We start from the raw sequence: 46,309 nt of genomic DNA on the forward strand, positions 1-46,309 counted from the left end.
CGTGAAGCGCGGTTCGACCGTGAAGGTCGCGACGCTCACGCAGCGCCTCGACGAGCTCGAGGAGCACCTCACGGAGCCCGTCCGCACCGTGATCGGCCGCCTGCGCACGAGCTTCACGGTGGGGAGCGGGTCGAAGGCGCAGGAGCTCACCCCCGGGCAGCTGCTCGAGCGCATGGGCTTCACGAGCGCGCAGCTCTCCACCCCGGTGAAGGACCTCTCCGGCGGGCAGAAGCGCCGCCTCCAGCTGCTCCTCATCCTGCTCGACCAGCCGAACGTGCTCATCCTCGACGAGCCGACGAACGATCTCGACACCGACATGCTCGCGGCGATGGAGGATCTGCTCGACTCGTGGCCGGGCACGCTCATCGTCGTGTCGCACGACCGCTACTTCCTCGAGCGGGTCACCGATCAGCAGTACGCGATCTTCGATCGGCGGCTGCGGCACTTGCCCGGCGGCGTGGACCAGTACCTGGAGCTGCGCGGCGCGGAGGAGGCGGCGAAACGCGATGCGGCCGCGGGGACGCCGGCCCGTGTGGCCGGGGGATCCGGAACCGCGGCGGGCGCCGCGCCCGCCGCGCCGAAGCTGAGCGGTTCCGAGCTGCGCGCAGCGCAGAAGGAGCTCTCCGCCGTGGAGCGGAAGATGGAGAAGCTGCAGCAGCAGATCGTGAAGGACCGGGATCGGCTCGCGACGCTCGACCAGAGCGACTACGGGCTGCTCAACGCCGAGATGACGAAGATCACCGCGCTCGAGGCCGAGGTGAGCGAGCTCGAGGAGCAGTGGCTCGAGCTCTCCGAGGAGATCGGCTAGCCGGGGCGTCGGGCGGGGGAGCGCGTATGCACGTCGGGGCATTCCGCGCTCGGTAGTGTGGGGCAAGCGATCGGCACCTGCCTGTGGCTCCATCAGCACCCGGCGGGTGCGCAACGGAAGCGGGTGCCCTCGTGCCAGCAGCCTCCCCATTCCCGATCCAGGGCCTCGGCCCGCTGCGTCCCACTCGCGCCGGCCGGGCGGAGTTCCCACCGATCGCCCGGGCGTACACCCGCGTGTCGGAGGTCGTCCGCGAGTCCGGGCTTCTGCGCCGCGCGCACGGGTTCTACGCCGCGGTCGGCGCCGCGATCCTGCTCGCGCTCGGCGGCGCGATCGCCGGCTTCGTGCTGCTCGGCGACAGCTGGTTCCAGCTGCTCATCGCGGCGGCGCTCGGGATCATCTTCACGCAGATCGCGTTCCTCGCGCACGAGGCGGCCCACCGGCAGATCCTCGCGCGGGGGCCGCAGAACGACCGGCTCGCGCGCGTGCTCGCGGGCTCGATCGGCATGAGCTACGCCTGGTGGGACGCGAAGCACACGCGCCACCACGCGAACCCGAACCGGGTGGGGAAGGACCCGGATATCGAGGTAGACACCATCTCGTTCCTCGAGGAGGACGCCGTGCTGGCCCGCGGCCTGCGCGGCTGGATCACCCGGCGGCAGGGGTGGCTGTTCTTCCCGCTCCTGACGCTCGAGGGGATCAACCTGCACTGGCAGAGCCTCCGCTACCTGTGCCAGCGGGGGCCCGTGCGCGGCCGCTGGATCGAGCTCGCGATCATCCTCGCGCGCTCCGCCGCGGTCTTCGTGCCGGTCTTCCTGTTCCTGCCGCTCGGGCTGGCCTGCGCGTTCGTCGGCGTCCAGCTCGCCGTGTTCGGCGTCTACATGGGTGCCTCGTTCGCGCCCAACCACAAGGGGATGCCCGTCATCGCCCACGACGCGAAGCTCGACTTCTTCTCGAAGCAGGTGCGCACCTCGCGAAACATCCGTGGTGGGTGGTGGGCCACCTGGCTCATGGGCGGGCTCAACTACCAGGTCGAGCACCACCTCTTCCCGAGCATGGCCCGCCCCTACCTGGCGCGTGCGCGCACCATCGTGCGCGAGCACTGCGCCACGCTCGGCGTACCGTACACCGAGACCTCTCTCGCGAACTCGTACCGGATCGTGATCGAGTACCTGAACCGGGTGGGGCTCGCCGCCCGCGACCCGTTCGACTGCCCCGTGACGGCGCAGTACCGCCGGGCGTAGCCGCGCCGAGCGGCCCGGCGGCCCGGCGGCCCGTCCGCCTCGGGGTACCACTGCGCAACTGTGCACAGCGGTGCAGGGTTCCGGAGCGCGGCCCGCTCCTGTTCCCGGTGCGTTCACCGGAGCGACACCGGACCACCCCCTGCGACTGGATGAATGAGTGAGCACCTCGGTGCATTCCCCACTCGAAAGGACATCCATGTTGCACGCCCACCGCTCGTCGCCGCAGCCCGCCTGCCGCGCGGCGCGCACGAGCCGCACCCTGCGCGCCGGTACGGTCGCCGCGCTCACCGCGTTCACGCTGCTGATCCCCGCGCTGCCCGCCGCCGCCGTCGAGCAGGCGCCCGCCGCCGGTGCGGCGCAGGCGATGACGCAGCAGCGCATCGACGCCGCGAACGACGCCTACAACGGCGCGGACGCGCAGCTCGAGTTCATCACCATGTCGGACACGGAACTCGGCGGCACGGCGACCGCCGACAAGACCTCCGAACAGGTCGCCTACGAGGGGGCCGCACGCCACTTCGAGAGCATCCGCGCCTGGGCGGACTCGAAGGGCTTCGATCCGCAGGTCGTCGTCGACAACGGCGACGTCGTAGGCGCGAACGATCCCGAGTACTCGGCCCATCTCGCCGGGGACAGCGAGAAGGTGGCGGGGTGGTACCGCGCCATCGAGCGCGTGTTCCGCGAGAACTTCCCCGACGCGCAGGTGCTGCTCACGCAGGGCAACCACGACATCGCCGACCTCATGGGGAAGACGATCGCGGAGGCCCGCGCCGAGCGCGCTCCCGCGGGCGCCCCCGAGTGGTTCTATCCGAGCGCCGACACGGGCTACGTCTCGAACTTCCACACCACCGTCGCGGGGATCGACTTCATCGGGCTCGACTACAACGGGACGCACACCTTCGGGTACACGGGCCAGCGCACGGGCTACCAGGACTACCTGCGCACGACGCTCGCGGAGATCGCCGCGCAGCCCGACTACGATCCGGCGAAGCCGATCTTCGTCTCGATCCACAGCGGCTACGCCGGCACCTCGCTCGGCGGCCCCTTCCACGGCGACTACGACATGGCGGGCCCCGAGCTGCAGCGGATCCTCGCCGAGTACCCGCAGGCCGTCCTCGGTTCCGCGCACACGCACTTCTCCTCGAACCCGGAGACGAGCATCTACCAGAAGGACTTCACGGTCTACGAGAACGCCTCGATGAACTACATCTACCAGGATGTGCCGAGCGACTTCATCGGGGGCGGGTACTTCGGGGGCAACCAGGGCGACGCGGAGCGCGGCACCCCGCAGAAGAGCGCGAACTTCGTCTCGGTGCTGGAGACCGGCGAGACCGTGATCCGCCGCTTCGATGTGACCCACCAGCGCTGGATCGGCATGCCGTGGGTGGTCGACACGACGCAGGGCACCGCGGGCTTCACCTACACCGCGGATCAGCGCAGCACCGTCGCCCCCTGGTGGGACGCGGCGGCCGTGCGCGCCGCCGATGTGACCGAGACGTCGCTGACGCTCGGCTTCGACCAGGCGAAGGACGACGAGCTCGTGAACTACTACGAGGTCGCGATCGCGGACGCCGCGGGGAAGCCCGTCGCCTTCACCGCGAATCAGGTCCCTGATTTCGGCGGCAACGCCGCGAAGTCGGTGACCGGCAGCTTCAAGGCCTACTCGCGCTTCTACATGACGCCGAACACGATGGACTTCGCGATCGCGGGGCTTGAGGCGGCGAAGAACTACACCGTCACGGTCACCGCGTTCGACGACTTCCAGAACCGCTCGGAGCCGCTCGTCGGTACCGTCCGCACCGCGGGCACGCTTGAGTTCCCCGAGTTCCCGGATGCGCCGGTCGAGGCGCCGGGAGGCGAGTTCCTGAACCTCGCCTTCGAGGGCGACCTGAACGACACCGGCGCGGCGTCGGCGGCGGCGCCCGCGGCCCAGCCGGTGGGCTCGGTCAGCTACGTCGATACTGACCGCTCCGGGGCCGAGGGCCAGGCGGTGCGCATCGGCGCCGGGGCCGGCAGCTACGTGGATCTCGGCTCCCGTCCCGAGTTCGATCTCGGCACGGACCAGGACCTGACCATCAGCTTCTGGACCAAGGTGACCGGTGTAAGCGGCTACGGCGCGATCATCAGCAACAAGAACTGGGCGAACTGGTACCGCTCGGGCATCAACCTCGCGCCGCAGGGCGGGGACACGAGCAAGCTGGAGTTCACCCTCGGCGACGGCACCAACGGGGTGTATGCGACGGGTGACGTTGCCGACTACCGGAATGCGTGGCACCACATGGCCCTCACGGTCGACCGCGAGCGGAACGTCGCCGGCGTCTACCTGGATGGACAGCTGACGAAGGAGACGAGCATCGCCGGTGTCGGGAGCATGACCAGCGGCCTCAACATGCTCGTGGGCGTGGACGGCGGCAAGAGCTACGGCGCTGGCCTCGACATGGACGATCTCAAGATGTGGAGCTCGGCGCTCACCGCCGAGGAGATCGCCGGGCTGTTCGCCGCCGACGACGCGAGTGCTGAGACGAACGCGCTCGCGCGGGCCGTGGACTACGCGACCGAGCTCATGGCGGCGAACGCGGTCGCGGCCGAGAACGGCCGAGTCTTCGACGCCGCGCTCGGCGACGCGCTCGCCGCAGCCGCCGCCGAGAGCGCCGAGCTCGTGGCGAGCAGCGCGCCGAGCAAGGACGCGCTGCGCAGCAGCTTCGGCGTGCTCAAGAGCGCGGTGGGCGCGGTCGAGGCGCAGCCCGTGCGCTTCGCCTACGCGGTGTCGGCCGAGGGCGGCACAGCGACCCCGAGCGAGGGCGTTGCCGAGCAGGGCGGCGAGATCCGGCTGGCGCTCGCTCCCGCGGCGGGCTTCCAGATCGCCGACTCCGAGGTGACGGCATCGGGCGTCGAGAGCTTCGCGATCGAGGGCGAAGAGCTCGTGCTCCGCGGCGTCGAGGGCAGGGTGCTCGCCTCGGTCGCCTTCGCTGTAGCGGAGGACGAGACCGGCGGTGAGAACGGCGGGAACACCGGCGGTGAGAACGGCGGGAACACCGGCGGCAACACCGGTGGAGAGAACGGCGGCACGTCGGACGGCGGGACCGGCGGCAGCGCCGAGTCGGGCAGTGCGGGCTCCCGCCCGGGCGCCGGGGGAGCGCTCGCCGCGACGGGCGGCGCGCCGGCGACGAGCTGGGCGCTCGCGGGCGGGGCCGCTGCGCTCCTCGCGGCAGCGGCCGGGGTCTTCGGCCTGCGTCGCGCGCGTCGCCAGTAGCCTTCCGCGGGACGGGGCCGCACCGATCATCGATCGGTGCGGCCCCGTTGCGTGTCCGGTGCGGCGTCACGGCCCCGGACGGTGACGGTGCTGCCGTGCGGGCTACCAGCCGCGCTCGGCGAGGCGGTGCGGCGCGGGCAGCTCGGACACCGTGATCCCGACCATTGCGGGCCCGAGCCCTCGGGACGCCGCTGCGACCGCGTCCGCGTCGGCGAAGCTGCGGGTGGCGGCGACGATCGCGGCAGCGCGGCGTTCGGGGTCACCACTCGTGAAGATCCCCGAACCGACGAACACCCCCTCCGCGCCGAGCTGCATCATCATGGCGGCATCCGCGGGCGTGGCGATACCGCCCGCGGTGAGGAGCGGCACGGGGAGGCGACCGGACGCGGCGACCTCGCGCACGAGCTCGAGCGGCGCCTGCAGCTCCTTCGCCTCGACGAAGAGCTCGGCGTCGTCGAGGCCGCGCAGGCGTGCGATCTCGGTCCGGATGGTGCGGAGGTGGCGGGTGGCCTCGGACACGTCGCCCGTTCCGGCCTCGCCCTTGGAACGGATCATCGCGGCGCCCTCGGCGATCCGGCGGAGCGCCTCGCCGAGCGTCGTTGCCCCGCACACGAAGGGGGCGCGGAAGGCGCGCTTGTCGATGTGGTGTGCGAAGTCGGCCGGGCTGAGCACCTCCGACTCGTCGATGAAGTCGATGCCGAGCGCGTCGAGGATCTGCGCCTCGACGAAGTGACCGATCCGCGCCTTCGCCATGACGGGGATCGAGACGGCGGCCTGAATGCTCGCGATGAGCTCGGGATCACTCATCCGCGCGACGCCGCCCTGCGCGCGGATGTCCGCCGGCACGCGTTCGAGCGCCATGACGGCGATGGCGCCGGCGCCCTCCGCGATGCGCGCCTGTTCCGGGGTGACGACGTCCATGATGACGCCGCCGAGGAGGTGATCGGCGAGGCCGCGGCGCACGCCGGAGAGCGAGTCGGTCTGGGGGGTCTGAGGCTGTGTTGCAGTCATGAGTGCCAGCCTGGCCGAGAATATTGGTTCCCCACAAGATCCACTTCTTGCAAATATCAATGGACCACGCGGTGAGAAGCGATCCTTGCAATGCAATCATTTGCGCAAGTGATTGAATATTGGTACAGTGATGCTGCGCTTCGTTCGGTGAGGCTCTTGCGTGAACACAGGCCACTGATCTGACGACATCGAGAGATGCCCAAGATCAGGACAGGCGCCCTCGGATTAAGGGGGCGTCCCAAGTGGCTGCCACAGGATTACGTCACGCAATGCCGAAGCTCTGACATGGAAGCGCGGTCCCTGAGTCGACGGTTCCGTCGTCGGCTCCACTCTGCGTGCCGTGAGAGGAAACAGCGCTATGCCCGCAGCGATCATCGAACCCATTCTGTTCTGGCAGGTCCATCAGCCGCTCCTGCCGAGGCCGGCGACTCCGGCGGCGCCCGGTGCGCCCCGCTCGCCGGCCCCATCTCCTGCCCCTCCCGCGGAACCCGGGGCGCCGCCCGCCCCCGCGGGCGAGGTGTGGCGCAGCCAGCCCTTCGCCCGGGCGGCCCAGCCCGGAGCCGCGCGGCGCCGGGCCACGCGCTACGAGAAGTTCACCACCCGGATCGTCGTGGTGAGCAGCGTGCTCACGCTGGGCGTCACCGCCAGCCTGCACGTCGTCAACTACGACCTCGAGACGAAGACCTCGTCCACTTCCGGCACCCACAGCGGCTTCTACAAGGAAGACGAGTAGACCGGCTTCGGCCGGCGCTCGGGAAAGCACACAGCATGTACACGATTGAAGAACAGATCGCCCGCTTCGGGCGGATCGAGCGCCTGAGTGGCGGGCGCTGGATCCGGCTCGTCGGCGATGACCCTCAGCTCGTCGCTCAGGTCGAGGAGGAGACCGGGATCCCGCTTCCCGCCGCGGGCACGCTTGCGTTCGCCGCGGATGGCGAGGTGACGCACCTCGCGCTCGGCACGGTCGAGCACGACCACCTCTCCTACTCGGAGACGCGCATCGCGATCGCCGTGGGTGCGGAGACCGTGGTCACGGTCGAACCGCTGCGCGGCTGCGCGCCGCTGGATCTCGCGGTGACCCGCATGGAGCGCGATGGGCGCGACGACGACCGCCCCGTGGAGATCGCCGCGAGCATCCTCCAGGCGATCGCCGACACGACCGACGAACTCGTGAGCAGCCTCAGCGACGGCACCGAGCACATGATGACGCAGACGAGCGCGATCCTGCGCAGCCTCGAGACGAAGAAGGCCCGCGAATTCGGCGTGAGCGACGTGACCACCACGCAGCAGGAGCTCGCCGATATGGAGGAGCTCCTCTCGCACTGTATGGAGCACCAGCTCGTGCTCGCAGAGGCCGCACGTCACCTGCGCGGCCACCTGCGCGGGCGCGACGGGGAGGGGCGCACCGACCTCGGGCGGCTGATCGAGGACATCGAGGCGATCGAGCCGCACATCGACTTCGTGCACGACCGCGTGCGGCTGCTGCAGCAGACGAACAACCTCGCACTCAACGTCAAGCAGAACCAGATCATCAAGGTGTTCTCCGTCGTCACGGCGGTGTTCCTCCCCGTGATGCTGCTCTCGACCTACTACAGCATGAACTTCGAGTACATGCCGATCCTCAGCTGGGACCTCGCGGAGCCCGCGATCATCGTGCTCAGTTTCGTGTTCGCCATGCTGCCGCTCATCTACGTGCGCCGACGCGGCTGGCTGCGCTGATCGCGGCGCGCCGATCCCACTCACTCCATCGACCTCAGGAAGACCCGACATGACGAACCAGAACCCCCAGCACACCCAGCCCGCACCCGACCGCCGCACCGCGCCGCTCGCGTGGAGCTCGCGCCTCGAACTCACCACGCTCGGCACGGGGGAGCCCGCGCCCGGCCAGGCTCCCGGCGGCTCGGCCGAGGACCGCCGCCCGCGCACCTCGAAGATCGAAAAGGAGATCATCTGGGCCGTGGTCGTGCTCTACGCAGGGATTATCGCCTGCTTCGCCGGCCTCCACCTCTACGGCGTCGCCCTCGGCTAGACCGTCCCGCACCAGCTTCCCGTCGCGCCTCCGCGCGACCCACACACGAAAGGTGACGCGCATGTACGATCACACCGCGCCCCTCCCCATTCCGGGAGCGGAAACCGCTCCCGCGGCGACCCGCTCGGATACCGCCCTGCCGCGCAGCGGCTGGCTCCGCGTCCGTGCCTCGGATCGCACGCTGCTCGCCGACATCCACGCGCAGCTCGGCCTCGACCTCGCGCGCCGGGTGCCCCACCCCGTGGACGAGCACGGCTTCGCGCTCCTGCCGCTCGAACTGCCCCTGCCGTTCGCGGCCGGGCCGACCGGGGCGAGCACGGTCTTCACGAGCGCGGCGATCCTCATCGCCGTGAGTGACGAACTCCTCATCACGGTCGAGCCGGATCGACCCGTCCCGGCCCTCGCCGCCGCCCAAGCCCGGGTCGGCACGCTGCCCGCAACGGCGAGCAGCCGGGACGCCCTCCTCGTGATCATCGAGGGGCTGAACGACGCGATGCAGGGCACCGTGAATCAGATCTCGCTCGTGCTGAACGATCTCGCCGACGAGGCGGTCGACAGCAGCGGCGGCTTCAAGCTCGAGGGGCGCCAGGTCGGCGTCGCCGACATCGCCCAGACCGCGGTGTCGCTCGGCGGCGCGGAGGAGCTCATCGCCCGAGCGGTGCAGGGCCAGCTCATGCTCGAGCGCGCCGCGCGGCGGATGCGCCGATCGAGCGCGCACGCGGAGCGCGAGTACTCGACCCTGCTCTCCGACGTGCAGGGCGGGCGCAGGCACGCCCGCTTCCAGCACGCGAAGGTGCGGAACATCCAGCAGTCGCTCATGACGACGCTCGATCTGAAACAGAACCAGATCATCAAGGTGTTTACGGTCGTCACCGCGGTGTTCACGCCGCCCACCCTGATCGCGGCCTACTACGGCCAGAACTTCGCGAACATGCCGGAGCTCGCGCTGCCCTGGGGCGAGTGGTTCGTCATGGCCACCACGGCGATCTTCGCACTCGTACCACTCTGGTACATCAAGAAGAAGGGCTGGCTCCGATGATGCTGCAGCGGATCTCCCAGCGGGGCTGGACCCGGCTGTTCCTCGCGGATCCCGGCGACGCCGAGCTTGCGGAGCGCACGATGGGTCCCGCCACTGCGACCGAGCAGCGCATCCCGCTCCGCTTCGTCACGGTCGACCGTTGGGGCGCGCAGCTCGCCGAGGTGACCGTGGTGCTGCGGGGCGACGAGCTCATCACCTGCGAACCGGGCGACGGGCTTCCCCTGCTGCAGGACGTCGCCGCGCGCCTGCTCTGGCAGGACCCGGGCGAGGCCGATGCGCTGCGCGCGGGCGCCGAGATTGTGCGGGCGGGCTTCGGGGCGAGCGCCGCGAGCCTCACGCGCATCGAGTCGGAGATCCGCGGGGTGCGCCTCGCGGTCTCCGACCTCGAGGCCGAGCGCGGGCCGGAGCACGGGATCAGCGTGAGCGACCTGCCGCGCGTGAGCGAGCAGCTCGTCGACATCGACGCGGTGCTCTCGCACGTCGCCGCAGCCGTCTCCCGGCTCGGCCAGTTCGCGCGCCTGCTGCGCCGCGAGGCGGCCGTGCGGGCGGCGGACGAGCGCGCCGAGTTCGACGCGCTGATCCAGCAGGGCGATGCGCTCGCCACGCGCCTCGAGTTCCTCGTGGACCGGCACCGATTCCACTCCCGGGGCACGGCGCAGCGCATCTCCACGAGCGACTTGAACATCGTGAAGATCTTCACGGTGCTCTGGGCCATCTTGATCCCGGGCACCACGCTCATCAACTGGTACGGCCAGAACTTCGAGTTCATGCCCGAGCTGAGCTGGGACCTCTCCGCGTGGATCCAGATCGCCGGAGTGTTCTGCCTCGCGGTGCTGCCGATCTCCACCGTGAAGCGGGCGGGGCAGCTGCGCTAGTGCGGCGCTCCTCCCGGGTGCCGGCCCGGATCCTCGCGGGGATCCGGGCCGGCGTCGTCCGTGAGGAGCTGCGTGAAGCCAGCCGCGAGCTCGCCGAGCACGAACTCCTCCGTGTCGGCGTCGTAGTCGTAGAGCTCGCCGAAGCGGCCCCAGTCGATCGCGAGCTCCAGCTGCCGCTGCGCGTCGTCCGGACCGAATCCGCGCGCGAGCAGGTCCCGGAAGAAGTCCGCGCGCAGCGCGCCCTCGGCACTGTGCTCGAGCGCGCGCACGATCGTGCGGACGAGGGGAGCATGCTCGGCCGCGAGCGCCCCGAAGCGCGTCTTGCTCTCGGCGATGCCCGCGCCGTGCCATTCCCAGCCCGGCTCGGTGAGGAAGGCCTGTGCGCCCTCGACCTCCAGGAAGCGCAGCATCCGGCCCGCGTCGACGAGCGGGAGTAGATCGTCCACGTCGAAGGAGAGCTCGTCGGCGAGATCCGGGAGGTCGGCCTGGCCGTCGTGGGCGACGACGATCTCGATGAGGCCGGCGAGCCCGCCCGCCGTCGCGGCGGGGAGCGGGTGGGTGAGCGGCCCGGGCGGCCCGGTCTCGGCTCCCGCTGCGGCCGGCCTCCCGGTGAGCTCGGCGTACAGCGCATCGACGGCGGCCGCGAATGTGGGGCTGCGCCGGTCGCGCGGCCGGGGGAGCGGGAGCGGGAGCTCCGCGGCGATCGTCGCCGGGCTGCCGTCGAGCACGAGCACGCGGTCGGCGAGGAGCACCGCCTCCTCGATGTTGTGGGTCACGATGCAGATGGCGCCCGCGGGTGCGGCCTCGGCGCCCCACACCTCGAGCAGCTCGCCGCGCAGGTGCTCCGCGGTGAGCACGTCGAGCGCCGAGAACGGCTCGTCCATGAGCAGCACGTCGGGGCGCTGCACGAACGCGCGCGCGAAGCCCACGCGCTGCTGCATGCCGCCCGAGAGCTCCCGTGGGTAGGCGCGCTCGAAGCCGTCGAGCCCGATGGCGTCGATCGCGGCCCGCGCGCGGGTGCGCCGCTCGGCGCGCGGGAGCCCGCTCGCGCTGAGCCCGAGCTCGACGTTGTCGAGGACGCTGAGCCAGGGCATGAGGGCGAACGACTGGAAGACCATCGCCGTGTCCGGGTTCGCCCCGGTGAGCGGGCCGCCGCGCGCGACCGCTCGGCCCGTCGTGGGGCGCGCGAGGCCCGCGAGGACGCGGAGCAGCGTCGACTTCCCGGAGCCGGAGCGACCGAGCAGCGCGACGATCTCGCCGCGGCGGAGCGTGAGCGACACGTCTCGGAGCACGTCGAGCTCGGCGCCGTCGGCGCCGGGGAAGGTCATGCCGACCCGCTCGGCGCTGAGGAGCACCTCGCCGGGTGCGCCGGGTGAGCCGGGTGCCCCGGGCGAGCCGGGAGCGCCGGGCGCGCCGGGCGCCTGCGGCGCAGCGGGGGTGCGGGGATCCTCGGTCATGCGGGCTCCTGACGGGTGACGGGGCGGGGACGGTGGTGCGGTTTTTCAGCCGAGCGCATAGCGGCGCTCCGCGAGGGCGTACAGGGGCCGCCAGAGCAGGCGGTTGAGGGCGACGACGAACGCGCTCATCACGAGGACGCCGACGAGCACGCGCGCGAAATCGCCCGCGGCCGTCGCCTCCGCGATGGCGGAGCCGAGGCCGCGCGCCGTGAGCGTTTCGCCCCCGTAGCTCACCACCTCGGCCACGATCGACGCGTTCCAGGCGCCGCCGGCCGCCGTGAGCGCGCCCGTGACCCACGCGGGGAAGAGCGCGGGCGCGTAGAGTCGGCGCCAGCGGGCGACGGTGCCGAGGCGGAGGCTGGAAGCGGCCTCGCGGAGGTCGTGCGGGATCGCCGCGGCGCCCGCGATCGCGTTGAAGAGCAGGTACCACTGCGCGCCGAGCGCCATGAGCGCGATGCCGCCGATGTCGAGGCTGATCCCGGTCGCGAACAGCGCGAGCGCCGCGAACGGGAACAGGAAGTTCGCCGGGAAGCTCGCCAGCACCTGCACGATCGGCTGCGCCACCCGGGTGACGCGGGGGTGCAGCCCGATCCACAGCCCGATGGGCACCCACACGAGCGTGCCGAGCACGAGGAGCACGAGCACGCGGGCGAAGGTGAGGAGGCCGAGCCCGCCCGCGACGGCGAACTCGGCGAGCCCGGTCTCGCGGGAGATCGCCACGAGCAGGGCGAGCGTCCCGCAGACGAGCGCGAGCCCGAGGAGGAGCGCGCCCGCGGTGCGCCACCCCCGCGCGACGCCCGGCGGGCGCTCCGCGCTGCCGGCCCGTGCGCGGCGCCGCCTGCGTGAGCGCCAGGCGCGCGCCGCGCGCTCCAGCCCCTCGCGCACGGGGGCGATGGCCCGGGCGAGCAGCTGCGGCGCGGAGGAGCGGCGCAGCAGGTCGAGCACGACGCTCCGCTGCGGCTCCGCGGAGCCCGAGACGCCCGTGCGGAACCGCTCGGCCCAGGCCGTGAGCGGACGCCAGAAGCCGATGTTCACCGCGAGGATCAGCGCCACCATGACCCCGATCGCGAGGGCGAGGCGCCCCGGCTCGGCCTGCTCTGCCGCGGTCGCGGCGTAGGCGCCGATCCCGGGGAGCGCGTACCGCTGCGTCTGCACCGTGATCACCTCGGACGCGAGGAGGAAGAACCACCCGCCCCCGAAACTCATCATCCCGTTCCAGACCAGGGGGAACGCGCCGTGCGGCGCGTCGAGCCGCCAGAAGCGCTGCCAGCGGGTGAGCCCGAGCGATCGGCACGCCTCGTCGAGGTCGCGGGGCTGCGTGATGAGCGACTGGTAGAAGGCGAACGTCATGTTCCACACCTGGCTCGTGAAGATCGCGAACACCGCGGCGCACTCGAGGCCGAGGATCGAGCCAGGGAAGAGGGCGAGCCAGAGGCCGACCGTCACGGACAGGAAGCCGAGCACGGGGATCGACTGGAGCACGTCGAGCAGGGGAAGGAGCACTCGGCCGAGCCGGGGGAGGCGGGCCGCAGCGGTCGCCACGACGAACGCGAAGAGCGTCGACAGGCCGAGCGCGACGAACATCCGGAGCAGCGAGCGGCCCGCGTAGCTCGGCAGCATGCGCGGGTCGGTCGAGACGCGATCGGGGGCGGTGGCCGGATCGAAGCCCGCGCCGAGCTCGCGGGTGAGTTCGAGGAGTAGCCACAGGAGGATCGCGACGGCGACGAACACGGCGAGATCGGCGAGCAGGCGGTCGCGCGTGCGCAGCGCCGCCTCGTGCGCGCTGAACGTCGCGGGGGTGGCCGCCATGCGCACACCTCCTCGCCGGTGCCGTCGACCCGGCGCCCGCGGAGGTGCCGCGGGCGCGCCCCCGCCAGCATAACGAGAATACGCGCCTACTTGCGCAAGTCTCAGAACACGGGATCATAGAGGTATGGATGATCACCCAGCGCCCGCCGTGACCGCCGCGCAGCTCGCCGCGGCCGCCGGCACCTTTGACATGCTCTCGACCCCCAACCGCCTGCACCTCGTGTGGCTGCTCGCCTCGGGGGAGTACGACGTGTCGACGCTGGCCGAGCGCTCGGGCGCGGCCGTTCCGGCCACGAGCCAGCACCTCGCAAAGCTGCGCGCTGCCGGGATCGTCGCTGCGCGCCGCGACGGACGGCGGCAGCTGTACCGGGTCGAGGATCCGCACATCCTCGCCGTGGTGGCGCAGATGTTCAGCCACATCGCCCCCGACGGGACGATCGCGGGCGAGTCCGACGAGCGGCGCCCGCCGCGGGCCCCCCGCTTCGCGGAGCACGCGGGTCACACGGTGGCCGAGGCAGCCGAGGCAGCTGAGGCCCCCGCAGCTGCGGCCCCCGCGGTCGCGGGGAACGGCTAGGAGTCGCCGCCGGGCAGGATCTCGAGGAGCGCCGCCGAGCCCATGCCCCAGCCCACGCACATGCTGACGACGGCGTAGCGCGCGCCGCGGCGTCGGCCCTCGCGCAGGGCGTGGCCGACCATGCGCGCACCGCTCATGCCGTAGGGGTGGCCGATCGAGATCGCCCCGCCGTTCACGTTCAGCCGCTCGTCGGGGATCCCGAGCTGGTCGCGGCAGGCCACGAGCTGCGCGGCGAACGCCTCGTTGATCTCCCACAGCTCGATGTCGTCGATCCGGAGCCCGTGGTCCGCGAGGAGCGCCGGGATCGCGAGCGTCGGGCCGAGCCCCATCTCCTCGGGCGCGAGCCCCACGGAGCGCATGCCGCGGAAGACGCCGAGCGGTTCGAGCCCGCGGCGGCTCGCCTCGCGCTCCGACATCAGCACCGCGGCGGCCGCGCCGTCGGAGAGCTGCGACGAGTTGCCCGCGGTGACGGTCGAGTCGCCGCCGAGCACGGGCGCGAGGCCCGCGAGGCCCGCGGCGGTCGTGCCCGGTCGATTGCACTCGTCCTGGGCGAGGAGCACGGTGTCCTCCTGCTCGGCCCCGCTCGCGCGGTCCACGATCCGCTGCACCGCGGTGATCGGGACGATCTCCTCGGTGAAGACACCGGCCTCCTGCGCCGCGGCCGTGCGCCGCTGGCTAAGGAGGGCGTAGGCGTCCTGCGCCTCGCGGCTCACCCCTGCCCGGCGGGCGACGTGATCCGCCGTCTCGATCATGGTGCGGTAATAGCCGTCGCGCACGCCGGCCACGCGGAAGGCGTGATCGTTCCAGTGCCCGTTCTGCACGAGCGAGACGCTGTCGACGCCGCCCGCGAGAGCGATCCGCGCCTCGCCGACCCGGATCTGGTTCGCCGCCGTGGCGATCGCGCTGAGCCCGGATGCGCACTGCCGATCGATCGTCGCGGCGGGCACGGCATCGGGAAGGCCTGCGGCGAACACGGTGTGGCGGGCGACGTTGACGGCGGCCGAGCCCTGGGTGAGGGCGCAGCCGAGCGTGAAGTCCTCGATCTCCGCGCCGGCGAGCCCGGCGCGCTCGACGGCGGCGCGCACGGCGTGGCCCGCGAGCACGGGCACCTGCGTGGTGTTCAACGAACCGCGGAACGCCTTCCCGATGGGGGTGCGGGCGGCCGCGACGATGACGGCGGTCTCGGTCATGATCAGATTCCTTCCAAGCCGCACCAGTCGGCGATGAACAGCGCCGTGGCCTGCGTGACCCGGCGGACGGACTCCAGGTCGACGCGCTCGTCGAAACCGTGGATGGACTCGGCGCGCGGGCCGTAGACGAGCGCGGGGGTGCGTGCGTAGAGGCCGAAGAAGCGCGCGTCGGTGGTCGCGGTGATCGCCTCGTGCTCGAGCGGCTCGCCCGCTACCTCCTGGTGGGCCGCCGCGAGCGCCGACGTCGCCTCGGCCGCCGCGGGCCGGCGGTCGTCGGCGAGCGCGTAGCCCTCCGCGGCGAAGCCGAAGTAGGTGATCTCGGGGAGGCTCCCGGCCAGGAACGGGTGCTCGGCCGCGGCCGAGCGGATGGTCTCCTCGATCGCTGCGCGGAGCTCGCTGAGGTCCTCGCCCGGGAAGACCCCCATGCGCGCCTCGAAGGTGCACCACGCGGGCACCGAGCTCGCCCAGTCGCCGCCGACGATCTTCCCGATGTTGAGGTTCAGGGCGTGCGTGTGCTCCGCGAACTCGGGGTGACGGCGCTCGGGAGCATTGCGCTGGGCTTCGAGCTCGTGCAGCGCCGCGACGAGCGGGAACGCCGCCTCGATCGCGTTCGCGCCGCTCCCGGCGTACGCCACGTGCGTCGGGCGGCCGCGCAAGTGCACCTGGAACCAGAGCACGCCGACCTGGGCCGAGACGAGATGCTCGCTGAACGGCTCGGAGATGAGCGCCGCGTCGGCGCGGTAGCCGCGCTGGAGGCAGGCGAGGGCGCCGTTGCCGGTGCACTCCTCCTCGACCACGGACTGGTAAAACACGTCGGCCGCGGGCTGCTGCCCGAGCGAGCGGAGCGCGGCGAGCGCGAACAGGTTGGAGGCGAGCCCCGCCTTCATGTCTCCGCCGCCGCGGCCGGAGAGCCAGCCGTCGGAGATCTCGGGGGAGAACGGGTCGTGCGCCCACATGTCGCGGGGTCCGGTCGGGACGACGTCGACGTGCCCGTTCAGGATCAGACTGCGGCCCGATCCGCTGCGGCTGCGCAGCGCGCCGACGACGTTCGGGGCATCCGCGTCCGGCGACTCGACCGGCGAGTAGCCGGGCAGCCCGGCGATGTCTTCGGTGCGCACGTCCCACCGGTCGACCGCGAAGCCGCGCTCTTCGAGCTCGCCCGCGATGAAGTCCTGCGCCGAGCGCTCGGCGCCGCGCAGCGAGGGATGGCGCACGAGCTCGGCGAGAAAGTCGACTTCCTCGTCGAAGAGCCGGTCGACGGCGGAGCGGATGGTGGCTGGGGTGAGATCCACGGGGGTTCCTTCCGGGAGGGGGCGTGGCGGGGCTGAGTGAGAAGTGGGTCAGAAGCGGGGGATCGGCCCGGCGGGGGCGCTGAGCGGCGCGGCCGTCGCATCCCGCACCTCCTGCAGCGATACTTCCACGGCGAGCTCGACGAGGGAGAGGCCGCGCGGGGTGACGTCGATGACGGCGAGGTCGGTGTAGATGCGCCCCACCTGGCCGCGCGCGGTGAGCGGAAGCGAGCACGCCTCGACGATCTTGGGCGCGCCCGCGCGGTCGACGTGGGTCATGATGACGCCGACGCGACGCGCCTTCTGCGCGAGCTCGATCGCCCCGCCCACGCCGGGGGCGGTCTTGCCCGGGATGCGCCAGTTCGCGAGATCTCCGTTGGCGGCGACCTGGAATGCGCCGAGGAGCGTGAGATCGAGACGGCCGGATCGGACGATGGCGAAGCTCACCGCGCTATCGCAGAAGCTCGTGCCGGGCACGCGGCTGAGGTAGGCGCCGCCCGAGTCGATGAGCGTGCGGTCCTCGGTGCCCGCGGGCGTGACGGGTCCGGCGCCGACGATGCCGTTCTCCGAGTGGACGCACACGGGCAGGGCGGGGTCGAGGTGCGCGAGCACCTGGGTGGGGAGGCCGATGCCGAGGTTCACGGTCATGCCGGGCGCGATGTCTGCCGCGGCGCGAGCGAGCATGCGGGCCTTCGTTCCGGGGGCGTTAGCGCTGGACGACATCGTAGACCTCCGGGAGAGCGGTGATGGGGGTGACGTGGTCGACGAAGGCGCCGGGCAGGTGGACGTCCTCGGCTGCGAGGGCGCCGAGCCCCACGACCCGCTCGGCCTCGACGATCGTGCGCTCCGCCGCCATCGCCATGAGCGGGGAGAAGTTGCGGGCGGAGCCCGCGAAGCGGAGGTTGCCGAAGGGATCCGCCTCGGCGGCGTGCACGAGCGCGAAGTCGGCGCGGAGCGCGGGCTCGAAGAGGGCGGTGCGCCCTTCCACCGATACCCGCTCGGTGCCGGCCTCGAGCTCCGTGCCCATCCCGATGTCGGTGACGATCCCGAGGAGCCCCGAGCCCGCCGCGCGGATGCGCTCGGCGAGGATCCCCTGCGGCACGAAGTCGACGCGGAGCTCTCCCGCGACCATCATGCGCATGGCGTTGGGGTTCAGCCCGATGTGTGTGGCGATCAAGCGGTCCACCTGCCCGTTCTGGAGGAGCAGATCGACGCCCATGCCCGCCTCATTCGCGTCGTTCTTGATGATCGTGAGGCCGCGGGGGCCCTGGCGCACGAGCTCGGCGATGAGGCGGAACGGGGTGCCGGGCACGCCGAAGCCGCCGAGCATCACGGTTGCGCCGTCGCGGATCTCGGCGACCGCCTCGGCCGCGCTCGCGTGCTTAGTGGGCAGCGGCATGGCGATCACGCTCCGTTCCGGGTGCGGTGGGGCGCTCGGAAGTGTGCTCGAGCACGTCGTCGCGCAGCTGCGGCGCGAGGACGAGGCACACGAGCGCCACGACGGTGAGGAGCACGTAGAACGCGATGACGCTCCAGATGCTGCCGGTTGCGATGAACAGGCCAGTCGCGATGAGGGGGGAGAGTCCGCCCCAGAGCGCGGATCCCGCGCTGTACGCGATGGACAGGCTCGTCTGCCGCGAGTCGGCGTCGAACATCTGCGACATGATCGCCGCGAGCGGCGCCCAGGTGGCATTCATCGTGACGCGCACGAGCGCGAGCAGTGCGAACAGGAGCCAGGTGGAGTGGCCCATGACGAGGAACGTGGGGATCACCGCGGCGACGGAGACCACGAGGCCGATCGCCATGACGCGCTTGCGACCCCAGCGGTCTGCGGCGATCCCGAGCGGGAGCGTGGAGAGGAGATGCCAGAACGAAGCGAAGGTCATGGCGTTGAGCACGAGCGTGGGGTCGAGCCCGACCGTCGCTCCCGTCGCGTACGCGGTCGCGAAGGTGGTCATGATGTAGTACCCGCCCGAGGAGATCGCGATGAGTCCGGTGCCGATGATGATCGCGCGCCAGTTGCGCTTGAACGCGAGCTTCGCGGGGAGCTCGACGGGCTGGGCAGCCGCGCTGCGCCGGGCCTGCGCCTCCGCGAAGACCGGGGTCTCCTCGACCTTCAGCCGCACCCAGAAACCGATGCCGATGAGGATTGCGGAGAGCAGGAAGGGGATCCGCCAGCCCCAGTCCATCATGAACTCCTGCCCGCCGAGGGTGAGGAGGGCGAAGATGCCCGAGGCGAGGAGCGCGCCCATCGGATTGCCGAGCTGGGGGAAGCTGCCGTAGAAGGACTTGTACTTCTCGGGGGCGTTCTCGACGGCCATGAGCACGGCGCCGCCCCACTCGCCGCCGACGGCGAGCCCCTGCAGCACGCGAAGCGCGACGAGCAGGATGGGTGCCGCGAAGCCCGCGGTCGCGAAGGTCGGGAGGAAGCCGACGAGCATCGTCGCGACGCCCATGAGGAGGAGCGTGAGCACGAGCGACTGGCGGCGGCCGATGCGATCGCCGATGTGGCCGAAGATGATGCCGCCGAGCGGCCGGACGAGGAAGCCGGTCGCGTAGGTCGCGAACGAGGCGAGCACGCCGAGCGCGGGCTCGACCTCGGGGAAGAAGAGTGGCCCGAAGATGAGGGCCGCCGCGGTGGCGAAGACGTAGAAGTCGTAGAACTCGATCGCCGTGCCGACGAACGAGGCGAAGCCCGCGCGGAGTGCGCGCCGGTGGCTGAAGGCCTGCGGGGAGGACATGGAGCTCGGATCTCCTTTGATGCGATGGAACGGGGGAGCCGCCGGGGCGGGCACTTGACCGAGATTATCAGCTTCGTGCATAGTTGATCATTGCAATTATTAATGGAGGTTATTGTGCGCCCGTATGAGCAGCGATTCGTCTGGAACCTGGACTGGAACCTCCTGCGCACCTTCACGGTGGTGGTCGAGCAGCAGGGCGTGACCCGCGCGGCCGAGTTCATGAGTGTGAGCCAGCCCACCGTCTCGAGTGCGCTCAAGCGGCTCGAATCGACGCTCGGGCAGACACTCCTCGACCGGCGCCCCGGCCACTTCGCGCTCACCGCGGCGGGCGAGGCACTCTACGCGCAGGGGAGTGAGATGTTCGGGGCCGTCGCCCGGATCCCGAACCTCATCGCCGCGGCCGATCGCGTCGTGTCTGGGCACATTGCCATCGCCACCACGAGCCACGTGGTGTCCCCGCACTACGATGCCGTGCTCGCGGACTTCGCTGCGCGCTTCCCGGAGGTCACGTTCACGGTCACGGTCACGGACAGCGCCGAGGTCGTGAGCCGGGTGCGGCAGAACACGGCGACGCTCGGGCTCTGCCTCCTCCGCGGCGACGAGGAATCCGGGCTCACGCACGACGTGCTCTATCGCGAGCGATTCGGGCTCTTCTGCGGGCCCGGGCACCCGCTGTTCGGGCGCGAGCGGATCCTCGCCGAGCAGCTCGCGGGCCAGCCGGCCGTCTCGTTCCAGACGGAGGCCGAGAACGGGCCGCTGTTCCATGTGCGGCAGCTGCGGGAGCACGCGCAGCTGCGCGCCGAGCCGCGCGCGGTCTCGGCGAACCTGCTCGAGGTGCGGCGGATGATCGTCGCGGGCCTCGGGATCGGGGCGCTGCCGCTCCATGTCGCGCGGGAGGACGTCGAGGCCGGGCTCCTCTGGCCCGTGCTCCCGGAGCGCGAGCTGCGCGAGACCGACATCAGTCTCGTGCGCAATCCGAAGCGCGCGCTCGATCGCGCGGAGGCGGTGTTCCTCGCCGAGCTCGATCGGCTCATCGCAGACGTTCCTCTCGCGGAGCGCAGCTACCGCTAGGGCTCGGACGCGCGGGGCGCCGCTCGCCGGCGCGCTACTCGGCGCCGAAGGGGTGCTCGGTGAGGAGCACTTCGGCGGTGCGCTCGATGTCCGCGGCCAGGGCCGCTGCGGCGGCGTCGGCGTCGCCCGCCCGGAGCGCCGCGAGAATGTCGGCGTGCCGCGCGTGCAGCGAGCTCGTGCCGAGCAGCACCCAGCGCGCCTCCCAGAAGAGGGGGCTGCGGCGCAGCCAGAGCGTCTCGATGAAGCTGAGGACGAGGGGAGCCTCGGCGGCCCGGAAGAGCGTGAACAGGAACTCCGTGTCGGCGCGCTGCGTGCCGACGGGGTCGCCCGCAGCCTTCGCGTGCGCGAAGGCGTCGAGCTGCGCGTCGAGCGCGCCGAGGGTCTTCGGGCCGAGGCGCGGAGCGGCGAGCGTGAGCGCGTGGGGTTCGAGCTGCGCGCGGAGGCCCGCGAGCTCCGTGAACTCGGCGCGGCTGAGCCGGGGCACGATCGCGGTGCCCGCCGCGGTCGTGTCGAGCGCCCGCTCGCTGACGAGGCGTCGGATCGCGGCGCGCACGGGCATGGGGCTGAGGCCCAGCCGATCCGCGGCGCCGCGGATGGAGAGGCGGTCGCCCGGGGCGAAGCCGCCGACGATGAGCTCGTGGCGCAGCGCTGCGTACGCCTCCTCCTCGAGGGCGCCCGGCGGGGTGGGCTGTGCGGGGGTCATGCGTCCCATTGAAGCAGAGATCCGGATCGAAGATCACCCCGAGCGGTATTTTGTGATCACAATTTATGGCATAGTGTGATCGAAACTTGATTCCGTTGTCTCGCCGAAAGGACCGCACGCATGTCGAACCTCTTTTACCAGGCCCGCGGCCGGCGGCCGATCGCCACCCGTGCCGAGGGCATCTACATCTGGGACGAGACGGGGCGACGGGTGATCGACGGCGCGAGCGGGGCCATGGTCGTGAATATCGGGCACTCGAACCCGCACGTGCGCGAGGCCATGCACGCGCAGCTCGACCGGGCCACGTTCCTCTACCGCCTGCAGTTCGAGAACGAGCCCGCCGAGCGCTTCGCGACCGCGCTCGCCGAGCGTCTGCCCGCCGAGCTCGAAAAGGTGTTCTTCGTCTCGGGCGGATCCGAGGCCGTGGAATCTGCGCTCAAGCTCGCGCGGCAGTGGGCCGTCGCGACGGGGCAGCCCGAGCGGTGGAAGATCATCTCGCGCTTCCCCGGCTACCACGGCTCCACGCTCGGCGCGCTCGCGGTGACGGGTTACGACCTCCTCACGCAGCACTACCTGCCGCTCATGCGGGAAATGCCGAAGATCGCCGCGCCCACGGCGTATCTCGACCGCGACGCGCTCACGATGGAGGAGCGCGGGCTGCGCTACGCCCAGCTGCTCGAGGAGCAGATCCTCGCCGAGGGGCCGGAAAGCGTGCTCGCGTTCATCATGGAGCCCATCGGCGGGGCGACGACGGGCGCGCTCGTCGCGCCCGACAGCTACTACGCACGCATCCGGGAGATCTGCGACCGCTACGGGATCCTGCTCATCCACGACGAGGTGATGAGCGGCGCCGGGCGCACGGGCGCCTATCTCGGCGGCGACCACTGGGGCTGCCGCCCGGACATCGTGGCCCTGTCGAAGGGGCTCGGCGCTGGCTACGCGCCGCTCGGCGCGATGGTCGCGCCCGAGCGCATCGTTGAGCCCGTGCTCGCCGCGGGCGGCTTCGCCCACGGCCACACCTACGCGGGCAACCCGCTCGCGAGTGCGGCGGGCCTCGCCGTGCTCGAAGAGATCGACCGGCTCGATCTGCTCGGCAACGCCACGGCGATGGGGGACCGGCTGATCGCGGGCCTCCGGGAGCTCGCCGAGCGCCACCCCGTGATCGGCGACGTGCGCGGCAAGGGCCTGCTGCTCGCCGTCGAGTTCGTCGCCGACCGCGAGACGATGGAGCCGCTCGCCCCCGAGCTGAACGCGCACGAGCGCATGGTCGAGCTCGCCTTCGATCGCGGGCTGATCCTCTACTCGCGGCGCACGCGCGGTGGCCGCTCGGGCGACCACGTCCTGGTCTGCCCGCCCATGATCGTCACGCCCGAGCAGGTGGACCGCATCCTCGAGATCCTCGACGACACGCTCCGGGCGCTCGAGCGCGAGCTCGGGCTGCCGACCGCATGAGCGCCGGCACGCCGCGGCTCGTGCAGACCGCGCGCGGCCCCGTACCGCTCGCGGAGCTCGGGCCCACGCTCTCGCACGAGCACCTCTTCATTAATCTGATGGCGGAGCGGCGCGGCGACGGTCTCCTCCACGACGAGGAGCTCATGGCGAGCGAGCTCGCGGTGTTCGCGGAGCAGGGCGGCGGAGCGATCCTCGATCTCACGACGGCCGAGCTCACGCCGGGGTCGACGCTCGACTCGGAGCGCGACTTCGACGCGCGGAGCCCCGGGCAGACCCGCAACCCCCGAGCCGTCGAGGCGATCCGGCGCATCAGCGCAGCGACGGGCATTCATGTGCTGCTCGGCACCGGGCGGTACCGCGACCCTTTCATCGACCCCGAACTCGTCGCCCGGCTCGGCGTAGCGGGGCTCGCGGCGGAGATGGTGCACGACCTCACGGTCGGCTTCGGCGATACGGGCGTGCGCGCGGCGCTGATCGGCGAGATCGGTGCGGACAAGTGGTTCATCTCCGAGACGGAGGAGTCGGTGTTCCGCGCGGCGGCTGAGGCGAGCCTCGAGACCGGCGCCCCCGTCTACACGCACGCCGCGCGCTGGGCCGTGGGGCGCGAGCAGTCCGATCTGCTCCTCGGCTGCGGCGTGCGCCCGGAACGCGTCGCGATCGGCCACGTCGACACCGTGCCGAGCGTGGACTACGCGGTGGAGCTCGCGGAGCGCGGCCACTTCGTTGGGATCGACACCATCTATTCCCTCGCTCCGCAGCAGATCGCGCATCGGGTGGCGCAGGTGCGCGCCCTGATCGACGCGGGCCACGCGGATCGGATCCTCCTCGCCCACGACGTGTGCGTCGCGTCCAGCCTGCGCGCCGCGGGCGGGCCGGGGTTCGGGCTCGTGATGGGGGAGTTCCGGGCCGCGCTCGCGGAGGCGGGCGTCGGCGCTGACGTCTTCATGCGGATCATGGTGGAGAACCCCGCGAGGTTCCTCGCCTAGCTCAGCCGCGCCGGGCGGCGCGGGAAATGAGCCCAGCGCCCGACCGGGTGGGCGGTTCCGGAGGGGCGCTGGGAGTATGAGGGGCGCGGCGCTCGCGCAGTCAGTCCGCCCGCGGCGGCGTGAGCGCCGTGGGGGCGAGGCGCGCGAGCTGGGTCACGTGGCGCGGCTCGAGCTCGTCGAGCGAGGAGACGCCGAGCAGCGTCATGGTGCGCTCGATCTCGCTGCGCAGGATCGCGATCATGCGGTCGACGCCCTCGCGCCCGCCCGCCATGAGCCCGTAGAGGTACGCGCGGCCCACGAGCGCGAAGCGCGCGCCGAGCGCGACCGAGGCTACGATGTCGGCGCCGTTCATGATCCCCGTGTCGACCATGATGTTCGCGTCGCGTCCCACCTCGCGCACGACGTGCGGGAGGAGGTGGAACGGGATCGGCGCGCGGTCGAGCTGCCGGCCGCCGTGGTTCGAGAGCACGATGCCGTCGACGCCCTGCTCCACGAGGCGCACGGCGTCGGGCACGTTCTGCACGCCCTTCACGACGAGCTTGCCCGGCCAGAGCTCGCGGATCACGGCGAGGTCGTCGTACGAGATGGTGGGATCCATTGCCGCGTTCAGGAGGTCGCCCACGGTGCCGCCCGTCTCTGAGAGCGAGGCGAACTCGAGCTTCGGCGTCGTGAGGAAGTCGAACCACCACCAGGGGCGCGGGATCGCGTTCAGGATGGTCCCGGCGGTGAGCTGCGGCGGGATCGAGAAGCCGTTGCGGCGGTCGCGCATGCGGTTGCCCGCGATGGGGGTGTCGACCGTGAACATGAGCGTGTCGAACCCGGCCGCCGCGGCGCGCTCGACGAGCCCGTAGGAGATGTCGCGGTCGCGCATGACGTACAGCTGGAACCAGTTGCGCCCGTCGGGGTTCGCGGCGCGCACGTCCTCGATCGAGGTCGTGCCGAGGGTCGAGAGCGTGAACGGAATCCCCGCGGCCCCCGCGGCGCCCGCGCCGGCGATCTCGCCCTCCGTCTGCATGAGCCGGGTGAAGCCGGTCGGGGCGATGCCGAAGGGGAGGGCGGAGCGCCCGCCGAGGATCTCGGTCGACGCGTCGACGTCGGCCGCCGGGCGGAGGATGTCGGGGTGGAACTCGACGTCCTCGAAGGCCTGGCGTGCGCGGGCCAGCGAGATCTCGGCCTCCGCGCTGCCGTCCGTGTAGTCGAAGGCGGCCTTCGGGGTGCGGCGCTGGGCGATCCGGCGCAGGTCGTAGGTGGTGAGCGCGCGATCGAGCCGGCGCTTGCGGCCGTTGAGCTCGGGGGCCTTGAAACGCAGGAGCTCGAAGAGCTCCGCGGGGCGGGGGAACTGGCGCTGCACCATTGGACTCCAATCGGCGGGACCGCTGGCGGTCCGCATGTGGCCAGACCATGTGGTCCGACCACATGGAGTGTACGTGCTTGCTGCGTCGCGCGTCAAGCCGCGCTGCGCGGGATCAGGCGGAAGCGGCGCCCGCGGCGGTCGTCTCGGCGTAGTAGCCCGAGATGTGCGCCCGGAGCAGGGCGCCGGCGGCCTCGCCGTTCCCCGTGGCGAGCGCTTCGAGGATCTCGCGATGCTCGGCGCGCAGCCGCCCCGCGGTGCTCTGCCAGTCGGGGAGCGCGCGGGCGAGCTCGGCCGTGTGATCGGCGATCGCGATTCTGAGCGCCTCCATGAGGGTGCTGATGAGGGGGTTCCCCGCCGCTCGCGAGAGCGTCGCGTGGAACTCCGCGTCGAGCGCGAGGAATTCGTCCGGGCCGATCCCGGGGGCGTCCATGCGCTCGAGCAGCGCGTCCGCGGCTGCGCGGTCGAGCCCCGCGGGCGAGGAGTGCGTTGCGGCCCAGTGCTCCAGCAGGAGCCGGGTCTCGGCCACGTGATCGTGCCCCACGCGCCGCGTGGCGAGCTCGAGGTGCAGCGAGAGCGCGAAGGCCTGCTCGGGCGCTGCGGTGATGATCGTGCCGGATCGCGGGCCGGATCCGGTCGCGGTCGTGATCGTCCCGAGCGCCTCGAGCACCCGGAGCGCCTCGCGCAGCGAGCTCCGAGACACCTGGAGCGTCTCGGCCAGGGCGCGCTCGCCCGGGAGGTGGTCGCCGATGTGCAGGCGGCCGCTCGCGAGCTCCGCCGTCACCCAGTCCATGACGACCTCGTGCGCTTTCATCGCCCGATTATCTCAGTTTCCGCGCTCGAGCTGCGCGGCCACGGCGTCGAGCACGGTCTCGGGGGAGCCGTTCGCGTCGTAGACGGCGACCACCACGCGCTGCGGGGCGCCCGCGGCTGCGGGGTCCAGCCACGGGGCGTAGAGCCCGGCGACCCGCCGCAGGTCCCGGGTCACCTCGCTCGGCGCGTCGTGTACCGAGCCGCGCAGCCAGCCGCGCAGCGTGGCGTTGTGCACGGCGACGAGCGAGGCCGCGAGCGCGGGCGCAACCCACTCGGGGGTGCTCGACGGCGCGGCTCCGCGGATGAAGCGCGCGTACACGCGCTCGTAGCGGTGCGTGATGACGAGCTCGCGGTCGCGGAGCGCGGGCGTCTCGCGCATCAGCTCGAAGCGGAGCCGGGCGGCTTCGGGGTCGCGGGTGAGGAGCCGCAGCACATCGGCCGTGCCCTGCACGAGCGCTTCCCCGGCCGCGAGCTGCGTGGCGCCCAGGAACGCCTCCAGCTGGGCGAGCGCGTGGTCGTGATCCGAGAAGATCACGTCGTCCTTGCTGCCGAAGCGGCGGAAGAAGGTACTGCGGCTCATGCCGACCGCGTCGGCGAGGTCCTCCGCCGTGGTCGCCTCGTAGCCGCGCTCGGCGAGTCGGCGGATGGCCGCCGCGGCGCTGTTCGGCACCGCCCGGCCGCCCGCGAGGCCGCTGCCCCCGGCGGCGTCGCCGCGCGGGAGAGCGGACGGGGGGCGGACTGGCTTCGAGATCATACGCCGAAGCTAGCACAGGAGTCCGTTGTGGGACTCCGTTTCATTCGGGCGTGCGCTGCGCGTGAGGATTGTGCGAACCCGAGAGGCGCGCCTCGCGGGCTTGACCTGGCACCGCGTCTCAGGCAGTCTCGGGGCAAGCACCAGGGCGGTGCGGAGAGGACGTCGACATGTCGCACCCCGGGAAGGGCCCCACCCCGCAGGGCACGCTGGAGCCCGAGTACGAGCTCTGGGAGCCGATCGACCCCGATGTCGCGGGCGTCTTCCGCGGCCTCCCCGCAGAGGATCTCGCCTACCGCGACCGGGCGCGCGCGTTCGTGCAGGACGAGGTGCGCCCCGTCATCGCAGGGATCTGGGATCGGGCCGAGTACCCGCTCGAGCTCGCGGTGCGACTCGGCGAGCTCGACCTCCTCCGCGACGGCGTCGACGTGCCCGGCTTCCCGGAGCAGAGCCTCCTCGCGGCGAGCCTCACGACGATGGAGCTCGCCCGTGGCGACGGCTCGATCGCCACGATCGTCGGCGTGCAGGGCGGCCTCGCGCTCCGCTCCGTCGCCCAGTGCGGCTCCGACGCGCAGCGCGAGCGGTGGCTCGGCCCGCTCGCCCGCGGCTCCGAGCTCGGCGCCTTCGCGCTCACCGAGCCCACGCACGGCTCCGATTCCGTGAGCCTCGAGACTCGTGCCGAAACCACCGCGGACGGCGGCGTGCGCATCACGGGCCACAAGAAGTGGATCGGCTCCGGCAGCGTGGGCCACCTTGCGGTCGTGTGGGCGCGCGGTGACGACGGGAAGGTGCAGGGCTTCCTCGTGCCCCAGGACGCGCCGGGCTACCGCGCCTCCACGATCGAGGGCAAGGTGTCGCTGCGCGCGATCTGGCAGGCCGAGATCGAGCTCGACGGCGTGGAGCTCGGCCCCGAGGCGCGCATGCCCGGGGCGAACTCGTTCGCGGACACGGCGCGCGTGCTCCAGGCCACGCGCCTCGGCGTCGCGTGGGCGGCGCTCGGGCAGGCGACCGCGGTCTACGAGACCGCGGTGCACTACGCGGCGCAGCGCGTGCAGTTCGGCCGGCCGCTCGCCGCCTCGCAGATCGTGCAGGCTCGCCTCGCGGAGATGCTGAGCGGACTCACCTCGCTGCAGTCGCTCCTCATGCAGCTCACCCGCGCGGAGGAGCGCGGGGAGCTCTCGGGGCCCGGCGCCTCGCTCGGGAAGTACACGGCGACGCGCACGGCGCGGGATCTGGCCCGCAACGCGCGCGACTTGCTCGGCGGGAACGGGATCCTGCTCGAGAACCGCGTGGCGCGGCACTTCGCCGACATCGAGGCGCTGCACACTTACGAGGGCACGGAGACCGTGCAGGCGCTCATCATCGGCCGCGAGATCACGGGCGTTTCCGCTTTCGTGTAGGCCAAGGGCGCCCGCGGCGCCCGCTGAATCGGGTGCCGCGGCGGGCGCGGCCCGTTCTGCGGGCCAGGCCGCTCAGCGGGCCGGGGCCGCGAGCGCGCCCGTCTCGAACGCGAGCCAGAGCAGTGCCCGCTCGGTCGGATCGTCGAGGGCGACGCCGAGCTCGCGCTCCGCTTCGCGCAGCCGGCTGTTGAGCGTCTGCCGGTGCACGCCGAGCGCCTCCGCCGCCCGCTCGAGTGCGCCGTTTGCCGCAAGGAACGCGTGCAGGGTGGCGGTGAGGCGTGTCCGGGCCGGCGCACCGAGCGCGTCGAGGTGGGCGCGCCACTCGGCGAAGACGGGCGGTGCGCCGCTCCCGCGGAACCAATCGCTCAGCAGCTCGTCGGTGCCGAGCTCGTCGCTGCACAGCACGCGGCGCTCCGGCCGGTCGGCCGTCGCCCGATACGCTCGGCGGGCCTCCTCGCAGAGCCCGGGCACGGCCCCGGGCTCGCCCGTCGCGCTCACGCCCGCCCGCCACTCGGCAAGCGCGCCCTGCTCGCCGCGGATGAAGGCGTCGATCGCCGCAGCCGCGGCAGCGGACTCCGTCGCCGGGAGCACGACGAAGAACCCGTCCTCCGCCGCGGCGAGAAGCGGCGTCGCGGCGGGGACGCCCGCCGTGAGTCCCGTGGCCAGCGCGGACTTGAGGAGGAGACCGGCCGCCGGTTCGCGGCGTGCGCGGGCGCCCGCGCGCGGTGACGGTCCGAAGTACGCGACGGAGCAGGCGGTGGCGCCGGGGAAGAGGATCTCGAACAGGCGCGGGTCCGCGCTCATGCCGCCGGAGACGGCCTCGGCGACGAGCTGCTCGCGGAGCGATGCGGCGAGCCCGGGAAGCGCGGCGGTGTCCCGCGAGAGGTCGATGAACGTTGCGATCGAGCCGATGAGCCCCTGCTCGAGCGGCGTGTAGCGGCGGCGGCGCGCGACGGCGATCGGCGATCCCGCCGTGCTCGCGAGCTGGAGGAAGAGCGCGCCCGCTGAGGTGCTCGCGGTCGTCCTGCCCGAGGCGACGTGCCGCGACAGTTCCGTCGCGACCGTGCGCAGCTCTGCCGCGTCGAGCGTTGTGCCGGGGGAGGGCGCCTGGCGCAGCCCCTCGGGCGCCGCCCACACCACCGCGGCGTCGAGCTCGCGCCCCAGGCGCTCGAGCCCCTCGACCTGCTGCGCGGGGCTCGCGTTCGTGTACGCGAGCCGTTGCTGCACCTCGAGCATGTGGCGCACCTGGTCGAGCTGGCGGTCGGCGTGCCTGCGGGCGACGAACTCGGACACCGCGATGTAGGGCGTCGAGAGCGGGATGCGCAGCAGCGGGATCTGGTGCGCATCCGCCGCGGCCACCCACTCGGCGGGGATCTCCGGGGCGATGAGGCCGACTCCGAAGCCGACGGCCGCGACGCCGCGCTCGGCGAGCGCGGCGAAATACGCGTCGAGTTCGGGGACCGAGCGCTCGACGAGTCCCGTAGTGAGGAGGAGCAGATCTCGCGCCAGCCACGGGCTGGGATCCCGGATCTCGGCGACGTGCACCTGCGACACCTGCCGATGCACGTGCGCGTGGCCCGTCGCGCAGCTCAGCGAGAGCGCGGGATCGGCGAGAAGATCGGCAACCGTGGGAGACATATTCGCGATTGTAGTGAGCGATCCGAAAATCTTCACGGTATCCGTGATTGTGTCGGCGGGTCGGTCTCGCCAGGCTGGAGAGCACACCCGCACCGTCGTCACGAGGAGACCGCACATGACCGCACCCGCTCGCAGCTTCGAACTGATCGGCGCGCCCTTCGACGGCGCCTCGACGCTCGGCTTCCCGGGCTCGCGCTTCGCGCCCGAGCGGATCCGGCACGCCCTCGGGTGGATCACCCAGCGGGTCGAGGACGGGCGCGTGTTCTCGCTCGAGACCGGCCAGCTGCACGGTGCCCCGCAGCTGCTCGACGGCGGCGACGCCGATGTGGTCGCGCACGACCTCATGACCACGCTCGCCCGCACGAGCGCCCGCGTTTCAGAGAGCGTCCGGGCGGGGCACGTGCCGATCCTCCTCGGCGGCGACGACTGCTTCCTGTTCGCCGGCACGCAGGGGCTGCACGACGCGACCTCCGGTTCCGTCGCTGTGATCCACTTCGACGCGCACCTCGACGTGATGGACGAGAACGTGCAGCAGGGCACCCACAGCCAGTCGAGCGGCATGCGCCGCTCGCTCGAACTGCCGCGGGCGAGCACCGAGCACAGCATCCAGGTGGGCCTCCGCCACTTCAACTTCCCGTCCTCCCACGACTACCTGGCCGACTCCGGGCTCGCGCGCATCACCGCGGCCGAGTTCGCCGAGATCGGCACGGAGGCGGCGATCGCGCGGATCCTCGACCGCGTCGCAGGCGCCGATCACGTGCACCTGTCGTTCGACATCGACGCGATCGACCCCGCCCATGCCCCGGGCGCCGGGGCGCTCGAGCCGGGCGGGATCACCTCGCGTCAGGCGATCGACACCGTTGCCGCGCTCGCCCCGTACTGCGATTCCTTCGCGATCACCGAGGTGAACCCGATGACCGACCACCAGGACATGACCGCGACCCTCGCGGCCTACCTCTGCTACTACTTCGCGGTGTTCGGGCAGCACCCGGCCGCGCAGTAGCCCCGTGGGAGGCGGCGCGCCGCCTCCCCGCCCGTGAGACCATGAACAAAGGAGTGAATGCGATGACTGATCAGCGCGTCGGGGAATCCCCGCGCCTCGACACGGGGACCGTGAACGTGGTCCGGAAACAGGAGCTGCGCCGAGCGGTGCGCGGCACCTTCGTCGGCAACGTGATGGAGTGGTACGACGTCGGCGTCTTCGGCTACCTGATCGTCACCCTCGGCCCGGTCTTCCTGCCGGACGCCGACCGCGCCACGCAGGTGATCTTCATGCTCGGCACCTTCGCGAGCACCTACCTGTTCCGCCCGCTCGGCGGCCTGTTCTTCGGCTGGCTCGGCGACAAGATCGGCCGCAAGCGCGTGCTGTTCCTCACCCTCACGCTCGTCGCCGTCGCGACGTTCCTGATCGGCCTCCTGCCGAGCCACGCCACGATCGGCTCCCTCGCCGCGGTGCTGCTCGTCGCGCTGAAGATCCTGCAGGGCTTCTCCGCGGGCGGCGAGTTCACGGGTGCCCTCACCTTCATCACCGAGTCGGCGCCCGACCGCAAGCGCGGGTTCTACGCGGCGTTCCTCGACGGCGGCAGCTACCTCGGCTTCGTGCTCGGCGCAGCGATCGTCACGTTCATGCAGGTCACCTTCGGGCAGGCCGCCATGGAGGACGGGCTCTGGCGTGTGCCCTTCCTGATCGCCGGCCCGCTCGGGCTCGTCGCGGTGTACCTCCGCATGCGCGTGGAGGAGTCGCCGCACTTCGCCGCGCTCGCCGCCGAGCAGGCGAGCACGGGGCAGGCGGCGCTCCGCGTGAACCCCCTCCGGGTGTTCGCGGCGAACTGGCGCCCGATGCTGCTCGTGATCCTCCTGGTCGCGGCAGCGAACTCCGCCGGCTACGCGTTCACCTCGTACATGCCGACGTACCTCTCGACCGTGCTCGAGCACGACGCTGTGCAGGGGAACCTCTTCTCGCTGCCGCTCATGCTCCTCATGGCCTGCCTCATGCCCTTCGTCGGCATGCTCTCCGACCGCGTCGGCCGCAAGCCGGTGCTCACGGCAGCGGCGGTCTGGATCGTGCTGCTCAGCTTCCCGGCGTTCCAGCTCATCGCGTCGGACTCGCCCGTTGCGATCGTCGGCGGGCTCGCACTGATCGGGATCCCGGTCGCGCTGTACATGGGCACGCTCGCCTCGACCTACCCGGCGCTCTTCCCGACGGCGTCGCGGAACACGAGCCTCGGCGTCTCGTACAACATCTCGATCGCCCTGTTCGGCGGCACCGCGCCGCTCGTGATCGACACGCTGGTGCGCACCACGGGCAACGCCGCCGCGGCCGCGTTCTACCTCATGGGCATGTCGGTGATCGGCCTCATCGCGATCCGCCTGATCCCGGAGACCGCGGGGCAGCCGCTCTCCGGCTCCGAGCCCAATGTCGAGACGGAGCTCGAAGCGCACGAGATCCACACGGCGCGCTTGGCCGCCGGGCGCTAAGCCCGGGGCGGGGCGGGCTCCTCGGCCGGGGCTCCTCGGCTGGGGAGCCCCGCAGAGCTCCCCTGCCGAGCTCCCCGGCGCCGCGCTAGTCGCGCGCGCCGGGGAGCTCGACCGCGGCCGTGAGCGGCCGGCCCTCGCGGAGCAGCCGGCGCTTCGTGAAGCGCCAGCTCACGCCCAGCGCGATGAACCACACGGGCGTGAAGAGCAGCGGCAGACGGGTGTCGTCCGCGAGGAAGAGCGTGACGAGGATGAACGCGAAGAACGCGAGCACCACCCACGGCACCACGCGGGGGAGCGGCGTGCGGAACGCCGAGGAGGCGTGGCGCTCCGGGTGCTTCCGCAGATACATGATGAAGGAGATCGCGATCATGCTCCAGATGAAGAGGATGAACGTCGACGCGACGGAGGTGACGAACGTGAACGCCTCGATCACGCTGTCGCCGAGGAGCAGGATCGGGACCGCGGAGAACACGAACACCGCAGAGAAGAACACGGCCCGCCGGGGCACGCCGCGCGAATCGGTGAGCGCGAAGCGGCTCGGGGCGTGGCCGTCGTGAGCGAGCGCGTGCATCATGCGGGTGCCCGAGTAGAAGCCCGAGTTCGCGCTCGACGCCGCCGAGATCAGCACCACCAGATTGATCGCGAACGCGGCCGCCGTGAAGCCCGCATAGGCAAACGTCGTGACGAACGGGCTCTGATCTGGATCGAGCCGATCCCACGGGGTGATCGCCATGATCACCGTGAGCGCGCCGATGTAGAAGATCAGCACGCGCACCACGATCGAGTTGATCGCGCGGGGGAGGTTACGGTTCGGATCCTTCGTCTCGGCCGCGGCCGTGCCGACGAGCTCGACGCCGATGAAGGAGAAGATGCCGAGCTGGAAGCCGAGCAGGAACCCGCTCGCGCCGAAGGGGAAGAGCCCGCCGTGGTCCCAGAGGTGGGCGAGCGATGCGCGAGTGCCGGTGTCCGGGTTCTCGAACCCGGTCACGAGGAGCACGATGCCCGTCGCGATGAGTGCCAGGATCGCGATGATCTTCACGAGCGAGAACCAGAACTCGAACTCGCCGAAGAAGCGCACCGGCTGCAGATTCAGGATCGTGAGCACGGCCGCGGTGATGAGCGCGGGCAGCCACGGCGGGACCGCGGCGTTGATGTAGGAGACGTAGCTCGTGATCGCGATGATGTCGGCCACGCAGATCACCACCCAGGTGATCCAGTAGGTCCAGGAGACGAAGTACCCGGCCCACGGTCCAATGAGATCTTTCGCGATGTCGCCGAAGGTCTTGTAGTTGAGGTTCGAGAGCAGGAGCTCGCCGAGCGCGCGCATGAGGAGGAACATCATGCAGCCGATCACGGCGTAGATGAAGAGCACGGAGGGGCCCGTGAGGCTGATCACCTTGCCCGACCCGAGGAAGAGTCCCGTGCCGATGGCGCCGCCGATGGCGATCAGCTGGAGGTGCCGGTTGGTGAGGCCGCGCTGCAGTTCCTCGTGCGCGCCCGGAGCGGTGCCGCTCATGTGTTCTCCCATCCCGAAGGTAGGTTTCCGATTGTAGCCATCTGTGCGCGTTCTGCGCGTTCTGCGGAATCCGCGGGTTCTGCGCCCGCGCGCGTGCCCCGTGCGCCGGGGCCCCGCGCGGGCGGGCGCCGGTCCGCCCGTTTACGCGGAGAACTCCGCAATCTCGGTGATTCCGGTGGGAACCGGTCCGAGATTGCGGAGTTCTCCGAGAATTCGTGCACGCACCACGCGAGCGAGCACGACGAGCGCGCGACTAGTCCTGGCTGTCCGGGAGCGCGATCGCAGCGGTGAGCGGCCGGCCCTCGCGCAGCAGCTTCCGCTTGCGCAGCTGCCACAGCACCGCGAGGAGGAGGAACCACAGGGGCGTCGCGAGGAACGGCGGGCGGGTGTCCTCGCCGTAGAGCAGCGTGCCCGCGATGAACGCGAAGAACACGAGCACGCCCCAGGGCATGATCCGGGAGAGTGGCATCTTGAAGCCCGAGCTCGCGTGACGCTCGGGGAAGCGCTTCCGGTAGACGATGTAGCTCACGACGATCGATCCCCAGGTAAAGAGGATCATGGTCGCGCACATGGATGACACGAAGGTGAACGCCGCGACGACGCCGTCGCCCGCGAAGAGGAGCGGGATCGCGGCAAAGAGGAACACGCTCGTGAAGAACACGGAGCGGCGGGGCACGCCGCGCGAATCGGTGAGCGAGAACGACTTCGGAGCGTGACCGTCCTTCGAGAGCCCGAAGAGCATGCGCGTGCCCGAGTACAGGCCGCCGTTCGCGCTCGACGCGGCCGAGGTGAGCACGACGAGCTGGATCGCCGCCGCCGCGAGGCCGAAACCGGCGAGCGCGAGGGTCGTCACGAACGGGCTCTTGTCCGCCTCGATCTGGTTCCACGGGGTGACGCTCATGATGATCGCGAGGGCGCCCACGTAGAAGATCAGGATGCGCAGCACGATCGAGTTGATCGCCTTGGGGAGGGTCTTGCGGGGGTTCTCGGTCTCGGCGGCCGCGGTTCCGACCATCTCCACGCCGATGAAGGAGAAGATGCCCATCTGGAAGCCGAGCACGAAGCCGCTCGCACCCATCGGGAACATGCCGCCGTGCTCCCACAGGTTCGCGAACGACGCCTGCGTGCCCTCGGGGCTCGTGAAGCCGGTGAGCACGAGGACGAGACCCACCGCGATGAGGCTGAGGATCGCGACGATCTTGAGGATCGCGAACCAGAACTCGGTCTCGCCGAAGTACTTCACGGGCTGCAGGTTCAGGATCAGCAGCACGCCGGCCGTGATGAGCGCGGGCAGCCAGCTCGGGATCTCTGGGTTGAACCACTGCACGTACGCCGTGATCGCGATGATGTCGGCCACACAGGCGATCACCCACGAGAACCAGTAGTTCCAGGACACGAAGAAGCCTGCCCACGGGCCGAGCATGTCCTTCGCGATGTCGCCAAAGGTGTGGTAGTTCAGGTTCGACAGCAGCAGCTCGCCCAGCGCCCGCATGATGAAGAAGACGAAGAAGCCGATCACCATGTACACGAAGATGATCGCCGGCCCGGACACGCTGATGAGCTTGCCTGAGCCGAGGAACAGCCCCGTGCCGATCGCTCCGCCGATGGCGATGAGCTGCAGGTGGCGGTTCTTCAAACCGCGCTGCATCTCACCGCTCGCTGAGCTGGGTGCTGTTGTGGACATGACACTCCCTTGTGTGGGTTTCAGTTCGCGCCAGGGTGCGGCGCAGGTATTCGAAGGGTGACCAGGTGATTGTAGTGGGCGCTACGCCACGACCCTGAACGTGGCGAGCGCGGGATCCGCTGCGCCGCGGACGTAGCCCGAGGGGGCTGCGCCCGTGGCGCGGAGGAAATCGACGACCTCGGCGCTCAGGATCTCGCCCGGGAGCACGTTCGGCACTCCGGGCGGGTACGCGGCGAGGGAATCCGCGGAGATCCGGCCGACCGCCTGGTCGAACGGCACCATCTCGACGGGGCTGTAGAACGCCTCGCCGAGGCCCATTGCGCGCTCGCAGGGCGCAGGCAGCACGATGGGCCGCTCGGGCTCGATCGCCGCCTCCGGGAGCGCCTGCAGCGCGTTCCAGAAGCGGTCGACATCGACGGGGGAGATCGCGCCGACGAGGAGGAGGAGCGCCGAGGGGGTGGAGAGCTCCGCGTAGATCTTGTGGTCGCGCAGCAGCTGGTAGTGCGCGTCGCTGCCGGTGATGCCGGCGCCGCGCGTGTCGATGAGGACCTTGAACGGGTCGTTCGTGACGGCGTCGGGGCTCGCGAGGATGTCCGGGGTCGCGTCGCGGAAGCGGCGATCGGCGCGCACGCGGCCGCGGATCTCCTCGGCCGTCGCGAGCGCGCGCTCCACGAGCTCGGGGCGCGTGATGATGTTCTTCCGCGCCTCGTCGAGGGAGGCGAGGAGGAGTGCGCTGCAGCTCGTCGACTGGTGCGAGCGCACCACGCGGTCGACGAGCGGGGCGAGCGCCTCGGCGAAGGGGCCGTGGCCGAGGTGGAGCATCGCCGACTGGGTGAGCGAGCCGACGGCCTTGTGCGTGCTCGACACGACGAGGTCGGCGCCGAGGCGTGCGGCGTTCGTGGGGAGCTGCGGGTGCAGGCCGAAGTGTGAGCCCCACGACTCGTCGACGATGAGCGGAACGCTGTGCGCGTGCGCGACCTTCGAGATCGCCGCGATGTCCGCGACGGCGCCGAAGTAGCTGGGGGAGACGATGTAGACGGCGGCGCTCGCGGGGTTCTCGGCGAGCACGGACTCGACCTGCTCTGCGGTGACGCCGTGGGCGGATCCGAGCCCGGTGTCGACGTAGCCCGTGACGAAGTGGGGGGTGAGCCCGACGTGCGTCATACCGTCGATGACGCTCGAGTGCACGCTGCGCTGCACGACGAGCTCGGTGCCGAGGCCGCGCACGACCGTCGTGGCCACGTGGTTGCCGCCCGAGGCGCCGTTCGTGATGAACCACGTGCGGCTCGCGCCCCACGCTTCGGCCGCGAGCTCCTGGGCGCGCATGAGCGGGGTCACGCGTCCCGGGGTCACGAGGCGCCAGGTCTCCTGGTCGACGCCGCTGAAGAGCATGGGGAAGTCGACCGAGAGGGCCGCCTCGCCGACGAGGTTCGCGACGCCGGGGGCGTTCTCGGGGTTCGCCTGGTGGCCCGGTACGTGCAGGCGCTGCCAGTCGTGCCCGGCCAGCGACCGGATCGCATCCGCGTACGGGGTCTCGTGCTGGTGCGCGGGAACGGTGACCATGGCCCCTGCGGAGGGCACGGCTGCGGCGGTGGAGGCGGAAACGGTCTGCATGCCTCCCAGGTTAGGAAGAATGCCACCCCTGCGGAATATCAGGTTTTCGCGCGTGGTGGCATAGTCTCTATTCCATGTTGACGCTGCAGCAGTTCCGCGTTCTCCTTGCGATCCGGGAGCACGGGAGCCTCACGAAGGCCGCCGACGCCCTGCAGTACGGGGTGCCGACGGTGACGCACCACCTCCGCGCGCTCGAGGGGCACCTCCGGGTGCGGCTCGTCGAGCGGGATCGGCGGGGCGCGCACCTCACCCCGCTCGGCGCGGCGTTCGCGGCCGACATCGCGCCCGTGCTAACCCGGATCGAGCGTGCCGAGCGCTCGCTCGCCGATCAGCGCGACGCGGGCGTCGTGACGCTGCGCGTCGGCACGTTCTCCTCGATCGGCGCGCGGCTCATGCCGGCCGCGATCGCGCAGCTGCAGCAGCGCACCTCCGTGCGGGTCGAGGTGGTGGAGGCGGAGCCGACCGAGGTGCTCCGCCTGCTCCGCGGAGGCGAGGTGCACGCCGGGCTGATCTACGACGTCTCGGACGAGCTCGCGCTCGCCGTGCCCGACATCGAGCGCACCACTCTCCTGTCCGAGCCCTACCGCGTCATGGTGGCGCGCAGCGGCCCGCTCGGGGAACGCGAAGAGCTCGACTTCGCCGACCTCGCGGAGACGCCCTGGGTGTGCAGCCGCAACCCCGACGAGGCCACGGACCGCGTGCTCCGCCGCGTCTACCACTCGCTCGGCCTGCCGGTGCGCGAGGTGATGCGCACCGACGACCTCACGATGATCCACGGGCTCGTCGCGGAGGGGCTCGGTTGCGCGCTCACGACCGCGGCCGCGGTCGACGCCGACTTCGACGTGGTGCTGCGCCCGGCGGTGCAGGATCTGGGGGAGCGTCGGGTGGCGTTCGTCACGCGGCGCGGCGCGGTGCCCCCGGCGGTGCGGTGGCTCGGCGAAATCCTGCGCCGGCTCGCCGCGGAGCGCGTGGCCCGCTGAGTCGCGACGCGCTCGCGTGTCTGCTTCCGCCCTCGCGCCCGTCCCGCTCCCGCGCCCCGTCCCCTCGGAGAAATCTCGGATCTCGGAGATTTCGAGGGTGCAGCGTCCGAGATTCGAGATTTCTCCGTGTGAATCTGCGTGAGCCCGTGTGATTCTGCGTGAGCCCGTGTGAATCTGCGTGGCCCCGTGTGAATCTGCGTGAGCCCGTGTGAACCCGAGAGAGCACGCGCGGGACGCGGGGAGCGACCCGGATGGCCGCAGACACCGCCCCGCCCCGCGCCCGTCTCAGCCGCGCGGGGCGAGGCAGGCCGCCACGAGCACCGCGGCGGCGGGATCCAGCCGCGACACGTCATAGCGCATCGCGGGGTCGTGCAGGCCGGGCTGCACATCGGCGCCGACCGCGAGCATCGCGGCCTGCAAGGCGGGGCGGTGCAGCGTGTAGCAGTGGAAGTCGTCCGAGCCCGAGGTCACGGCCCGCGGCGCGAGGGCGGCCTCGCCCGCTACCTCGCGGATCGCGCTCGCCAGCCGGGCCTCCGCCTCCTCGCCCACGATCGCGGCGGGCACGTAGTCCTCCTCGGCGAGCGCGATCTCGACGCCGTACCGCAGCTCGAGCGCTCGCGCGATGCGGCTCACCCCGTCGCGCAGCACCGTCATCACCGGGTTCGTCTGCGCGCGCAGGTCGATCCCGAACGAGGCGGAGCCGGGGATCACGTTGAGGTTCCCCGATCCGGCACGCAGTTCCGTGAACTTCGCCGAGGCGGGAACCTGCGGGTCGACCGTCAGCCCGGCAAGCATGCTCGCGAACTCCGCAGCGACCTCGATCGCATTGACCCCCTGATGGGGGCGAGCGCCGTGATGATCGGCGCCCGCGATCCGGCCTCGCACGAAGCAGCAGGAGCCGTGCGAGATCGCGGGGGCGAAGCGCGGTGCGGGGAGCTCGGAGCCGGGGCGGAGGTGCACGCCGAACAGGGTGTCGAGCCGATCGGCCACCCCGAGGGCTGCGACCGAGGCCGCCCCGTTGCCCTGCTCCTCCGCGGGCTGGAAGATGGCGCGCACCCCGTGGGGCAGCGCGTCGCTCCGCTCGGCGAGGCGCAGCACGGTCTCGGCGACGATCGCGAGGTTCGCATCGTGCCCGCAGGAGTGCGCGAGGATCGTGCCCTCGGGCGTCTCGTGCACGAGCGCGTCGAGGTCGCCGCGCAGCCCGACGACGGGCTCGCCGGGCCCCACGTCGACCGTGAAACCGGGGAACTCGTCGAAGGGACGGGGATCAAGGCCGGCCTCCCGGAACAGCTCGGCGAGGTACGCGGACGTGCCGTGCTCCTGCCAGCTGGGCTCCGGGTGGGCGGCGAGGTGCTCGCGGATCCGGACGATCCGCGGCACCTCGGTGCGGGGCTCGATCACGCCGGCACGCCCCAGATGGCGCCCGCGACGAGCGCGAGGGCCGCGACGACGAGCCAGACCGCGATGAGCTTCCAGATGAACTTCACCCACAGCTCGTACGGGATCCGCGCGACCGCGAGGTAGCCCATGAGCGCCCCGGAGGTGGGGATGATCGAGTTCGTGATCGCATCACCGTACTGGAATGCGAGCACGGCGACCTGGCGGTCGATCCCGAGCAGATCGGAGAGGGGCACCATGAGCGGCATCGTGGTCGCGGCCATGCCGCTTCCGGACGGGATGAAGAAGTTCAGGATCGCCTGGAACACGAACATGCCGAGCACGGTGAGCGTCGGCGGCCAGTGCGAGATGCCGTCGGCGATGAAGTTGACGATCGTGTCGAGCGTCTGCCCGTCCTGCATCACGACGAGGATCGCGCGGGCGAAGCCCACGACGAGCGCGCCGAACACGACCGCGCGCATGCCCTCGACGAGGTTCGTGAAGGAGCCGTTGATGCCGAGCCCGCCGATGATGCCGGAGAGCATCGCGACGATGAAGAAGTTCGCGGCGAGCTGGTCGAGGAACCAGCCCCAGTTGAAGACGCCGTACATGTTCACGGCGATGCCGAGCGCGAGCAGGATCAGGACGATGCTGCGGCGGGCGGTGAGCGGCGGGATCTCCTCGCTCACGGCGTACTCGGTCGAGCCCACGCCGCCGATGCGGCCGTAGAGGATCGAGGTCTCGGGGTGCTTCTTGATCCGCGCGGCGTAGCGCATCACGTAGAAGATCGCGAAGGCGAGGATCGGGATGTAGACCGCGGTGCGGAACCAGATGCCGGAGAAGAGGGGCACCTCGGCGATGCCCTGGGCGACGCCGACGGTGAACGGGTTCATCATGCCGCCGATGAAGCCGGAGGCCGCGCCGATGGCGACCATCGCGGTGCCCACGATCGCGTCGTAGCCGAGGGACAGCGCGATGCCGATCCCGATCGGCACGAAGATGATGCACTCCTCTGCCATGCCGGTGGTGAAGCCGAGCACCGAGAACACGATCATGACGAGCGGGATGATGAAGCGCTCGCTCGAGCCGATCTTCTGCACGAGCCGGTTGATGCCCGCGTCGATCGCGCCGGTCGCGCGGATTACGCCGAACGCGCCGCCGACGAGGAAGATGTAGAACACGATCTGCGCGGCCGCCTGCATGCCGCGCGGGATCGCGGTGAAGATGTCGAAGGGCGCCATGTGCGTCTTCGCGATCGTGTCGAAGGTGCCCGGCACGACCATCATGCGGCCGTCGACATCGACGCGCTCGAACTCGCCCGAGGGGATGACGTAGGACAGCACCCCGACGAGGATCACGATCGACAGGATGATCGCGTAGGTGTGGGGGATCGAGAGGCGGTCGCGCAGGCGGCGCTTCGGGGGTTCGGTGATCGTGGTCATTCGACGATCAGCTCCTTCGCTGAGACGGTGAGGCGGTCGAGCGCCGCGGGATCGAGGGTGACGCCGAGACCGGGGCGGTCGGTGATGTCGACGTAGGGGAGGGGGAAGTGGAGATCGCCGGGCTCGTCGGAGAACGCGACGGGGCCGGAGAGCTCCGTGGAGACGATGTTCGGGTGGGCGAGCGCGAGGTGGTAGCCCGCCGCCGAGGAGACGCTCGTCTCGAGCATGGAGCCGATCTGCACGGCGAGGCCGCCGAGTGCGGCCTGCGTGGCGAGGCGCTGGCAGGGCAGGATCCCGCCCGACTTCATGAGCTTGAGGTTGACCATGTCGACGGACTCGTCGCGGATCAGGCGTGCGAGATCGCCCGTGGTGATGACGGCCTCGTCGGCCATGATCACGGCGCTCGTGTGCGGGCGGAGGCGGCGGAAGCCGTCGAGGTCGTCCGCGGCGATGGGCTGCTCGATCCAGTCGATGTCGTATGGCTCGATCGCGGCGATCATGCGGCGCGCGGTGGACACGTCCTGCCAGCCCTGGTTCGCGTCGACGCGGATGCGGATCCCGGGGCCGACGGCCTGACGCACGGCGGCGACGCTCGCGATGTCCTGCGCCGTGTCGGTGCCGAGCTTCATCTTGAGGTGGGTGAAGCCGTCCGCGATCGCGGTGCGCGCCTGGGCGGCCACCTCCGCGGGCGGGAGGATGCTGAGCACCTTCGCGATCATGGGCTGCTCGGGCTTGCGGCCGCCGAGCAAGGCGTGGACGGGGAGCCCGGCGTGCTTGCCGAGCAGGTCCCAGCAGGCGATGTCGAGCGCGGCCTTCGCGGCCCCGTTCGCGACGAGCGCCGTGTTCATGCGCTCGTGGACCTGGTTCAGGTTGCGCGGGTCGGTCTCGCGGAGCGCGGGGAGGAGATGCTGCGTGAGCGCCGCGACGACGGACTCGACCGTCTCGCCCGTCACGTGCTCGTCGGGGACCGCCTCGCCGATGCCCTCCAGGCCGGTGTCGGTGCGGAGCGTCACGATGACGCTCGGCATCACGTCGTAGCGCGCGTAGGAGACGATGAACGGTACCTTCAGCGGTGCCTCGATCACTCGGATGTCGGCGCTGACAATTCTCATATCGGGAAAACCCACCTCGTCATTGATTGTGTCGTTTGAGTGTCGGTAATACGAGAGAGTAGGGGGCCGCGCGCGTCACTGTCAAAGCGAGGGGCACCCCGATCTCGCTGATGCGCTCCAGAGGGGATCTGGTGCGGGCGAAGAAACACGGGGACGGAGGCGGCGGGGAGCCGCGTCACGCGCCCGAGCCGCGGGCGTGGAACGAGGTGCGCGCGGCGCTCGGATCCGCGGAGCCCGCATGGGCCCGCTGCTGCCGGGCCGCCGCCTCGAGCGCGGGCTCGAGCCCGTACACGGTGCGCGGGCGCCCGGCATCGAGCGGTTGCTCCTGCCCCGCCACCACGAGGGCGCCCGCGTCGAGCAGTTTGCGCACGGCGCGCTCGGCGGTGCGCGGCGAAGTCTGGCTCGCAGCGGCCCACTCGGCGGCGGTGAAGGGGTGGAAATTGCGGCCGCCGAGGAAGGCGAGCAGTCGGGTGACGGATCGCGCCTGCATCCCCGCGCGGGCAGCGAGCTCCACGAGCCACGGCTCGGTGTGCCGCGCCTCCTCCGCCGGTTCGGACGCGCCCAGGATTCCCTGGATCCGGGCGTCCTCATCGACGAGGAATGCGGCAGTGCCGGGCTCGGCGATCGCGCGCCGGAGCGCCTGGAGCGCCCGATCCTCCGCCTCGTAGAGGTGCCGGCCCACGCCGACGCCGAGCGCGATGCCGGGTGGGGTGTCGGTGCCGGTGCCGGTGTCGTGCGCGTCCCCGCGCTCCCTGGCGAGCGTGCGCCCGAGCTCCGGGAGCCGGGCGTCGAGCTCGCCCCGCGTCGTGTAGAACATGTCGAGCCCGTCCCGCTGCCAGGCGGCGAGGCGGTGCTGCACGGGCGTCGCGAAGCGCGCGAGTTCCTCCCCGAGCCGCGCGCGCAGCTCGGCGGCGGGGGATCCTGCCTCCGCCGGCGCCGTCGTGGTGAGCGTGACGACCGCGAGCAGCGCACCCTCGAGCCGCTGCACGGACACACGCTGCTGCGCGGTGCGGATCAGGTCGACGTCGTGCTGGATCGAGTCGATCATGAACATCGCCGGCCGGCCCGCCGCGACGAGCCGGTCGTACACGGCGTGCACACTCGTGATCGCGAGCCGGGCACCCGCGCGCTCCGCGCGGTCCTCGTGGAAGCGCACGATCTCGCCCACGTCGACCGGGCGGGAGAAACGCGAGCCGTAGACCCAGCGGTAGTCGGTCACCTGCGCCGGATCGAGCCGGATCCCCGTGTCGCGCGCGACGGCGGCGGCCACGTCGGGGTTCGGCATGTCGATCGAGATCTCGGGAATCGTGAGGCCTGGCGGGGTCGTGGTCGCCGCGAGGAGCGAGGCCACGAGCGTGTAGTCGGAGAATCGGCCGACGAGGACTGGCGTATCGCTGTCGAGCTCGCGCGCGCGGTGGTAGTGCGAGATGGTGCCCGAGAAGCAGACGGCGTCGTTCTCGGCGAGCGCGCGCGAGTACTGCTCGGTCGTGTCGTGCGGGTCGCTGTAGGGGTAGCAGCGCAGCGCGACGCCGGGCACCTGCGCATCAGCACCCGTGAGGCGGGCCACCGAGTGCGCCGAGCCGATGAATCCAATGCGCACGGTCACAGGAGTAGCTTGGCACAGGCCGCCCGCGCTCGGGCTCCGCGTTCGAGTGCGGCGAGCGCTCTGCCCCTCAGGCCTGCGGCCTTTCCGTCTTCCCGGCCAGGTGCGCTCGACCCCTCCCACTTCTCGGAGAAATCTCAATTCTCGGAGGAAATTCCCGTTCTGGCTCCGATGTTTCGGATTTCTCCGAGAAATGGGGCGCGAAACCGGTGCCGCGTGCTCGCCGTGTGTCGCTGTACAGCGCCTCTGGGGAATGCTCCCGAGTACCCAGCCCGCGATTTCTGCAGGAGAAATCCGAAATCTCGGAGGCCGTCCCGGAGAAAACTCCGAGATATCGGATTTCTCCGTGAGATTCGAAGGGGCCGTGGGGTTTGAAAGCTCAGAGGGATGTGAAGGGGTCGCGGAGTCCGAGCGCGTTGCGGGACCGAAGTCTCGGCGGTCGGTGCGGGCGCCCGCACCGCCCGCGATCAGCCCCCGGGGGTCGTGCCCCGCGCCGCGTCTGCGAGGCCCAAGCCGGCGAGCGTCGCCCGCACCGAGGCCTGCGCCTCCTCCGCTGTGATCTGCCCCGTGAGCCAGCGCCCCGAGAGCCCCTCGACCAGCGCGGTGAGCGCAAGCGCTCTGTCGGCAGAGCCCGCCGCGGCGTCGCCCGCCGCTGCGGCAGCTCTCGCTGCGTCGCCCGCCGCCGCGGCCACGAGCTCTCGGACATCGCGCTGCCAGTCGGCGGTGGAGCGGGCCACGGCCGCGGCGCGATCCCGATCGAAGACCGCGGCGGCGCGCAGCTCGTTCCATGCCGTGGAGCCCGCGCGGATCTCCTCCTCCTCGCCGAACTCCGAGCAGAGCAGGGCCTCGAGCCGCGCGGCGGGGGTGCGCGCGTGCGGCACGGCGTCGGCCCGGCGAGTGGCGCTCGCGGTCACCTCGTCGAGCGCCGCCTGCAGCAGCCCGTCGCGGTCGCCGAAATGGTAGGGGAGCAGGCCGATCGAGACGCCGGCCTCGCGCGCCACGTCGCTCATACGGAAACCCGCGAGCCCGTTGCGGGCGATCACCGCCGTGCAGGCGGACAGGATGCGTTCGCGCGCGCCCTCCGACATGTGTTGCTCCTTCCTGGGCTCGCGCCCCGCTCGGCGACTCGCATCGGCGGCGCGCCCCGCTCGGCGGCGCGCCCCGCTCGGCGGCGCGCCCCGCTCGGCGGCGCGACTCGCATCGGCGGCGCGCCCCGCGCGGCGGGCTTGACACCGCGCCCCGCAGAACTGAAACTGTTTTCAGACTACCGGATCGGAACAGGAACGAGGAAGTGCATGAGCGACCCGACCGAGAAATTTGAGCTGATCGAGGCGACGATCGAGGATGTGCTCGGCGCCTTCGCGCGCGGGGAGATCACGAGCGTCTGGCTCACGGAGCGCTACCTCGCCCGCGCCGCGGCCTACGATCAGGGCCCCGAGGGGCTCCACGCGATCGTCGTGGCGAACCCGCACGCGCTCGCCGCAGCCGAGGAGTCGGATCGGCGCTGGGCGGCCGGCACCGCCCGCCCGCTGGAGGGCGTGCCGTTCACGGTGAAGGACTCGTACATGGTCGCGGGCCTCACGGTGGCGTCGGGCTCGCCCGCGTTCGAGCACCTCGTCGCGCAGTGGGACGCGTTCTCGGTCGAGCAGCTGCTCGAGGCGGGCGCCGTGCTCGTCGGGAAGACGAACATGCCGCCCATGGCCGACGGTGGGATGCAGCGCGGCGTGTACGGCCGCGCCGAGAGCCCCTACAACCGCGACTACCTCGCGGCCGCGTACGCGTCGGGCTCCTCGAACGGATCGGGCGCCTCGACCGCGGCGAACCTTGCCGTGTTCGGCATGGGCGAGGAGACGGTCTCGTCCGGCCGCAGCCCCGCGTCGAACAACGGGCTGTGCGCCTACACGCCGAGCTGGGGCGTGCTCTCGATCCGCGGCAACTGGCCGCTCTTCCCCGCGCGCGACGTCGTCGTGCCGCACACGCGCACCATGCCGGACATGCTGCGCCTCCTCGACGTGCTCGTGCAGGACGACGCGAACACTCGCGGCGACTTCTGGCGCGCCCAGAGTGTGGTCGAGCTGCCGAAGCCGAGCGCGCACCGGCCCGAGAGCTACCTCGACGTGGCCGACCCCGAGGCGCTGCGCGGCAAGCGCTTCGCGGTGCCCGCGATGTACCTCGGCGAGGACCCGAACTTCCCGATCGCGGTGCGGCCGAGCGTGCTCGAGCGCTTCGCCGAAGCCCGCGCCCGCCTCGAGGCGCTCGGCGCCGAGCTCGTGGTGACGGGCTTCCCGCTCATCGAGCAGTACGAGGGCGACCGGCCCGGCCAGGAGAACGTCGCGGCGCTCGGCGTGCTCCCGGACGGGTGGATGGACACTGAGTTCTCCGACTTCCTCGCCTTCGGCTGGGACGATTTCCTGCGCGCCAACGGCGACCCGGCGATCCCGAACCTCGGCGTCGTCGATCCGGATCAGATCTTCCCGCAGCCCGAGGGCACGCTCCCGGACCGCTACGAGGAGGTCGAGGACTACCCGAACCGCTACCGGGCCACGGTCGCGCTCGCGCAGACGCCCGGGGGAGTGCCGGATCCGCGCCAGCGCGCCGACTTCGCGGATGGCCTCCGCGCGCTCGTGCAGCTGCGCGAGGACCTCTTCGAGCGCTGGCTGCGCGAGGAAGGCTTCGACGGGGTCGTGTTCCCGGCGAACGCCGATGTGGGGCGCGAGGACGCGGAGCGGGATCCCGCAGCGGCGGACCACGCGTGGTCGAACGGCGTGTTCTTCTCGAACGGCAACTACGCGCTGCGCCACCTGGGGATCCCCACGGTGACGGTGCCGATGGGGCTGATGTCCGATATCGGGATGCCCATCGGGCTCACCTTCGCGGGCGCCGCGTACTCCGATCCCACGCTGCTCGGCTACGCCGCCGCCTTCGAGGCGCCGGGTACCATGCGCGTTGCGCCGGCGTCGGCTCCCGCGCTCCCCGAGGATCGCCCCGCGTCCTAGCGGGGAACGACGCAGGGGCGGGATCC

General features: G+C 71.5%; 38 protein-coding genes and 1 riboswitch (1 of these 39 only partly in view). Of the genes, 17 read left to right on the plus strand and 21 right to left on the minus strand.

Annotated elements, in window-relative coordinates; genetic code table 11:
* The 3 genes from U874_RS0107820 to U874_RS0107830 form a co-directional block, all read left to right on the plus strand.
* Positions 1 to 808, plus strand: partial view of an ABC-F family ATP-binding cassette domain-containing protein gene (locus tag U874_RS0107820; RefSeq protein ID WP_025133984.1) — the 3' end only. Its footprint begins 1,025 nt before the window's first position; 808 of the gene's 1,833 nt are visible here — the last part of the coding sequence; its start codon lies off the left edge, out of view; it ends in the stop codon at positions 806 to 808.
* Between the two features lie 131 nt (positions 809 to 939).
* Complete coding sequence (locus tag U874_RS0107825) at positions 940 to 2,049, plus strand: acyl-CoA desaturase (protein WP_029987958.1); 1,110 nt, start codon at positions 940 to 942, stop codon at positions 2,047 to 2,049.
* Positions 2,050 to 2,245: 196 nt separating this feature from the next.
* Complete coding sequence (locus U874_RS0107830; RefSeq protein WP_025133985.1) at positions 2,246 to 5,302, plus strand: LamG domain-containing protein; 3,057 nt, start codon at positions 2,246 to 2,248, stop codon at positions 5,300 to 5,302.
* A gap of 102 nt (positions 5,303 to 5,404) precedes the next feature.
* Here the strand turns inward: U874_RS0107830 and pdxS are convergent, their stop codons facing one another.
* Positions 5,405 to 6,313 carry a pyridoxal 5'-phosphate synthase lyase subunit PdxS gene (gene pdxS / locus U874_RS0107835; RefSeq protein ID WP_025133986.1) on the minus strand — a complete coding sequence of 303 codons (909 nt, stop codon included), beginning with the start codon at positions 6,311 to 6,313 and terminating at the stop codon, positions 5,405 to 5,407.
* A 132-nt stretch (positions 6,314 to 6,445) separates the two neighbouring features.
* Positions 6,446 to 6,611: riboswitch (M-box (ykoK) riboswitch) on the plus strand.
* Positions 6,612 to 6,671: 60 nt separating this feature from the next.
* Here pdxS and U874_RS15535 point away from each other — a divergent pair.
* The 5 genes from U874_RS15535 (at position 6,672) to U874_RS14765 (ending at position 10,256) form a co-directional block, all read left to right on the plus strand.
* Positions 6,672 to 7,046, plus strand: a complete 375-nt coding sequence (locus U874_RS15535; protein WP_157834233.1) for a hypothetical protein — start codon at positions 6,672 to 6,674, stop codon at positions 7,044 to 7,046.
* A 35-nt stretch (positions 7,047 to 7,081) separates the two neighbouring features.
* Complete coding sequence (locus tag U874_RS15360) at positions 7,082 to 8,032, plus strand: CorA family divalent cation transporter (protein ID WP_025133988.1); 951 nt, start codon at positions 7,082 to 7,084, stop codon at positions 8,030 to 8,032.
* A 49-nt stretch (positions 8,033 to 8,081) separates the two neighbouring features.
* On the plus strand, positions 8,082 to 8,342 hold the full coding sequence (locus U874_RS0107850; RefSeq protein WP_025133989.1) for a hypothetical protein: 261 nt from the start codon (positions 8,082 to 8,084) through the stop codon (positions 8,340 to 8,342).
* A 61-nt stretch (positions 8,343 to 8,403) separates the two neighbouring features.
* Positions 8,404 to 9,381, plus strand: coding sequence for a CorA family divalent cation transporter (locus tag U874_RS0107855; RefSeq protein WP_025133990.1), 978 nt, complete (start codon positions 8,404 to 8,406; stop codon positions 9,379 to 9,381).
* On the plus strand, positions 9,378 to 10,256 hold the full coding sequence (locus U874_RS14765) for a CorA family divalent cation transporter (protein ID WP_025133991.1): 879 nt from the start codon (positions 9,378 to 9,380) through the stop codon (positions 10,254 to 10,256). The genes U874_RS0107855 and U874_RS14765 overlap by 4 nt, the downstream gene beginning before the upstream one ends.
* Here U874_RS14765 and U874_RS0107865 read toward each other — a convergent pair.
* Complete coding sequence (locus U874_RS0107865) at positions 10,253 to 11,713, minus strand: nitrate/sulfonate/bicarbonate ABC transporter ATP-binding protein (RefSeq protein WP_025133992.1); 1,461 nt, start codon at positions 11,711 to 11,713, stop codon at positions 10,253 to 10,255. The two genes, U874_RS14765 and U874_RS0107865, sit on opposite strands and share 4 nt — an antisense overlap.
* Before the next feature lie 45 nt (positions 11,714 to 11,758).
* Positions 11,759 to 13,522: an ABC transporter permease subunit gene (locus U874_RS0107875; protein ID WP_025133993.1), complete on the minus strand. Its 1,764-nt coding sequence runs from the start codon at positions 13,520 to 13,522 to the stop codon at positions 11,759 to 11,761.
* A 124-nt stretch (positions 13,523 to 13,646) separates the two neighbouring features.
* Between U874_RS0107875 and U874_RS0107880 the strand changes: the two genes are divergently transcribed.
* Complete coding sequence (locus U874_RS0107880) at positions 13,647 to 14,096, plus strand: metalloregulator ArsR/SmtB family transcription factor (protein WP_025133994.1); 450 nt, start codon at positions 13,647 to 13,649, stop codon at positions 14,094 to 14,096.
* Here the strand turns inward: U874_RS0107880 and U874_RS0107885 are convergent.
* From U874_RS0107885 to U874_RS15365, 5 genes are read right to left on the minus strand one after another with little or no spacing between them, the layout of a single operon-like run.
* On the minus strand, positions 14,093 to 15,286 hold the full coding sequence (locus U874_RS0107885) for a thiolase family protein (RefSeq protein ID WP_025133995.1): 1,194 nt from the start codon (positions 15,284 to 15,286) through the stop codon (positions 14,093 to 14,095). The genes U874_RS0107880 and U874_RS0107885 overlap by 4 nt on opposite strands.
* Before the next feature lie 2 nt (positions 15,287 to 15,288).
* On the minus strand, positions 15,289 to 16,578 hold the full coding sequence (locus tag U874_RS0107890) for an ArgE/DapE family deacylase (protein WP_029987968.1): 1,290 nt from the start codon (positions 16,576 to 16,578) through the stop codon (positions 15,289 to 15,291).
* A gap of 48 nt (positions 16,579 to 16,626) precedes the next feature.
* Positions 16,627 to 17,298: a 3-oxoacid CoA-transferase subunit B gene (locus U874_RS0107895; RefSeq protein ID WP_198525829.1), complete on the minus strand. Its 672-nt coding sequence runs from the start codon at positions 17,296 to 17,298 to the stop codon at positions 16,627 to 16,629.
* Entirely contained in the window at positions 17,282 to 17,974 is a 693-nt protein-coding gene (locus tag U874_RS0107900) for a CoA transferase subunit A (RefSeq protein ID WP_029987970.1), read from the minus strand. The genes U874_RS0107895 and U874_RS0107900 overlap by 17 nt, the downstream gene beginning before the upstream one ends.
* Positions 17,958 to 19,316, minus strand: a complete 1,359-nt coding sequence (locus U874_RS15365; RefSeq protein ID WP_025133998.1) for an MFS transporter — start codon at positions 19,314 to 19,316, stop codon at positions 17,958 to 17,960. Before U874_RS15365 ends, U874_RS0107900 begins: the two co-directional genes overlap by 17 nt.
* 102 nt (positions 19,317 to 19,418) lie before the next feature.
* Here U874_RS15365 and U874_RS0107910 point away from each other — a divergent pair, with 102 nt between their 5' ends.
* Positions 19,419 to 20,387, plus strand: coding sequence for a LysR family transcriptional regulator (locus tag U874_RS0107910; protein WP_029987972.1), 969 nt, complete (start codon positions 19,419 to 19,421; stop codon positions 20,385 to 20,387).
* Positions 20,388 to 20,421: 34 nt separating this feature from the next.
* Here the strand turns inward: U874_RS0107910 and U874_RS0107915 are convergent, their stop codons facing one another.
* Entirely contained in the window at positions 20,422 to 21,090 is a 669-nt protein-coding gene (locus U874_RS0107915) for a GntR family transcriptional regulator (protein ID WP_198525830.1), read from the minus strand.
* Between the two features lie 120 nt (positions 21,091 to 21,210).
* Here U874_RS0107915 and U874_RS0107920 point away from each other — a divergent pair, with 120 nt between their 5' ends.
* Together U874_RS0107920 and U874_RS0107925 are read left to right on the plus strand one after the other, a co-directional pair.
* Positions 21,211 to 22,542 carry an aspartate aminotransferase family protein gene (locus U874_RS0107920; protein ID WP_025134001.1) on the plus strand — a complete coding sequence of 444 codons (1,332 nt, stop codon included), beginning with the start codon at positions 21,211 to 21,213 and terminating at the stop codon, positions 22,540 to 22,542.
* Complete coding sequence (locus tag U874_RS0107925) at positions 22,539 to 23,528, plus strand: phosphotriesterase (protein WP_025134002.1); 990 nt, start codon at positions 22,539 to 22,541, stop codon at positions 23,526 to 23,528. Before U874_RS0107920 ends, U874_RS0107925 begins: the two co-directional genes overlap by 4 nt.
* Before the next feature lie 100 nt (positions 23,529 to 23,628).
* On the opposite strand, the gene U874_RS0107930 is transcribed toward U874_RS0107925, so the two are convergent.
* The 3 genes from U874_RS0107930 to U874_RS0107940 all read right to left on the minus strand — a co-directional run bounded on the left by U874_RS0107930 (position 23,629) and on the right by U874_RS0107940 (position 26,446).
* Positions 23,629 to 24,882, minus strand: coding sequence for an alpha-hydroxy acid oxidase (locus U874_RS0107930; protein WP_025134003.1), 1,254 nt, complete (start codon positions 24,880 to 24,882; stop codon positions 23,629 to 23,631).
* A 112-nt stretch (positions 24,883 to 24,994) separates the two neighbouring features.
* Positions 24,995 to 25,693: a FadR/GntR family transcriptional regulator gene (locus U874_RS0107935; protein WP_025134004.1), complete on the minus strand. Its 699-nt coding sequence runs from the start codon at positions 25,691 to 25,693 to the stop codon at positions 24,995 to 24,997.
* Positions 25,694 to 25,705: 12 nt separating this feature from the next.
* Positions 25,706 to 26,446 carry a TetR/AcrR family transcriptional regulator gene (locus U874_RS0107940; RefSeq protein ID WP_025134005.1) on the minus strand — a complete coding sequence of 247 codons (741 nt, stop codon included), beginning with the start codon at positions 26,444 to 26,446 and terminating at the stop codon, positions 25,706 to 25,708.
* Positions 26,447 to 26,613: 167 nt separating this feature from the next.
* Here U874_RS0107940 and U874_RS0107945 point away from each other — a divergent pair, with 167 nt between their 5' ends.
* On the plus strand, positions 26,614 to 27,843 hold the full coding sequence (locus tag U874_RS0107945) for an acyl-CoA dehydrogenase family protein (RefSeq protein ID WP_025134006.1): 1,230 nt from the start codon (positions 26,614 to 26,616) through the stop codon (positions 27,841 to 27,843).
* Between the two features lie 72 nt (positions 27,844 to 27,915).
* Here the strand turns inward: U874_RS0107945 and U874_RS0107950 are convergent, their stop codons facing one another.
* Positions 27,916 to 29,481, minus strand: coding sequence for a PucR family transcriptional regulator (locus tag U874_RS0107950; RefSeq protein ID WP_025134007.1), 1,566 nt, complete (start codon positions 29,479 to 29,481; stop codon positions 27,916 to 27,918).
* Positions 29,482 to 29,596: 115 nt separating this feature from the next.
* Between U874_RS0107950 and U874_RS0107955 the strand changes: the two genes are divergently transcribed.
* A complete protein-coding gene (locus U874_RS0107955; protein ID WP_025134008.1) occupies positions 29,597 to 30,484 on the plus strand; it encodes an arginase family protein in 888 nt (295 codons plus the stop codon).
* Positions 30,485 to 30,546: 62 nt separating this feature from the next.
* Positions 30,547 to 31,959, plus strand: a complete 1,413-nt coding sequence (locus U874_RS0107960; protein WP_025134009.1) for an MFS transporter — start codon at positions 30,547 to 30,549, stop codon at positions 31,957 to 31,959.
* A gap of 85 nt (positions 31,960 to 32,044) precedes the next feature.
* Here U874_RS0107960 and U874_RS0107965 read toward each other — a convergent pair whose 3' ends face one another.
* The 3 genes from U874_RS0107965 to U874_RS0107975 form a co-directional block, all read right to left on the minus strand.
* Entirely contained in the window at positions 32,045 to 33,475 is a 1,431-nt protein-coding gene (locus tag U874_RS0107965) for an amino acid permease (RefSeq protein ID WP_025134010.1), read from the minus strand.
* A gap of 253 nt (positions 33,476 to 33,728) precedes the next feature.
* The gene (locus U874_RS0107970) at positions 33,729 to 35,159 is read right to left on the minus strand and encodes an amino acid permease (RefSeq protein ID WP_036058008.1); all 1,431 of its coding nucleotides are present in this window, start codon (positions 35,157 to 35,159) and stop codon (positions 33,729 to 33,731) included.
* A gap of 81 nt (positions 35,160 to 35,240) precedes the next feature.
* Positions 35,241 to 36,773, minus strand: a complete 1,533-nt coding sequence (locus U874_RS0107975) for an aminotransferase class I/II-fold pyridoxal phosphate-dependent enzyme (protein ID WP_025134012.1) — start codon at positions 36,771 to 36,773, stop codon at positions 35,241 to 35,243.
* A 74-nt stretch (positions 36,774 to 36,847) separates the two neighbouring features.
* Here U874_RS0107975 and U874_RS0107980 point away from each other — a divergent pair, with 74 nt between their 5' ends.
* Positions 36,848 to 37,753 (plus strand): LysR family transcriptional regulator, encoded by a 906-nt coding sequence (locus tag U874_RS0107980; protein WP_025134013.1) that lies wholly within the window; start codon positions 36,848 to 36,850, stop codon positions 37,751 to 37,753.
* A gap of 285 nt (positions 37,754 to 38,038) precedes the next feature.
* Here the strand turns inward: U874_RS0107980 and U874_RS0107985 are convergent, their stop codons facing one another.
* The 5 genes from U874_RS0107985 to U874_RS0108005 form a co-directional block, all read right to left on the minus strand.
* Complete coding sequence (locus tag U874_RS0107985; RefSeq protein WP_025134014.1) at positions 38,039 to 39,154, minus strand: amidohydrolase; 1,116 nt, start codon at positions 39,152 to 39,154, stop codon at positions 38,039 to 38,041.
* Entirely contained in the window at positions 39,151 to 40,572 is a 1,422-nt protein-coding gene (locus U874_RS0107990) for a YfcC family protein (RefSeq protein WP_025134015.1), read from the minus strand. The genes U874_RS0107985 and U874_RS0107990 overlap by 4 nt, the downstream gene beginning before the upstream one ends.
* Positions 40,569 to 41,684, minus strand: a complete 1,116-nt coding sequence (locus U874_RS0107995) for a mandelate racemase/muconate lactonizing enzyme family protein (protein WP_025134016.1) — start codon at positions 41,682 to 41,684, stop codon at positions 40,569 to 40,571. The genes U874_RS0107990 and U874_RS0107995 overlap by 4 nt, the downstream gene beginning before the upstream one ends.
* Positions 41,685 to 41,859: 175 nt before the next feature.
* The gene (locus tag U874_RS0108000) at positions 41,860 to 43,290 is read right to left on the minus strand and encodes a hypothetical protein (RefSeq protein WP_025134017.1); all 1,431 of its coding nucleotides are present in this window, start codon (positions 43,288 to 43,290) and stop codon (positions 41,860 to 41,862) included.
* A gap of 464 nt (positions 43,291 to 43,754) precedes the next feature.
* Positions 43,755 to 44,375: a TetR/AcrR family transcriptional regulator gene (locus U874_RS0108005; RefSeq protein WP_025134018.1), complete on the minus strand. Its 621-nt coding sequence runs from the start codon at positions 44,373 to 44,375 to the stop codon at positions 43,755 to 43,757.
* Between the two features lie 207 nt (positions 44,376 to 44,582).
* On the opposite strand from U874_RS0108005, the gene U874_RS0108010 reads away from it, so the two are divergent.
* Complete coding sequence (locus U874_RS0108010; RefSeq protein ID WP_025134019.1) at positions 44,583 to 46,283, plus strand: amidase; 1,701 nt, start codon at positions 44,583 to 44,585, stop codon at positions 46,281 to 46,283.
* The last annotated feature ends 26 nt before the right edge of the window (positions 46,284 to 46,309 follow it).

The sequence above is a fragment of the Leucobacter sp. PH1c genome (genome assembly GCF_000633415.1).
In the GTDB taxonomy this organism is placed as follows: Bacteria; Actinomycetota; Actinomycetes; order Actinomycetales; family Microbacteriaceae; genus Leucobacter.

Excerpts from the sequence above, each read along its gene's own strand:
- U874_RS0107830 (WP_025133985.1), top strand. The coding sequence starts at position 2,246 with ATGTTGCACGCCCACCGCTCGTCGCCGCAGCCCGCCTGCCGCGCGGCG.
- pdxS (WP_025133986.1), bottom strand. The coding sequence starts at position 6,313 with ATGACTGCAACACAGCCTCAGACCCCCCAGACCGACTCGCTCTCCGGC.
- U874_RS15535 (WP_157834233.1), top strand. The coding sequence starts at position 6,672 with ATGCCCGCAGCGATCATCGAACCCATTCTGTTCTGGCAGGTCCATCAG.
- U874_RS15360 (WP_025133988.1), top strand. The coding sequence starts at position 7,082 with ATGTACACGATTGAAGAACAGATCGCCCGCTTCGGGCGGATCGAGCGC.
- U874_RS0107850 (WP_025133989.1), top strand. The coding sequence starts at position 8,082 with ATGACGAACCAGAACCCCCAGCACACCCAGCCCGCACCCGACCGCCGC.
- U874_RS0107855 (WP_025133990.1), top strand. The coding sequence starts at position 8,404 with ATGTACGATCACACCGCGCCCCTCCCCATTCCGGGAGCGGAAACCGCT.
- U874_RS14765 (WP_025133991.1), top strand. The coding sequence starts at position 9,378 with ATGATGCTGCAGCGGATCTCCCAGCGGGGCTGGACCCGGCTGTTCCTC.
- U874_RS0107865 (WP_025133992.1), bottom strand. The coding sequence starts at position 11,713 with ATGACCGAGGATCCCCGCACCCCCGCTGCGCCGCAGGCGCCCGGCGCG.
- U874_RS0107875 (WP_025133993.1), bottom strand. The coding sequence starts at position 13,522 with ATGGCGGCCACCCCCGCGACGTTCAGCGCGCACGAGGCGGCGCTGCGC.
- U874_RS0107880 (WP_025133994.1), top strand. The coding sequence starts at position 13,647 with ATGGATGATCACCCAGCGCCCGCCGTGACCGCCGCGCAGCTCGCCGCG.
- U874_RS0107885 (WP_025133995.1), bottom strand. The coding sequence starts at position 15,286 with ATGACCGAGACCGCCGTCATCGTCGCGGCCGCCCGCACCCCCATCGGG.
- U874_RS0107895 (WP_198525829.1), bottom strand. The coding sequence starts at position 17,298 with ATGTCGTCCAGCGCTAACGCCCCCGGAACGAAGGCCCGCATGCTCGCT.
- U874_RS0107900 (WP_029987970.1), bottom strand. The coding sequence starts at position 17,974 with ATGCCGCTGCCCACTAAGCACGCGAGCGCGGCCGAGGCGGTCGCCGAG.
- U874_RS15365 (WP_025133998.1), bottom strand. The coding sequence starts at position 19,316 with ATGTCCTCCCCGCAGGCCTTCAGCCACCGGCGCGCACTCCGCGCGGGC.
- U874_RS0107910 (WP_029987972.1), top strand. The coding sequence starts at position 19,419 with ATGGAGGTTATTGTGCGCCCGTATGAGCAGCGATTCGTCTGGAACCTG.
- U874_RS0107915 (WP_198525830.1), bottom strand. The coding sequence starts at position 21,090 with ATGACCCCCGCACAGCCCACCCCGCCGGGCGCCCTCGAGGAGGAGGCG.
- U874_RS0107920 (WP_025134001.1), top strand. The coding sequence starts at position 21,211 with ATGTCGAACCTCTTTTACCAGGCCCGCGGCCGGCGGCCGATCGCCACC.
- U874_RS0107925 (WP_025134002.1), top strand. The coding sequence starts at position 22,539 with ATGAGCGCCGGCACGCCGCGGCTCGTGCAGACCGCGCGCGGCCCCGTA.
- U874_RS0107930 (WP_025134003.1), bottom strand. The coding sequence starts at position 24,882 with ATGGTGCAGCGCCAGTTCCCCCGCCCCGCGGAGCTCTTCGAGCTCCTG.
- U874_RS0107935 (WP_025134004.1), bottom strand. The coding sequence starts at position 25,693 with ATGAAAGCGCACGAGGTCGTCATGGACTGGGTGACGGCGGAGCTCGCG.
- U874_RS0107940 (WP_025134005.1), bottom strand. The coding sequence starts at position 26,446 with ATGATCTCGAAGCCAGTCCGCCCCCCGTCCGCTCTCCCGCGCGGCGAC.
- U874_RS0107945 (WP_025134006.1), top strand. The coding sequence starts at position 26,614 with ATGTCGCACCCCGGGAAGGGCCCCACCCCGCAGGGCACGCTGGAGCCC.
- U874_RS0107950 (WP_025134007.1), bottom strand. The coding sequence starts at position 29,481 with ATGTCTCCCACGGTTGCCGATCTTCTCGCCGATCCCGCGCTCTCGCTG.
- U874_RS0107955 (WP_025134008.1), top strand. The coding sequence starts at position 29,597 with ATGACCGCACCCGCTCGCAGCTTCGAACTGATCGGCGCGCCCTTCGAC.
- U874_RS0107960 (WP_025134009.1), top strand. The coding sequence starts at position 30,547 with ATGACTGATCAGCGCGTCGGGGAATCCCCGCGCCTCGACACGGGGACC.
- U874_RS0107965 (WP_025134010.1), bottom strand. The coding sequence starts at position 33,475 with ATGAGCGGCACCGCTCCGGGCGCGCACGAGGAACTGCAGCGCGGCCTC.
- U874_RS0107970 (WP_036058008.1), bottom strand. The coding sequence starts at position 35,159 with ATGTCCACAACAGCACCCAGCTCAGCGAGCGGTGAGATGCAGCGCGGT.
- U874_RS0107975 (WP_025134012.1), bottom strand. The coding sequence starts at position 36,773 with ATGCAGACCGTTTCCGCCTCCACCGCCGCAGCCGTGCCCTCCGCAGGG.
- U874_RS0107980 (WP_025134013.1), top strand. The coding sequence starts at position 36,848 with ATGTTGACGCTGCAGCAGTTCCGCGTTCTCCTTGCGATCCGGGAGCAC.
- U874_RS0107990 (WP_025134015.1), bottom strand. The coding sequence starts at position 40,572 with ATGACCACGATCACCGAACCCCCGAAGCGCCGCCTGCGCGACCGCCTC.
- U874_RS0107995 (WP_025134016.1), bottom strand. The coding sequence starts at position 41,684 with ATGAGAATTGTCAGCGCCGACATCCGAGTGATCGAGGCACCGCTGAAG.
- U874_RS0108005 (WP_025134018.1), bottom strand. The coding sequence starts at position 44,375 with ATGTCGGAGGGCGCGCGCGAACGCATCCTGTCCGCCTGCACGGCGGTG.
- U874_RS0108010 (WP_025134019.1), top strand. The coding sequence starts at position 44,583 with ATGAGCGACCCGACCGAGAAATTTGAGCTGATCGAGGCGACGATCGAG.